At 64.5% G+C, this 53,932-nt stretch carries 59 protein-coding genes and 1 riboswitch (1 of these 60 running past the window's edge); of the genes, 41 read left to right on the top strand and 18 right to left on the bottom strand.

The window, feature by feature from the left end; translation table 11 throughout:
• The first annotated feature begins 93 nt into the window (after positions 1-93).
• Positions 94-663 carry a hypothetical protein gene (locus tag CGS25_RS02150; protein WP_157933773.1) on the top strand — a complete coding sequence of 190 codons (570 nt, stop codon included), beginning with the start codon at positions 94-96 and terminating at the stop codon, positions 661-663.
• Between the two features lie 98 nt (positions 664-761).
• Positions 762-1,310: a YdeI/OmpD-associated family protein gene (locus tag CGS25_RS02155; RefSeq protein ID WP_101674429.1), complete on the top strand. Its 549-nt coding sequence runs from the start codon at positions 762-764 to the stop codon at positions 1,308-1,310.
• Positions 1,311-1,335: 25 nt separating this feature from the next.
• On the opposite strand, the gene CGS25_RS02160 is transcribed toward CGS25_RS02155, so the two are convergent.
• The gene (locus CGS25_RS02160) at positions 1,336-1,932 is read right to left on the bottom strand and encodes a TetR/AcrR family transcriptional regulator (RefSeq protein ID WP_101674430.1); all 597 of its coding nucleotides are present in this window, start codon (positions 1,930-1,932) and stop codon (positions 1,336-1,338) included.
• 151 nt (positions 1,933-2,083) lie between these two features.
• Between CGS25_RS02160 and CGS25_RS02165 the strand changes: the two genes are divergently transcribed.
• A complete protein-coding gene (locus tag CGS25_RS02165) occupies positions 2,084-2,662 on the top strand; it encodes an NnrU family protein (RefSeq protein ID WP_101674431.1) in 579 nt (192 codons plus the stop codon).
• Between the two features lie 32 nt (positions 2,663-2,694).
• On the opposite strand, the gene CGS25_RS02170 is transcribed toward CGS25_RS02165, so the two are convergent.
• A complete protein-coding gene (locus CGS25_RS02170; protein WP_101674432.1) occupies positions 2,695-3,165 on the bottom strand; it encodes an Rrf2 family transcriptional regulator in 471 nt (156 codons plus the stop codon).
• Between the two features lie 172 nt (positions 3,166-3,337).
• Here CGS25_RS02170 and CGS25_RS02175 point away from each other — a divergent pair, with 172 nt between their 5' ends.
• Positions 3,338-4,243, top strand: coding sequence for an NAD(P)/FAD-dependent oxidoreductase (locus CGS25_RS02175; RefSeq protein WP_089031385.1), 906 nt, complete (start codon positions 3,338-3,340; stop codon positions 4,241-4,243).
• A gap of 7 nt (positions 4,244-4,250) precedes the next feature.
• On the opposite strand, the gene CGS25_RS02180 is transcribed toward CGS25_RS02175, so the two are convergent.
• Entirely contained in the window at positions 4,251-4,436 is a 186-nt protein-coding gene (locus CGS25_RS02180; RefSeq protein ID WP_089031386.1) for an alpha/beta fold hydrolase, read from the bottom strand.
• Between the two features lie 268 nt (positions 4,437-4,704).
• Between CGS25_RS02180 and CGS25_RS02185 the strand changes: the two genes are divergently transcribed.
• Both CGS25_RS02185 and CGS25_RS02190 read left to right on the top strand, forming a co-directional pair.
• Complete coding sequence (locus tag CGS25_RS02185) at positions 4,705-4,953, top strand: nuclear transport factor 2 family protein (RefSeq protein WP_101674433.1); 249 nt, start codon at positions 4,705-4,707, stop codon at positions 4,951-4,953.
• A 15-nt stretch (positions 4,954-4,968) separates the two neighbouring features.
• Positions 4,969-5,682: a class I SAM-dependent methyltransferase gene (locus CGS25_RS02190; protein ID WP_089031388.1), complete on the top strand. Its 714-nt coding sequence runs from the start codon at positions 4,969-4,971 to the stop codon at positions 5,680-5,682.
• A 16-nt stretch (positions 5,683-5,698) separates the two neighbouring features.
• Here the strand turns inward: CGS25_RS02190 and CGS25_RS02195 are convergent, their stop codons facing one another.
• Positions 5,699-6,328: an NHL repeat-containing protein gene (locus tag CGS25_RS02195; RefSeq protein ID WP_101674523.1), complete on the bottom strand. Its 630-nt coding sequence runs from the start codon at positions 6,326-6,328 to the stop codon at positions 5,699-5,701.
• Between the two features lie 31 nt (positions 6,329-6,359).
• The gene (locus CGS25_RS02200) at positions 6,360-7,580 is read right to left on the bottom strand and encodes a helix-turn-helix domain-containing protein (RefSeq protein WP_101674434.1); all 1,221 of its coding nucleotides are present in this window, start codon (positions 7,578-7,580) and stop codon (positions 6,360-6,362) included.
• 111 nt (positions 7,581-7,691) lie between these two features.
• Here CGS25_RS02200 and CGS25_RS02205 point away from each other — a divergent pair, with 111 nt between their 5' ends.
• From CGS25_RS02205 to CGS25_RS02215, 3 genes are all read left to right on the top strand, one after another.
• Positions 7,692-8,585: a dihydrodipicolinate synthase family protein gene (locus CGS25_RS02205; protein WP_101674435.1), complete on the top strand. Its 894-nt coding sequence runs from the start codon at positions 7,692-7,694 to the stop codon at positions 8,583-8,585.
• A 381-nt stretch (positions 8,586-8,966) separates the two neighbouring features.
• Complete coding sequence (locus CGS25_RS02210) at positions 8,967-9,497, top strand: hypothetical protein (RefSeq protein ID WP_089031391.1); 531 nt, start codon at positions 8,967-8,969, stop codon at positions 9,495-9,497.
• A 62-nt stretch (positions 9,498-9,559) separates the two neighbouring features.
• Positions 9,560-9,910, top strand: a complete 351-nt coding sequence (locus CGS25_RS02215; RefSeq protein ID WP_089031392.1) for a VOC family protein — start codon at positions 9,560-9,562, stop codon at positions 9,908-9,910.
• 39 nt (positions 9,911-9,949) lie between these two features.
• Here CGS25_RS02215 and CGS25_RS02220 read toward each other — a convergent pair whose 3' ends face one another.
• The gene (locus CGS25_RS02220) at positions 9,950-11,032 is read right to left on the bottom strand and encodes an MBL fold metallo-hydrolase (protein ID WP_101674436.1); all 1,083 of its coding nucleotides are present in this window, start codon (positions 11,030-11,032) and stop codon (positions 9,950-9,952) included.
• A 105-nt stretch (positions 11,033-11,137) separates the two neighbouring features.
• Here CGS25_RS02220 and CGS25_RS02225 point away from each other — a divergent pair, with 105 nt between their 5' ends.
• Positions 11,138-11,755, top strand: coding sequence for a TetR/AcrR family transcriptional regulator (locus CGS25_RS02225; protein WP_101674437.1), 618 nt, complete (start codon positions 11,138-11,140; stop codon positions 11,753-11,755).
• 24 nt (positions 11,756-11,779) lie between these two features.
• On the opposite strand, the gene CGS25_RS02230 is transcribed toward CGS25_RS02225, so the two are convergent.
• On the bottom strand, positions 11,780-12,208 hold the full coding sequence (locus CGS25_RS02230) for a putative quinol monooxygenase (protein WP_198588668.1): 429 nt from the start codon (positions 12,206-12,208) through the stop codon (positions 11,780-11,782).
• A 129-nt stretch (positions 12,209-12,337) separates the two neighbouring features.
• Here CGS25_RS02230 and CGS25_RS02235 point away from each other — a divergent pair, with 129 nt between their 5' ends.
• Both CGS25_RS02235 and CGS25_RS02240 read left to right on the top strand, forming a co-directional pair.
• Positions 12,338-13,240 (top strand): AraC family transcriptional regulator, encoded by a 903-nt coding sequence (locus CGS25_RS02235; protein ID WP_101674438.1) that lies wholly within the window; start codon positions 12,338-12,340, stop codon positions 13,238-13,240.
• 47 nt (positions 13,241-13,287) lie between these two features.
• On the top strand, positions 13,288-13,515 hold the full coding sequence (locus tag CGS25_RS02240; RefSeq protein ID WP_089031396.1) for a DUF1413 domain-containing protein: 228 nt from the start codon (positions 13,288-13,290) through the stop codon (positions 13,513-13,515).
• Positions 13,516-13,575: 60 nt separating this feature from the next.
• Here the strand turns inward: CGS25_RS02240 and CGS25_RS02245 are convergent, their stop codons facing one another.
• A complete protein-coding gene (locus CGS25_RS02245; protein ID WP_101674439.1) occupies positions 13,576-14,616 on the bottom strand; it encodes an HlyD family secretion protein in 1,041 nt (346 codons plus the stop codon).
• 4 nt (positions 14,617-14,620) lie between these two features.
• Positions 14,621-16,147: an MFS transporter gene (locus CGS25_RS02250; RefSeq protein ID WP_101674440.1), complete on the bottom strand. Its 1,527-nt coding sequence runs from the start codon at positions 16,145-16,147 to the stop codon at positions 14,621-14,623.
• A gap of 217 nt (positions 16,148-16,364) precedes the next feature.
• Between CGS25_RS02250 and CGS25_RS02255 the strand changes: the two genes are divergently transcribed.
• The 4 genes from CGS25_RS02255 (at position 16,365) to CGS25_RS02270 (ending at position 19,440) form a co-directional block, all read left to right on the top strand.
• Positions 16,365-16,982, top strand: a complete 618-nt coding sequence (locus tag CGS25_RS02255) for a TetR/AcrR family transcriptional regulator (protein WP_101674441.1) — start codon at positions 16,365-16,367, stop codon at positions 16,980-16,982.
• A gap of 154 nt (positions 16,983-17,136) precedes the next feature.
• Positions 17,137-18,558: an amidase gene (locus tag CGS25_RS02260; RefSeq protein ID WP_101674442.1), complete on the top strand. Its 1,422-nt coding sequence runs from the start codon at positions 17,137-17,139 to the stop codon at positions 18,556-18,558.
• A 229-nt stretch (positions 18,559-18,787) separates the two neighbouring features.
• Positions 18,788-19,132, top strand: a complete 345-nt coding sequence (locus tag CGS25_RS02265; protein ID WP_089031401.1) for a type II toxin-antitoxin system RelE/ParE family toxin — start codon at positions 18,788-18,790, stop codon at positions 19,130-19,132.
• The gene (locus CGS25_RS02270; RefSeq protein ID WP_089031402.1) at positions 19,129-19,440 is read left to right on the top strand and encodes a helix-turn-helix domain-containing protein; all 312 of its coding nucleotides are present in this window, start codon (positions 19,129-19,131) and stop codon (positions 19,438-19,440) included. The genes CGS25_RS02265 and CGS25_RS02270 overlap by 4 nt, the downstream gene beginning before the upstream one ends.
• 97 nt (positions 19,441-19,537) lie before the next feature.
• Here the strand turns inward: CGS25_RS02270 and CGS25_RS02275 are convergent, their stop codons facing one another.
• Both CGS25_RS02275 and CGS25_RS02280 read right to left on the bottom strand, forming a co-directional pair.
• Positions 19,538-21,550: a carboxylesterase/lipase family protein gene (locus CGS25_RS02275; protein WP_101674443.1), complete on the bottom strand. Its 2,013-nt coding sequence runs from the start codon at positions 21,548-21,550 to the stop codon at positions 19,538-19,540.
• A 24-nt stretch (positions 21,551-21,574) separates the two neighbouring features.
• Complete coding sequence (locus CGS25_RS02280; RefSeq protein WP_101674444.1) at positions 21,575-23,581, bottom strand: carboxylesterase/lipase family protein; 2,007 nt, start codon at positions 23,579-23,581, stop codon at positions 21,575-21,577.
• Between the two features lie 71 nt (positions 23,582-23,652).
• On the opposite strand from CGS25_RS02280, the gene CGS25_RS02285 reads away from it, so the two are divergent.
• From CGS25_RS02285 to CGS25_RS02350, 14 genes are all read left to right on the top strand, one after another.
• Positions 23,653-24,549, top strand: coding sequence for a helix-turn-helix domain-containing protein (locus tag CGS25_RS02285; protein WP_157933774.1), 897 nt, complete (start codon positions 23,653-23,655; stop codon positions 24,547-24,549).
• Positions 24,550-24,617: 68 nt separating this feature from the next.
• Positions 24,618-25,649, top strand: a complete 1,032-nt coding sequence (locus tag CGS25_RS02290; protein ID WP_232802207.1) for a DUF72 domain-containing protein — start codon at positions 24,618-24,620, stop codon at positions 25,647-25,649.
• 144 nt (positions 25,650-25,793) lie between these two features.
• Positions 25,794-26,555 (top strand): subclass B1 metallo-beta-lactamase, encoded by a 762-nt coding sequence (gene bla, locus CGS25_RS02295; protein WP_101674446.1) that lies wholly within the window; start codon positions 25,794-25,796, stop codon positions 26,553-26,555.
• 22 nt (positions 26,556-26,577) lie between these two features.
• Positions 26,578-26,982, top strand: a complete 405-nt coding sequence (locus CGS25_RS02300) for a hypothetical protein (protein WP_101674447.1) — start codon at positions 26,578-26,580, stop codon at positions 26,980-26,982.
• A gap of 111 nt (positions 26,983-27,093) precedes the next feature.
• The gene (locus CGS25_RS02305; RefSeq protein ID WP_101674448.1) at positions 27,094-27,747 is read left to right on the top strand and encodes an alpha/beta hydrolase; all 654 of its coding nucleotides are present in this window, start codon (positions 27,094-27,096) and stop codon (positions 27,745-27,747) included.
• Between the two features lie 59 nt (positions 27,748-27,806).
• A complete protein-coding gene (locus CGS25_RS02310) occupies positions 27,807-28,166 on the top strand; it encodes a hypothetical protein (RefSeq protein ID WP_089031410.1) in 360 nt (119 codons plus the stop codon).
• A gap of 42 nt (positions 28,167-28,208) precedes the next feature.
• A complete protein-coding gene (locus tag CGS25_RS02315) occupies positions 28,209-28,520 on the top strand; it encodes a DUF2695 domain-containing protein (RefSeq protein ID WP_089031411.1) in 312 nt (103 codons plus the stop codon).
• A 56-nt stretch (positions 28,521-28,576) separates the two neighbouring features.
• Positions 28,577-29,395, top strand: a complete 819-nt coding sequence (locus tag CGS25_RS02320; RefSeq protein ID WP_101674449.1) for a nucleotidyltransferase domain-containing protein — start codon at positions 28,577-28,579, stop codon at positions 29,393-29,395.
• Positions 29,395-30,006 (top strand): immunity protein Imm33 domain-containing protein, encoded by a 612-nt coding sequence (locus CGS25_RS02325; RefSeq protein ID WP_198588669.1) that lies wholly within the window; start codon positions 29,395-29,397, stop codon positions 30,004-30,006. Before CGS25_RS02320 ends, CGS25_RS02325 begins: the two co-directional genes overlap by 1 nt.
• 183 nt (positions 30,007-30,189) lie before the next feature.
• Positions 30,190-31,497, top strand: coding sequence for an Nramp family divalent metal transporter (locus CGS25_RS02330; protein WP_101674451.1), 1,308 nt, complete (start codon positions 30,190-30,192; stop codon positions 31,495-31,497).
• A 162-nt stretch (positions 31,498-31,659) separates the two neighbouring features.
• Complete coding sequence (locus tag CGS25_RS02335) at positions 31,660-32,898, top strand: DUF1611 domain-containing protein (RefSeq protein WP_101674452.1); 1,239 nt, start codon at positions 31,660-31,662, stop codon at positions 32,896-32,898.
• A complete protein-coding gene (locus CGS25_RS02340; protein WP_101674453.1) occupies positions 32,895-34,004 on the top strand; it encodes an alanine/ornithine racemase family PLP-dependent enzyme in 1,110 nt (369 codons plus the stop codon). Before CGS25_RS02335 ends, CGS25_RS02340 begins: the two co-directional genes overlap by 4 nt.
• Before the next feature lie 180 nt (positions 34,005-34,184).
• Positions 34,185-35,369 (top strand): zinc-binding dehydrogenase, encoded by a 1,185-nt coding sequence (locus CGS25_RS02345; RefSeq protein ID WP_232802208.1) that lies wholly within the window; start codon positions 34,185-34,187, stop codon positions 35,367-35,369.
• Positions 35,366-36,406 carry a proline racemase family protein gene (locus CGS25_RS02350; protein ID WP_089031417.1) on the top strand — a complete coding sequence of 347 codons (1,041 nt, stop codon included), beginning with the start codon at positions 35,366-35,368 and terminating at the stop codon, positions 36,404-36,406. Before CGS25_RS02345 ends, CGS25_RS02350 begins: the two co-directional genes overlap by 4 nt.
• A 9-nt stretch (positions 36,407-36,415) precedes the next feature.
• On the opposite strand, the gene CGS25_RS02355 is transcribed toward CGS25_RS02350, so the two are convergent.
• Positions 36,416-37,744 (bottom strand): MFS transporter, encoded by a 1,329-nt coding sequence (locus CGS25_RS02355; protein WP_089031418.1) that lies wholly within the window; start codon positions 37,742-37,744, stop codon positions 36,416-36,418.
• Between the two features lie 229 nt (positions 37,745-37,973).
• Between CGS25_RS02355 and CGS25_RS02360 the strand changes: the two genes are divergently transcribed.
• Positions 37,974-38,600 carry a TetR/AcrR family transcriptional regulator gene (locus tag CGS25_RS02360; protein WP_101674454.1) on the top strand — a complete coding sequence of 209 codons (627 nt, stop codon included), beginning with the start codon at positions 37,974-37,976 and terminating at the stop codon, positions 38,598-38,600.
• A gap of 13 nt (positions 38,601-38,613) precedes the next feature.
• Here the strand turns inward: CGS25_RS02360 and CGS25_RS02365 are convergent, their stop codons facing one another.
• Entirely contained in the window at positions 38,614-39,465 is an 852-nt protein-coding gene (locus tag CGS25_RS02365; RefSeq protein WP_089031420.1) for a PA4780 family RIO1-like protein kinase, read from the bottom strand.
• 116 nt (positions 39,466-39,581) lie between these two features.
• Between CGS25_RS02365 and CGS25_RS02370 the strand changes: the two genes are divergently transcribed.
• From CGS25_RS02370 to CGS25_RS02380, 3 genes are all read left to right on the top strand, one after another.
• Positions 39,582-40,649 carry an NAD(P)H-dependent flavin oxidoreductase gene (locus tag CGS25_RS02370; RefSeq protein WP_101674455.1) on the top strand — a complete coding sequence of 356 codons (1,068 nt, stop codon included), beginning with the start codon at positions 39,582-39,584 and terminating at the stop codon, positions 40,647-40,649.
• Between the two features lie 124 nt (positions 40,650-40,773).
• Positions 40,774-42,144: a glycerophosphodiester phosphodiesterase family protein gene (locus CGS25_RS02375; protein WP_101674456.1), complete on the top strand. Its 1,371-nt coding sequence runs from the start codon at positions 40,774-40,776 to the stop codon at positions 42,142-42,144.
• A gap of 64 nt (positions 42,145-42,208) precedes the next feature.
• A riboswitch (FMN riboswitch) is annotated at positions 42,209-42,378 on the top strand.
• Between the two features lie 109 nt (positions 42,379-42,487).
• On the top strand, positions 42,488-42,985 hold the full coding sequence (locus CGS25_RS02380) for a 6,7-dimethyl-8-ribityllumazine synthase (RefSeq protein ID WP_101674457.1): 498 nt from the start codon (positions 42,488-42,490) through the stop codon (positions 42,983-42,985).
• 154 nt (positions 42,986-43,139) lie between these two features.
• Here CGS25_RS02380 and CGS25_RS02385 read toward each other — a convergent pair whose 3' ends face one another.
• The gene (locus CGS25_RS02385; RefSeq protein WP_101674458.1) at positions 43,140-44,780 is read right to left on the bottom strand and encodes a Na+/H+ antiporter; all 1,641 of its coding nucleotides are present in this window, start codon (positions 44,778-44,780) and stop codon (positions 43,140-43,142) included.
• Between the two features lie 182 nt (positions 44,781-44,962).
• Between CGS25_RS02385 and CGS25_RS02390 the strand changes: the two genes are divergently transcribed.
• Genes CGS25_RS02390 through CGS25_RS02400 form a run of 3 tightly spaced genes read left to right on the top strand, consistent with a single transcriptional unit; the run spans position 44,963 to position 46,861 of the window.
• The gene (locus tag CGS25_RS02390; RefSeq protein WP_101674459.1) at positions 44,963-45,625 is read left to right on the top strand and encodes a DUF2238 domain-containing protein; all 663 of its coding nucleotides are present in this window, start codon (positions 44,963-44,965) and stop codon (positions 45,623-45,625) included.
• A 2-nt stretch (positions 45,626-45,627) separates the two neighbouring features.
• The gene (locus tag CGS25_RS02395) at positions 45,628-46,125 is read left to right on the top strand and encodes a DUF6438 domain-containing protein (protein WP_157933775.1); all 498 of its coding nucleotides are present in this window, start codon (positions 45,628-45,630) and stop codon (positions 46,123-46,125) included.
• A 43-nt stretch (positions 46,126-46,168) separates the two neighbouring features.
• Positions 46,169-46,861 carry an SDR family oxidoreductase gene (locus CGS25_RS02400; protein ID WP_101674461.1) on the top strand — a complete coding sequence of 231 codons (693 nt, stop codon included), beginning with the start codon at positions 46,169-46,171 and terminating at the stop codon, positions 46,859-46,861.
• An 8-nt stretch (positions 46,862-46,869) separates the two neighbouring features.
• Here the strand turns inward: CGS25_RS02400 and CGS25_RS02405 are convergent, their stop codons facing one another.
• On the bottom strand, positions 46,870-48,438 hold the full coding sequence (locus tag CGS25_RS02405) for an MFS transporter (RefSeq protein ID WP_101674462.1): 1,569 nt from the start codon (positions 48,436-48,438) through the stop codon (positions 46,870-46,872).
• A 339-nt stretch (positions 48,439-48,777) separates the two neighbouring features.
• Positions 48,778-49,149 (bottom strand): DUF427 domain-containing protein, encoded by a 372-nt coding sequence (locus CGS25_RS02410; protein ID WP_101674463.1) that lies wholly within the window; start codon positions 49,147-49,149, stop codon positions 48,778-48,780.
• 109 nt (positions 49,150-49,258) lie between these two features.
• Here CGS25_RS02410 and CGS25_RS02415 point away from each other — a divergent pair, with 109 nt between their 5' ends.
• Both CGS25_RS02415 and CGS25_RS02420 read left to right on the top strand, forming a co-directional pair.
• Positions 49,259-50,107, top strand: a complete 849-nt coding sequence (locus tag CGS25_RS02415) for an AraC family transcriptional regulator (protein ID WP_232802209.1) — start codon at positions 49,259-49,261, stop codon at positions 50,105-50,107.
• A gap of 49 nt (positions 50,108-50,156) precedes the next feature.
• Complete coding sequence (locus CGS25_RS02420; RefSeq protein WP_089031429.1) at positions 50,157-50,744, top strand: LysE family translocator; 588 nt, start codon at positions 50,157-50,159, stop codon at positions 50,742-50,744.
• 7 nt (positions 50,745-50,751) lie between these two features.
• Here CGS25_RS02420 and CGS25_RS02425 read toward each other — a convergent pair whose 3' ends face one another.
• Together CGS25_RS02425 and CGS25_RS02430 are read right to left on the bottom strand one after the other, a co-directional pair.
• A complete protein-coding gene (locus tag CGS25_RS02425; RefSeq protein ID WP_101674464.1) occupies positions 50,752-51,459 on the bottom strand; it encodes an SDR family oxidoreductase in 708 nt (235 codons plus the stop codon).
• A gap of 81 nt (positions 51,460-51,540) precedes the next feature.
• A complete protein-coding gene (locus tag CGS25_RS02430; protein ID WP_101674465.1) occupies positions 51,541-52,119 on the bottom strand; it encodes a TetR/AcrR family transcriptional regulator in 579 nt (192 codons plus the stop codon).
• Between the two features lie 235 nt (positions 52,120-52,354).
• Here CGS25_RS02430 and CGS25_RS02435 point away from each other — a divergent pair, with 235 nt between their 5' ends.
• Both CGS25_RS02435 and CGS25_RS02440 read left to right on the top strand, forming a co-directional pair.
• The gene (locus CGS25_RS02435) at positions 52,355-53,281 is read left to right on the top strand and encodes an aldo/keto reductase (protein WP_101674466.1); all 927 of its coding nucleotides are present in this window, start codon (positions 52,355-52,357) and stop codon (positions 53,279-53,281) included.
• Positions 53,282-53,932, top strand: the start of a protein-coding gene (locus tag CGS25_RS02440) for an NTP/NDP exchange transporter (protein ID WP_198588670.1). 663 nt of this gene lie beyond the right edge of the window; only the first 651 of its 1,314 coding nucleotides appear in the window; it begins with the start codon at positions 53,282-53,284; the stop codon falls past the right edge of the window.

Here is a 53,932-nt window from a genome sequence, read left to right on the forward strand (position 1 = left end):
AGGCGCTTTCCGGAAAGGCGAACGCATCGGCGGCGATGCCGCGCCGCCCACGTTACCGTATCCTCGCACTTCGTCGTCGCGGGAGGAAACGGATTGAGTACAAGCTGCACCCACATCGTGCCGGTTCACACCGGCGATTACCCGGAAGACGAGGCCAAAGCGATGGAAGTTCTTGCCTGGTTTCAGGCGCGCGGCCTGGTGGAAACCGACCTGTCCGATTGCACCCTGGGTAAGCCCGGCTACCGGTTCACGCCGGAGATCGGACCCCTGTTTATCGAGGCGCCGGACCCGCGCAGCCAGGATCTGCTGACCCGCGGGCTGGAGCTGCACCACGGAGAACGGGTGGTTTTTCATCCCGCTGAAGGCGCGCAATTGAGCTTTATCTGCCCATCGTGCGGCCACGACCAGGGTTGGGATGCGCTAGAGTCCATCGGCGATTGGTACTCGCGCGTTGAGGACTGCCCGCGCTGCCCCGCCTGCGGCGCGCGCCATCATATCAATGAGTACGGTACCGATTGCGGCGGAACGGACACGCCCTGGGCGTTCAGCAATCTGGCCATCACCTTCTGGAACGACCAAGGCGGCGCCTTCCAGCCCGGGTTTCTGGAGGCCATGCGCGGGTTGTTCGGCACCGACATTCGCGTGGTGGAAGTGCACATCTGACTGCGCCGGGCAAGGCGCTTCGGCGGGCGTTGTTGACAGCGCGCGGTGCTTTGGCCAGCTTTGGATCAACCGTTAAACCTGACTGACGGCAGTGAAACATGGCCTCTGCGAAACAAGATCACTTCAGCGCGCGATTGCTTCGTCCTGAAAAGCCTGGCGATGGCGGGCTCTGGGCGTTTGTGGTTCTGCCCAAAGCGGTCAGCGCGGCACTGCCCAGGCGCGGGCGCACCTCCGTGGAAGGCACCCTCAATGGCACGGGCTTCCGGGCCCTGCTTGAGCCGGATGGCCAGAAGAGCCATTGGCTCAGAATCGACCCGGCACTGCTGGATGCCGCCAACGCCACCGTTGGCGACGTCGCCGAATTCGAGATCCGACCGCTGGCGCGGGAGCCGGAACCGGAGGTGCCCGCGGACCTGCGCGCGGCGTTGCAGGCGTCGCCACCGGCCCTGGCCACCTGGCAGGCCACCACCACCCTGGCTCGGGTGGACTGGATTCACTGGGTGGTCTCCGCCAAGCAAGCGAAGACCCGCGCCAAGCGCATCAGGGACGCCTGCGACAAGCTGGCCAGCGGCGAGAAGCGAGTGTGCTGTTTCGACCCGTCGGGGTTTTACAGCAAGGCACTCAGCGCACCCCGGGCGGCGGAATAAGACGAACCGCCGGCCCGGCGGCGCGTCAGCGTGGTTGACGGGCCGCTTCCCCGGCGATCAATCGTGCGAACAACACTGCCCGCTCCCGCCGCCGGCGTTTCGGTTCCAGGCTCGCTTCCAGGCACAAGGTGGCGTAGCCGTGCACCTGGCACCAGGCGGCCAGGCTCAGCGCGTCGACCCGTTCTTTTGCGGTGAGAGTGGCGACCACCTCCGCCAGAGCCTGGAAAGCGGCGTTGCCGGCGGCGCCCGCGTCCGGGTAGTGGGAGATATCCACCAGTTCCCGGGAAAACATCAAGCGAAACTGCGCCGGCGCGTTCTGGGCAAAGGCGATGTACGCTTCGCCCGCCGCGGCCAGGGCCATCTCGCCGGCATGCCTTGCCGCAGCCCGCCGCACCTTCTTTTCCAGCTTTTCAAAGCCGGCCCGGGCCAGCTCGGCGAGCAACGCCTGTTTGTCGGCGAAGTGGTTGTAGGCGGCCTGGCGCGACAGGCCGGCGTGTTCGGAAAGTTGCCGCAACGACAATCCGGCGGCGCCGGTGCTTTCCAGCAGAGCTTCGGCGGCGGCGACCAGCGCCTGGCGCGCGTTGCCGTGGCGATGGCCCGGGCGTCGGGTGGGCGCGGCCATGGTGATTCCTTGGTGGGTAAGGCAATATTGACACTGTCAATATTAGTGATCATATTGGTGGTGTCAATGTGACAACGTCAATATAACGCCAGGCCGAGGCTGTGCCGCCACCGTGAGCGGCGCGGCTGCGATCCAAGCGGGGAGATCGACCATGACGATTCTGATTTTCGGTTTGCTGATTTTTCTGGGTATTCATAGTGTGGGCCTGTTCGCCCCGACATGGCGGCAACGCCGCGTGGCCAGGCTTGGTGTGGGCGCCTGGAAGGGGCTGTTCAGCCTGATCGCCGTGGCCGGGTTCGTGCTGATCATCTGGGGATTCCAACGGGCGCGTCTTGATCCGGTGTTGCTGTACGCGTCGCCGGCCTGGCTGGGCCACCTCAATGCGCTGTTCACCTTGGTTGGCTTTATTCTGTTGGCCGCAGCCTATGTGCCCGGCAATCGCATCAAAGCAAAAATCGGCCACCCGATGGTTGCCGGGGTCAAGATCTGGGCGCTCGGCCATTTGCTGGCCATCGGCTTCCTGCGCGACGTGCTGCTGTTCGGTGCGTTCCTGGCATGGGCTATTGCCGCCTTCGCCATTCTGCGCCGCCGTGACCGCGCCAGCGGCGTAACGTATCCGCCGGGCACGCTGAAGGGCGATGTAATCACGCTGGTGGTCGGCGTAGTGGCGTGGGGTCTGTTCGCGTTCTGGCTGCACGGGCCGTTGATTGGCGTTCGGCCGTTCGGCTAACCGGCCTCGCGCTGACACCCTTCGCGGGCGCCTTACTTTGGGTCTTTGCCGCCGCAGTGGGCTTGGCCATCGGGCCGCTGTTCCGATAATCGGGCTTCAAAGTCCGCCGCCAAGTCCGCCACCGTGAGCGTTTGAAAGCGTGCGATCAGCAACGCTTCGGCTTCGTCCAGGGTTTCCGCCAGGCGCGCGTCCACGGCCTGTTCGACCAGGCACTCCGGGTGTTCGGCGTGCGGACCAATGCTGAACAACGGCGGTTTGCCGATGGCGTGATACACATCCAGCAGGGTGATGGCCTCCAGGCCGCAGGTCAGTTGCCAGCCGCCACCGTGGCCTTTCTCCGAGCGCACATAACCCTGATCCCGCAGCCCGGCCATCATCCGGCGCACCACCACCGCATTGGTACCGAGCATTTTCGAGAGGGTCTCCGAAGTGGCCCGTTCCACGTGCCGGTCCAGATGTATCAACACGTGGAGCATGCGGGAAAGGCGGCTGTCACGGGGCATGAAGTAGTCCTTGCGGGCAGAAAGGTGCTGGCGGAGAGAGTGGCTAATCTAGCAGCTTGCCGATTACGTAACAAATCAGGTTCCATGAGTTGACGGCGGTTGCCGTTACTCGTAACTTGTAATGATGCGTGAGTGCGAAACGCACATTGCGAGCGACGAGGCGAGGAGAGTCATGGTGTTCGATGTGATCATTGTCGGCGGCAGTTTCGCCGGGCAGGCGGCGGCGTTGCAGCTGGCCCGGGCGCGGCGGCGGGTGTTGCTGGTGGATGCGGAGCGTCCGCGCAACCGCTTTGCACGATCTTCCCACGGGTTTCTCGGTCAGGACGGCCAGCCGCCGGCGGCGATCATCGCCACCGCCGTTCGCCAGCTGGCGGCCTATCCGACAGTGACGCGCCTGGCCGGCGAAGCCGTGGCCGCGTTCGCGGACGAGCAGGGTTTCCGTGTCTCGTTTGCCGACGGCCGGCAAGAGAGTGGCCGCCGTTTGATTCTGGCCACCGGCGTGCGCGATAAGCTGCCCGAGTTGCCCGGCCTGGCGCCGCGCTGGGGCATCAGCGTTTTGCATTGCCCCTACTGCCATGGCTATGAGCTGGATCAGAGGCCGCTGGGCGTCCTGGCCAGCGGCGAATCGGCCATGCATCAAGCCCTGCTGGTGCCCGACTGGGGCCCCACCACGCTGTTCACCCAGGGCACTTTTACGCCCACGCCGGAACAGCGCGCGGCGTTGCAATCGCGGGACGTGGCGGTGGAGCACACGCCAGTGGTGGAATTGCTGGGCGCCGGGCCGGCGTTGGACGCGGTGCGTCTGAGCGATGGACGAAGCATTCCTATCAGCGGGTTGTTCCTGGCCCCGAGAACCGTTGCGGCCAGCGATCTGGCCGAACAACTGGGCTGTGCGTTCAAGGATGGCCCCACCGGGCCACTCATCGAGGTGGACGCCATGCAGGCCACCTCGGTGGCCGGCGTGTTCGCGGCGGGGGACGCGGCCAGCCCGATGGCCAATGCCAGCCTGGCAGCGGCGGCGGGGGTCATGGCGGCGGTGGGCAGCCACCGTTCGCTGATCCACGGCGATGATGGCTAACGGCGGGCTATCGCTTCAACGAGGCGCTCAGCAGTTGGAGCACCGCCGGTGGCGCGTGCTCCGGGGAGAAACGGCCGACGCCGGGCAACAGATTGAGCTCGGCGCCGGGGATGCGGGCGGCCAGATCGCGGGCGATCGCCACGTTGCAGTAAGGGCCGGCGTCGCCCCAGATAATCGCGGTGGGGCAGCGCACCCGGGTAAGTCCGCGTCCAGATCGGCGCGTGGGCGTACATCGTGGAGCAATGGCTCACCCTTGTCTTCCTGGTGATAACACAGACGCAAACCGTCGATTTCATGAACACGGCGTTTGAGCATGATGTCGGGCTCCAGACCCGCAGTCACCGAAGCATCCCGCTGCCACCGGGCAGCGGCAATTAACCGGCAGGTAAGCGCCCGGCGATTATCGATGGGCTAATTTGAAGACATTTCGGCAGCGATAAAGAACGATGACGGAGCGCCTGATGATAGAGAGCCCAATGATAGAGGGCGCGGCGATTGAGAACACAACGATGGCGGACGCGGCGGCTTTTGTGGCCCGGTTCGAGGCGTTTTGGGCGGCGCCCTCGGTGGAAAAAATGGCGACGATATTGACGTCGGATGTGATTCTGATTCAACCCCTGGCGCAGCCGATGCACGGCCTGGAATCCGCCTGTGCGGAGTTTCAGCGGCTGTTCCGGTGGTTGCCGGATTTGCGCGCCACGGTGGCATAAACAGGAGAACGGGCAATGAACAGCGACGAAATCAACGCGGTGTTCGATCAAATGGCAGCGGGCTACGACAAACAATGGGCAAGAACGGCGCCCATCACCAAGGCGCTGTATTTTCTGCTTGAGTCCGTGTTCGCCGGGTTGCCCGATGACGCCCGGATTCTGTGCGTGGGTGTGGGCACCGGCAATGAACTGATTCATCTGGCCAAACGATTTCCCGGCTGGCGCTTCACGGCGGTGGAGCCATCAAGCGCCATGCTCGCTGTGTGTCGCCGCCGATGCGAAGAGGCGGACATTGCCGATCGCTGCGATTTTCACCAGGGCTATCTTGATTCCCTGGCGGGTGAGACGCTGCACGACGGGGCCACCTGTTTCCTGGTGTCTCAATTTATTCTCGACAAAGACGACCGCTCGGCGTTGTTTCGCGGCATCGCCGCCCGGCTTAAGCCAGGCGGCGTGCTGGCCAGCGCCGACCTGTCGGCGCAACGGGATTCGCAACAAAACTACGAATCGCTGCTGCGTGTCTGGCAGCGGGTGACGGCACCGGCGCAAGCCGGCGAAGAAGGGCTGCAACGGATGAAGGCGGCCTACGCTAAAGACGTGGCGGTGCTGCCGGCCGCCGAGATTGTGGCGATCCTTCAGGCCGGCGGCTTTGAGGCACCGGTGCCGTTTTTTCAGGCCGGCCTGATTCGTGCCTGGTTTTCCAAGCGCGCTGCCGGCGACGCAACGTGAACGGGCAAAGGCAATGTTAACGCCGGGCCACGGCCCGTACTTTTCCGCTGGGGCCGCCGCCACAGTAAAAAACGCCGTTGCCATCGTTGGTAAGCCCGGATACGCCGGCGCCTTCCGGCATGCCGATGCTTTCCAGCACCTCCCCGGTGTCCGGGTCGATATGCCGTAAGTCGCTTGTTTCACCTTCCCAGGTGCCGTGCCAGAGTTGGTCGTTAAGCCAGGTGACGCCGGTGACGAAGCGGTCGGAGTGCAGAGTGCGCAAGATGGCGCCGGTGTCGGCATCGACCTGATGGATTTTTTTGTTGCGGTACTGGCCGATCCACAGTGAACCCTCCGCCCAGGCCATGCCGGAATCCTCGCCGTTGCCGGGAGCGGGGAGGGTGGCCAGTATCTCGCCGGTTTTTGGATCGATCTTCTGGATCTGCTTTTCCGCTATCTGATAGAGGTGGGTGCCATCGAAGGCGGTGCCGGCATCGGCGGCGACCTTCAGGGTGTGCGCGATCTCGCCATCGGCCAGGTCGAGTGCCTGGAGCGCGTCGCCGGTGGCGAGCCACAGGTGGCGGCCATCGTAGTCAACACCGTGGATGATGGGGGCGCCGTGAAAGGGGCCGTACTCCTGGATGATGTGGGCTTTGGTTTGTTTCATGGTGATCTCCTCCGTGTGGTTTGAGGCCATGCTAGCCACCCGGCAGCGGAGCAGTGAGTAACAAGGTTGTCGTGAATCCGATCATCGGCGGGGCCATCCAGCGGCGCGCGCGGCCCTGGCCCAGCATCTGCACCTTGCCGGTGTCCGCCAGGGCGTCCAGCGCCCGTTGCACGGTGCGCTGGCTGGTGCCCAGCGCCAGGGCCAGAGCCGAGCTGGACCAGGCCTGACCGTCGGAGAGGAAAGCAAGCACCGCCGCGTGCTTCTCTTCCACCGGTCGCGCCAGCACCGCCACGTTGCCGCAGGTCAGAGGTTCCAGAACAAAGCCGAGGCGGGTGGCATGAATACGCGCCAGTGGCTTGAGTGCTTTGCGCAGCCGGCCAATTTCCACTCGCAGGCGGGCGCGGTGAGATTCGTCCGCATGGCGGATGCGGAACGCCCGCTCAATCAAGGCGTGCCGGTGGGCGGCGCCGGGGAAGGCTTCGGCGAGCGCCTGTGCCAGGGCGAACAAAATCGGTCGTGTCGCCAGCTCTATGAGCGTGTCCGCCCGACGCACACGGTAACGGCAGGCATCCACCACCAGCGTCGGCGAGGCGAACAAGCGTTCCACTTCGTCGAGCCGCACAGGCCGTTCTTCATTTGCTGTGACCAGCCGCGCCGCCGGCGTGCGTAACGCCTCGGCTGCGTTGCCGACCTCATTGATCAGGGCTGCGATACCGGAATGGCGAGCGGCTTGCCTGGCCCGCGCCAGGGCGGCGCGGGCCGAGCGGGTGTCGAGCCGGCGCAACGCAATACCGGCGACGCCCAATTGATGGCTGGCTTGCAATGCGGACGGCAGAGCCTTGAAGTCCAGTGCCGCCAGTTTAAGTTCGGCGGCGTCGAGCTGGCCGATCAGCAGCAGACGATGGATCTCCAGATAGCGGGCGTGCGCGGCATTACGGGTGTCACCGTGACGTTCCAGCGTGTCACGGGCGGCCTCCAGTGCCTTGGGCGACCAATGCAGGTCGCGGGTGGCAAGAGCCACTTCGGCTTCGGCGGCGACACAGCGGGCGCGGGCCAGCGTCTCCCGGGGGCTGAACGCCCGCGCGGCCCGTTTCAGTAGCGTTTTTGCGTTAGCCAGATCACCGAGCTGCGCCATGGCGATGCCGCGCAGCGCCAGTGCCGGCGCATCCTCGCGCAGCGATAACTGATTCAGCGCGCGCAACGGATCACCGCCGTCGAGCGCCCGTGCCGCCGCTGTGATTAAAGAATCCATGGACATCCTGCCACGTCCGTTCCCCGATGCGGAGACGCCGCGACCCTGGTCACGGCGCTGATGCTCGGGTACAAGATACAAGACCGCCGCGATACAGAATACGGAGCTGCTATGTTTTCCGGTTTGAGTGCTTTCCCATTAACGCCCATGGATGAACAGACCATCGATGAAGTTGCTTTTGCCGGGCTGATCGACCGCCTGACGGCGGCAAAGGTGGATTCCATTGGCGTGCTGGGCTCTACCGGCAACTATGCCTATCTGTCAGTGCCGGAGCGCCAGCGTATCGCGCGGCTCGCCGTGGACCGTGCCGACGGCACGCCAGTGATGGTGGGCATTGGCGCCTTACGCACCCGAGATGTGCTGGCGTTGGCCGAGCAGGCGCAAGAGGTTGGGGCCAGCGCGGTATTATTGCCGCCTGTCTCCTACCAGAAGCTGTCGCCCGAAGAAGTGTTCGGCCTGTTCGAGACGATCACCGGAGCGCTGTCCGTGCCTTTGTGCGTGTACGACAACCCCGGGACGGCCCATTTCGAATTCAGCGATGAACTCCATGGTGATATCGCCCGTCTCCCCGGAGTAGCGTCCATTAAGATCCCCGGTGTGCCTGCGGATCCCCAAGCCGCCCGGGCCCGTGTGGCGAGCCTGCGGACGCGCCTCCCCGGGTCCGTGACGATCGGTGTCAGCGGCGATGCGTTCGCCGCCACCGGCCTTAATGCCGGGTGCGAGGTTTGGTATTCCGTGATGGGCGGCCTGTTTCCCACCACCGCATTGTCGATCACCCGCGCCGCTCAGGCCGGTGATGCCGACCAGGCACGGCGGCTGTCGGAGAAGCTGCAACCGATGTGGGACCTTTTTAGCCACCATGGTGGCAGCCTGCGCGTGGTCGCGGCGGCGGCGGAGTTGCGCGGTTTGGTCCGGCGCCCTTGTTTGCCGAAGCCGCTACGGGTGCTGGAAGGCGAAGGCCGGGAAAGGCTCGCCGCGCTTATCGACGAGTTGGAATTGGAATGATCCCAAGCTCCTTGGCGCGAAGGGCTGCGCGCGGCTGGAAGAAAGCGCTGTGCAGTGATGGCATTTTCAAGTGAAAGATAAGAGAGGCAAGAAATAGAGGCGCCCGGTGAAGGCGAAGCGCATCGGCCGACGCGGTAACGCCGGACCCGCACGAAGCCGCCCACTTTTATGGTGAGATGGCGGGTCGGAACTGCTGATTGGATCACGGCCATTGCTTGCGCGCCGCGCCTTGCTACTGCGTGCTGTCGCACTCGCAGAACCATCGGTGAGCCATCGTCGGCTGCATATTGCCTGCCGTTGAGCGAAAAGAACGTTGATTTTATCGCTCGCGCCCTCTACACCTGTAAAAGCGGGGCCTGGGGCTGGACACTGAGGGCGGCAATGATGAGTACCATTGAAAAGCGCGGCGATGGCACCAGGGTTTCGTGGTTTCAATTATACCTGCACGGTCTGGGCGTGTCGGTGCACGATAACGCTCAGGCGTTCGGTTTTTCGATACTGATCACGGTGACCTATGGCATTGTCTCGGGCGTGTCCGGCAAGCCGTCTTCCCTGGAACTGACCGGCTTTGCCCTGTCGGCGGTGGGCGCCCTGTCATTATTGAACGTATTGGTCGCCTTCTTGAAAAAAGACGAACCGGATGAGGTTGAGCGTTCGTACGTTTTGCTGGTGGCCACAGCCACGGATTTTCTCTCGGTCGGTGCCGGCCTTGGCGCCGCGTTCGCCACCGCCAACATTTCCCACGGTGCTTTTCACGGTGCTCTTCACAGTACTCTCCACGGCACTCTCCACGGCGCCTTCCACAACTGGTTGCCCTGGGTGCTGACGCCGTTTCTGGCCGGGCTTAGCTATGCTCTGGTGCAGGGCCTGCAGATCGCGGTGGCACGGCGTGGTGCCGATGTGCGGGGCTGAGCAGTGCCGGTCGAGTATCAGAGGGCACCAGATTTTCGCCCAATAAAACACGGAGAGTCGGCATGAACATCAAACGCATCATGGCCAACACGGCAACGCCGGACCCGCACCAGGCCGAACGCTTCTACGGCGACATTCTGGGCCTGGATACGCTGATGGACCACGGCTGGTTCCGCACCTATGGCAGTGATGAAAAAATGACGGTGCAGATCAGTTTCGGCAGCGAGGGGGGCTCCGGCACGGCGGTGCCGGATCTGTCCATTGAGGTGGACGACCTGGACGCGGCCCTGGCCCGTTTTCAGGCGGCGAAGGTGCCGATTGAGTACGGGCCGGTCAGCGAGCCCTGGGGTGTGCGGCGGTTCTATGTGCGCGATCCGTTCGGAAAACTGCTTAATATTCTGCAGCATCAGTGAGCAACCACCGATAGCCCGCCGATAATCGAGGCCGTTGGCTTAGCGCCTTGTTTCTTCCCGCCACCACGCGGTACCGGCGTGGGGGGCATTCAGGTCCACCCTCTCGCCCATCACCGGCGTGCTTAAGCTCACCCGCCGCTCGCTGGCCAGGGCGGTGATCCGTTCGAACGGCTGCTCCCAGGGGTGCATGGCGAGGTCGAAGGTGCCGTTGTGGATCGGCAGCAGCCAGCGCCCGCGCAGGTCCAGGTGGGCTTGCAGGGTTTGCTCGGGCTGCATGTGCACGAACGCCCAGCGTGGGTCGTAGGCGCCGGTCTCCATCAGGGTCAGGTCGAACGGGCCGTAGGCGTCCCCAATCGCTTTGAAACCGTCGAAGTAACCGCTGTCGCCGCTGAAGAACACGCGCAGGTCGCCGGCCTGAATCACCCAGGACGCCCACAGGCTGCGGTCACCGTCGGCCAGGCCACGACCGGAAAAGTGCTGCGCTGGGGTGGCGGTCAGGCGCAGGCCCTCGACTTCGGTGGACTGCCACCAGTCCAACTGCTCGACCTTGGCCGGGTCCACGCCCCATCTCACTAACTGGTCGCCGACGCCCAGCGGCGCGATAAAGCGGCGGGCTTTGTCCGCCAGGCGGCGGACCGCGTCCCGGTCCAGGTGGTCGTAGTGGTTGTGCGAGAGGATCACGCCGGCGATTGGCGGCAGGGCGTCCAGGTCAATGGGCGGCTTATGGAAACGCGCCGGGCCGGCCCATTGCACCGGCGAGGCGCGCTCGCTGAACACCGGGTCGGTGAGCCAGTAGCGGCCGTTCAGTTTGAGCAACACGGTGGAGTGACCAAGCCGGTAGAGGCTGCCGTTCGGGGCCGCTTCCAATTCAACGCGAGTCAGTGAGCGTACCGGAATAGGGCGATCTGGCACGGTCCCCGCCGGTTTCGCGAACAGGAAGGTCCGGGCCAGCTTCAACCCCTGCCACCAGCCCATTGCGGGGCGTGGCGCTGGATTATGAAAGCGGCCGTCATGATGCTGCGGTGATTGCGGATAGGTGGGCGGGGTGCCGCATCGGGTGTAGGCGGTATGAACGGTCACGGCGAGGGCTCCAAGCAGTAAAACGATGAGAAGGCGCTTCATGGCGACGTCCTGGACAATACACTACACAGTGTAGTTTTCACTTTTGAACAAGTAAACCACGCAGTGTAGAGTTGCCTCGCGCCTTCCACTGCCCAGGTCTCCGCCATGCCTCGTGCCCCGCAACGTCTCACCGACCGCAAACGCGAGGCAATCCTGCGCGCGGCGGTGGAGGAGTTCCGCGCGGCCGGCTATGAGGCCACCAGCATGGATCGCATCGCCGCCGCCGCCGCCGTGTCCAAGCGCACGGTCGGCAATCACTTTCCCAGTAAAGAGGCGTTGTTCGGCGAGATCCTCGAACAACTGTGGCGCAGCAGCGCGGCCAGCGTAGATCTGGCCTACCGGGCCGACCGGCCCCTGGAGGCGCAACTTCGGACTCTGCTTATGCAAAAACTGCTGCTGCTTGGCGACCCCAATTTTATCGATCTGGCCAGGGTGGCGCTGGCCGAGATCATCCACGCCCCGGCCCGCGCCCAGGCCATTGTTGGCCGCATGGACGAGAAGGAAAGCGGCGTGACCCGTTGGGTGCGCGCCGCCGTGGCGGACGGCAGCCTGGCCCAGGTGGACCCGGACTTCGCCGGCCATCAGTTGCAGGGGCTGGTGAAGAGCTTCGCGTTCTGGCCCCAGGTCACGCTGGGGCAGCCGCCGCTCACCGAGGCTGAGCGCGAGCGCGTGGTTGATTCGGCGGTGGCCCTGTTTCTGGGGTGCTACGCGCGCCGCGTGTGAGGGCCTGGTCGGCCCGATTGCCATTCAAGGCGTTCCTCCGGCGAACTGCTCCTTGCCCATTAATACGTCCAGGCGGTGTACATGGGCCGGGCACGCCAGGATTGCGTTCATTCGTTCCACGTCCCGAAAGATGTCACCGCCGCCACCCTCCACATGGGCCTGGCGCCCGGCCAGATTGGGAAACACCTCGAAGATACCGAACACGGTTTGCGAATAGCGCACTGCGTACCAGGGGCCGGTGGCCGGCTCGTCCCGCACGCAGCCGAGAATGTCCTCGAGCATGCGGATCACCGCGTGTTCCTGGCCCGGCAGGGCCTCGATGTGGATGTAGAAGGCTTTCTTGCCGTCTTCGCCGTGGTCGCCGGACACCTGCACGCCACGGTGCGGGCGGGTCGGCTCGGCGGGGCCAGATGGCGGGGCGGGGCCCGGAATGCGGGGAATGGTGTCGGTCATCGTTGATCTCCTTTGCAAAGAGACCACGATAGCCGGGCAGGCGGAGCGGGCGGTGCGTGAAGCTCGCCACTTTTTGCCTGATTGTCCGTATCTCTGTACCCGACCCCGGGTGTCGGATCACAATGGGGCATGTCCGATTCCTTGCGCCAGGCGGTTCACTGCTACACACAACGGCACGCCAACGCCAACGCCAGCGGCGTGGCCGGCACGCCGGTGTCCGGTCTGTTGCTGATTCGCGGCACCGCCCCCAGTGCGCTCGAGCATGCCATCGCCAACCCTCTGATCTGTCTGGTGCTGCAGGGGAGCAAACAGGTCAGCATCGGCAATCGCAATTTCACCTTCGTCGGCGGCGACTCGATGATCGTGACCGCCAATCAACCCACGGTCACCCGCATCAGCCAGGCCAGTGTCGCCGCCCCCTACCTGGCGCTCGCCCTGGATCTGGACCCGGCGGTGATCGCCGAGTTGGGGGTCGCCATCAACCTGGCCGAATCAGCGGCAGCGGAGGCCAGCGCCGATGTGGAGGCCGGGCTGCGTGACGCCATGCTCCGCTTGCTGCGGCTGCTGGAACGGCCCCGCTCGCTGGCGGTGCTGCAAAAACAACTGCTGCGCGAGATTCATTATTGGTTGTTGCTAGGAGAAAAGGGCGCGGCGATTCGTCATCTGGGCCTGCCAGACAGCCGGGTCCGGCGTGTGGCGCGGGCGGTGGCGCTGCTGCGCCGGGACTATGCCCGGCCGCTGACCATCGCTGAACTGGCGGCGGCCGCGGGCGTGAGCCGTTCCTCGTTTCACCAGCATTTTCGAGCGGTGACGTCGGTGTCGCCGCTGCAATTCCAGAAGCAATTGCGATTGATCGAAGCACGGCGGTTGATGCTCGTGGAAGGCAAGACCGCCAGCCGCGCGGCCTTCGACGTTGGCTACGTCAGCGTGCCCCAATTCACCCGCGAATACGCGCGCCTGTATGGCCAGCCCCCGGTGCGCGATCGCAAACTCAACGACCCGGGGCGGCCGGCCACGGAACCGGTGCGTTGAGCTCTTTGCTCCGGCCTCGGTTCGGCCAGACCTGGTAGGAGAGGTTTATGGACACTGCATTGCAGACCCGCCTGGAGGCGGCACTGAAAAAACGCGCGCCGGGTGCGTTCCATTTTTCCGAACTCTACGGCGAGGGCTGGCAACGGCTTTACATCGGCGACCGGGTCAAGCTGGGTAACGCGTTTCTGCGGCTGGTGCGGCAGGGGCGTTTCCCGGGCGTTGAGGACACCGGCACCAAAAAAGGCGGCGGGCGGCTGTACCGGAAGACCGGCTGAAGGCCGGGCCTCTGTTGATGGCGTGCTCCGATTGCCGTTCTCTGGTCAGCGCTAAAACCATCAGTCGGTGCGGGTGTCCACGTCCACCACCACCGACATTCCCACCTTAAGTCGCTGCAGGCCGGGCTGGTCCGGGTCCACCGCGATGCGCACCGGAAGACGCTGAACGATCTTGGTGAAGTTGCCGCTGGCGTTGTGCGGTGGAATCGGCGAGAAGCTCACCGAGCTGGCGGGGCCCAGGCTGGCTACCTTGCCGGAGAACGGGACGTCGGGGAGGGCATCCACGGTGAAGCGCACGGGTTGGCCCGCGCGCATGTGCGCGATCTGGGTCTCGCGGAAATGGGCGGTGATGTAGAGGTGCGCCAGCGGCACCAGCGTCAGCAGGGTTTCGCCGATGTTCACGTAGGCGCCGGGGCGCACCACTTTCTGTGCCACGGTGCCGCTCACCGGTGCGGCAATGCGCGTGTAGGACAGCGCCAGCTCGGCGGCGTCCAGCCTGGCCTGGGCGGTGTCGTGCGCGGCGCGGGCTTGTTCGATGTCCGCGCGCAGCACTTCCAGTTCCTGTTTGGCGGCCGCGTAGGCGGCCTGGTCGCCGGCTTGGCTGGCCCGTTTGGCGGCCAGTTCGGCGTGTGCGCGCTGCAGCGCCTGCACGGTGCCGGCGCCGCGTTGCGCCAAGTCCTGATAGCGGCTGCGTTCCTGCTCGGCCAGGGTAACGGCGGCCCGGTTCGCGCTCAGCCGGGCATGCGCCTGATCAATGGTGCTTTGCTGGCGCTGCAACCGTGCTTGCAGGCCGGTTACCTCGGCGGCGGCCTGGGCGAGCGCGGCACGCGCCTCGTCCACCTTGATGCTGGCATCGCGGTGGTCGATTTCCAGCAGCGGTTCGCCGGCGTGCACCGGTTGATTTTCCTTCACCAGAACGCGTTCCACGCGGCCGGCGATTTGCGGTGAGACGCGGGTCAGATCGGCCTGCACATAGGCGTCGTTGGTGTTCTGCCACGTGGCGCTACTCTCCGGGCGGTTGAGCGTATAAAAGCCGGCGCCGGCCAGAATCAGCAGCACCAGCACGGCAATGACACGAAAGGATCGGCGGGATAAAACCATGGCGTTATTCCGGTGAGCGGGTGGAAAGGGATGGTGGGCGCACGGCATTGAGGCAAAGCGCCAGGGGAATCAGCATCAGGGCGAGCATGCCGAGCACCCGGTAGGCATCGGCGGTGGCCAGGGTGGTGACCTCGCTGGCGACGGTGTCTGACAGGGCCAGCAACCGGCTGTCATTCAGCCCCAGGCTGGCAGCGGCGCTGGCCAGGCCGTCCAGCAGCATGTCGTTGTGAAAGCGGCCACGCACCAGCATCAACTGGGTCACCAGGGCGCTGCCCAGAGTGGTGCCAAAGGCGCGCAGCATATTGACCATGCCCGAGACGAACGGGCCTTCCACTGGTTGAACCACGCTGGTGGACAAAAACAGCAGCGACACCACCGCCATCGGCTGGCCGATCGCCTGCAGCACCTGCACCACAATAAACTGACGCCACATCCATTCACTGGTGATGCGCGCGCCGAGCCAGCAGGACAGCGCCAGAATCGCCAGCCCGGTGGCGAGCACCTTGCGCGCGTCCACCCAGGGGCGATACAGCAACAGCGCCACCAGTGAGCCCAGCACCAGTTGCGGAAGCCCAATGATCAGGCTGACAACGCCGGACTGCAGTGGCCGATAGCCCTGTACCTCGGCGAGAAAATGCAGCGGCAGCAGGGCGCCGGAAAGAAACAGAATCAGCAGCCCGACGAACAGGGTAAACCCCAGCCCCAGGTTGCGGCGCGCCAGCAGTTGCAGGCGGATAAACGGGCTCGGGTGGCGCCATTCGCTGATCAGCCCGGCGGCGCTGGCCATCAGTCCGCCGGCCAGGGTGAGACGAATCAGTGGCGATTCAAACCAATTCAATCGCACGCCCTGGCTGACGGCCACCGCCAGCAGAGCGAGACCGATCACCAGCAGCACATGGCCGGGCCAGTTGCCCTGGCCGAAGCGCTCGTGGCGAGGCGGGTCCCGGGGTAGCCCCCAGGCGCACAATGCCAGGCTGAGCACGCCGAGCGGCACCACCTGCCAGTAAATCCAGCGCCAGTCGAACAGGCGGTCGGTCCAGGCGCCGGCCAGCCACACCGCCAGGTTCGGCGCCATCGTGGCGGTCATCGCGTACAGAGCCAGCCCATGCAGGCGGATCCGCAACGGCAGAAAGCGCAACGCCGCCATCATCAGGGTGGGAATCAGGCCGCCTGCGACCACGCCCTGCAGGCTGCGCAACAGCAACATCATCGGCAACGATTGAGCCAACGGCAGCAGCAGTGCCAGCACGGTGGCGGCGGTGATCAACGCCAACTGGTAGCGGCGCAGCGATAGCGTCACGGCGAACCAGGCGGCGAACGGCTGCACCGCGATCTCGCCGACCAGATACACGGTATCCAGCCAGGAGGCCGGGTCGGCCCCGAACCCGTGGGCGCCACGAATGTCCACCAGCGCCAGGGCCGCCACCCGGCTGTTCAGACCGGCCATGATGGCGGCGATAAACACGCCGGTCAGCCCGCAGGCAAGCCGCGGGCCGAAAGCGGGCTGAGCCGGCGCGGTGGCGCTGGTCATGGTGGGCGGCTCCGATGTAGGGGGGAAAGAGTGGCAAGACAGGTAGGGCGCAAATCGAACTGTACCTATCGGTTCGATATGGTAATAAGACAGCCGGGTAGACGCAAGAGCGGCTTTTGGAGAGCGCAGATATAAAGGGTCGAAAGCAGGGAAATCGGGCAATGACGGTGGCCGAGACATCCGGTACACTTTTTTCTCCGTCATGCTGGAGACCGCCATGAGCCCCGCCGCGCCGACCAATCAAAAAGCCCACACTATTTTGCGGGCGGCGCGGGATGTGTTTCTGGAGCACGGCTTCAGTGCCGCCACCACCGATATGATTCAGCAGCAGGCGGGGGTCTCCAAATCCACGGTTTACGCCCATTTTCCCACCAAGGAAGCGTTGTTCACCGCCGTGGTGGAGGCGGAGTGCGAGTCGTTTCTGGAGGGCGTGCAAAGCATCCAGTTCCAACCCAAGGGGGTGGAGGCGCTCTTGCACACGCTGGCGTGCACCTATCTGGACATCGTGCTGTCGCCGGTGGCCTTGGCCCAGTACCGGGTGCTGGTCGGCGAGGCGCCGAAGTTTCCGGAGCTGGCCCACCGCTTTTACCAGGCCGGGCCGCGCGCGATGATCCGGCGTGCTTCTGAGTTAATGGCGAGCGCCGCCGATGCCGGTGAGCTGGATTTTGGCGGTTTATCGGCGGAAACGGCGGCCACCGCGTTCGCCAACCTGGTGCGATCAGAGCTGCAGCAGCACTATTTGTTGCATCCCGAGGCCCGCCCCAGCCGCGCCCAGGTGGAACAGTGGGCGGAGGTCTGTGTCACCCTCTTTCTGCGTGCTTTCGCGCCGCGCTGACGGCGCAAACACCGCCCGTGTCGCGCTGGCGACTGCCTGCGTTGTGTTCGCCGTGTGCTCATATTGGCCTAAGCCGGCCCTCCCGTTGGTGGGGAAAACGGGTACCTTCGTGCCAGTCTGAATAGCCTTTCGACCTTCGACGACGCGAGATCCGATGACCTCTCACCGACTGCACGCCTTTACCGATGACGCCTTGGGCAACGACGACGCCACCGCGCTGGCCGAACGGCTGCGCCGGGGGGAACTGAGCGCCGAACAAGCGACCCAGGCGGCGATAGCCCGTCTTGAGCGTGTCAATCCGGTGCTCGCCGGCTTGGCGCTGGACACCTTCAGGGACGCCCGGGCGCGCGCCAGAAACCAGGATTTCAAGGGCTTTTTTGCCGGCGTGCCGAGCCTGATCAAAGACAACATCGATCTGCGCGGCCTGCCCACCGGCCACGGCAGCCAGGCGGTGAACCCCGCCCCGGCGCGTAAAACCAGTGTGCTCGCGGAACAGTTTCTGGCCCAGGGCTTCAACATGTTGGGCAAGACCACGCTGCCCGCGTTCGGGTTTACCGCCAGCACCGAACGGCAGGGCGCGCCCGCCACCCGCAACCCCTGGCACACCGGCTATTCCGCCGGCGGTTCTTCCGGTGGCAGCGCGGCCCTGGTGGCCGCCGGCGCGGTGCCGATTGCCCACGGCAATGACGGCGGTGGCTCGATTCGGATTCCCGCCGCCTGTTGCGGGCTGGTGGGGCTGAAGAGCACGCGCGGGCGGCTGGTTACTCAGGAAGCGGCCAAAGCGTTGCCGATCAATATCATCTGCGATGGCGTGCTGACCCGCACGGTCAGAGACACCGCCCATTTTTTTACCGAAGCGGAAAAGTACTATCGCAACCGGAAACTGCCGCTCATCGGGCAAGTCGGTGGGCCAGGCCAGACGCGTCTTCGTATTGGTGTGATGCTGGATTCGATCACCGGCGATGCGACCTGCCCGCAAACCCGCGCGGCGGTCACCGAGACCGCCGAGTGGCTCAGTGACCTCGGGCACCATGTGGAGCCGGCGCGGATCGATCTGCCCCAGCGTCTCGCCGACGATTTTCTGCTCTACTGGGCGATGCTGGCGTTTCTGGTCAGCCGCTTTGGCAAGCGAGTGCTCAGCCCGGCCTTCGACGCGAGCCAGTTGGACCCGCTGACCCGGGGCCTGGCCATCTATTACAAACAACATTTTCTGCAAACTCCCGGCATGCTGTTTCAGTTGCGTCAAAGCCGGCAACGCTACGCGCGGGTGTTCGGTGACTACGATGTAATGTTGACGCCGGTGCTGGCGCACACCACGCCGGAGCTCGGGTATCTGGGCGCCGACCTGCCGTTTGAAACGCAACTGGAGAGGTTGCTGCGCTACACCACCTTTACACCCGCCAACAACGCCTCCGGCAGCCCGGCGATGTCGCTGCCACTGGGCCAGACCAGCGATGGTCTGCCCATCGGCGTGCAGATTGCCGGCCGCCACGGCGACGAGCGCACCTTGTTGGAACTGGCCTTCGAACTGGAAGCCGCCCGGCCGTTCCGGTGTCTGGCCGACCTCGCCTGCTGAAGGTGGGATGGGCGTTGTTCGCGATGCCATCCAGAGGGCGCAAGACAGTCGCTGAACCGCCAGATCCGTAAGCCTTTACTGACATTACACTGGGTCCGTTGCGCACAGGCATTCGAGTGTCTCGCCGACGGCGGTGCCGTGCTCGCCTGCGTACAGTGATTCCCAGGGTGCCCCCTTTCAGGGTGGGCTTTTCAGCGTGGGGTTTATTTGTACGCAGGTAACGTATATCATGCAGGCGATTTTCGTGGAACTGGCCTCCTTTCGCCGGTACCGGGCGGCGTATCTGGACGACGACACCTACTGGTTATTGCAGCAGATACTGATGCTGCACCCGGAGGCCGGGGCGCGTATTCCCGGCACCGGCGGGCTGCGCAAGGTGCGCTTCGTGGACGAGCGGCGCGGCAAGGGCAAGCGCGGTGGGCTGCGGGTGATTTATTACTGGTGGAGCGGTGGCCGGCAATTCTGGCTGTTTACGCTTTACGACAAGGACGAAGCCAGCGATCTGACCCTCGGTCAGCGCAAGACGTTGAAGACGCTATTGAAGGCTGAATTGAAGGCAAGGAGCGACACATGAAACGCGATCTGTTTGCCGAATTGAAAGAAGGCTTCGGGGAACTGCAAGCGCAGCGCGACGGCAAACTGACCTTGCGCGAGCAGGCCGTGCGGCTGGTCCCGGTGGAAGCCATCAACGCGGATGATCTGCTGGCGCTGCGCGAGCGGTTGAACCTGTCCCGTGCGGTGTTCGCCATGTACCTGCGCACCAACCCGCGCACCCTGGAAAATTGGGAACAGGGCCGCGCCCGGCCCAACGCCCAGGCGGCCACGCTGATCCGCCTGATCGAACGGTACCCGGATACGCTGGAGCGTCTCGCCGGGCTCTAGCCGCTGGCCAGCGCGTGCCTCCGGGCGCCGCGGCCGCGATGTGACACGGCCCCGGCGTTTTAACAAAAAAAGCGGTCTTGCCTGCGTGTTGATACTGTTATTGAGTCGCGGCTTGCAGGCCGGTTTGCACGGTGAGCTCAGTGTTCTGGCCAACCTCGACGAAGGTGTCGTTGGCCTCGGTATAGGCCGGCCAGTGCAAACTTGAAGGGCTGGGGTCGCCGGTTTTGGCGAAGTTGGTCCACATGGTCATCATCAGATCGCTCACCACCTTATCGTCCTGGCCATATTGCAGGGACGCATAGATGTCCGCCGCGTCGCCCTGGGTACCGGTCACACCGTTGCCGTTCAGGTCGTCAATCTGTGGGCGGCCGCCTTCCGGTGTGAGCACCAGACCCAGCAGATAGTTCTGGACCAGCCCGGCGGGATGGTCGAACAGATAGGGCAATTCGCAGCCGTGGCAACTTCTCAGACCCATGGCATCCCAGCCGGCGGGCACCCGGGTGAATTTATAAATGTATTGCTCCGATTGGTAGTCCGCCGAGCGTTGTTGCAGCCACACCGGTAACGCCGCGCGCAAGTGCGGGTAGTCGCCGGCGGTGACGCCCGCCATCAGCGGGACATCGCTGGGCATGCCCTGCAAGGCGTTCTGATAATAGGTGCTGGTCTGGTAGTAGTGGTCCACATTGGGCCGGTAGGTCTGGCGAGGGATGTCGTTGTCCTGATCCGCTTTGACGAAGGCGGTCCAGGGCAGTGCGCGCGCCTGATCCAGAGAATCCACGCCGGCCCGCTCGAACAGGGCCTCGCCGATCGCCTCGGACTCCGCCAGGGAATCGTTGCCGACGCTGTCCTCTTCCAGTTCCGCGAAACCACTCATGACAATGGCCTTGTGGAACAGGCCGGTGGCTTGCGGTGAATTCATCAGCGAATAGGTCTTGCCGCCGCCGCCGGATTGACCGAACAGCGTGACGTTGCCGGCATCGCCACCAAAGGCGGCGATGTTGTCGCGCACCCATTCCAGTGCCATCACCAGGTCCATCTGCCCATAATTGCCGGAGCCGTCATAGCCGCTTTCCGCGCTCAGCGCCGGGTGGGCGATGTAGCCGAAGGGCCCAAGGCGATGGTTGACGGTGACCAGCACCACGCCGTGTTCGGTAAGCCCTTGCGGGTTGTTGTACTGGTCCGAGTTCGCCGAAAGGATGGCGAACGCGCCGCCGTGGAACCACACCATGACCGGCAAATCGCGGGCATTCTTCGGAGCGGTCACGTTCAGGTACAGGGAGTCCTCGCTCATGCCGCCTTGATTAATACTTTCCAGTTGTGTGTCCTGAGCGGACTGGTCAGCCCAGGCGACCGCGTCGCGCACGCCACTCCAGGGCTCCGGTTTCACCGGCGGCCGCCAGCGCAATTCACCCAGGGGTGGCTTGGCGTAGGGAACACCAAGGAATTGCCAGGTATCGGCGGTGGCTTCGAAACCTCGCAGCTCGCCGGCGGTGGTGGTCACCACCACGCGCGCGGCGGTCGAGCGGCTGAAATGCGCCAGCGCGTCGTCGGCGTCGCGCACCTTACGGGCCCGCGGATCGGTGTCCGAGAACGCGCCCTGGTCGTCCAGTTCCGCGATCAGCCCTTGCACGCTGTCGCCGAAGGGGGCCGTGTCCAGATTGAAATCGATGGCCGCCGCGTGCTCGGAAATGTACGAACGAATGGCGTCGGAGATTTGGATGCCATTGTTCAGATCGCCGTCCTGATCCAGCGTTTGTAGCAGAATCAGTTTGTTGCGCACCGCGGGTTCGTCCGCGCTGCTGGCTCCGGCGGTGATCGACAGCGGCGTAAGCTGTTCGGCGCCTTCGGCCTCGCCGAGCGCCAGTTCACCGATCGAGAACGTCAGCGTTTCTCCGGCCCGATACTGGAACCCGCCGGATGCGTCGGTGACGCCGCCCGTGGTGCGGGTGCCGGTGTAGTTCAGGCCCGCCACCGCGCTGTCCACGAAGGTGCCGCTGAGACTGGCGGGCGTGGAAGAGTCGCTGTCGCCACCGCAGCCGGCAAGCGCCAGCGCGGTGCCGGCGAAGGCGGCGAGGGCGAGACGCGGCTTGATGTATTGCTGTTCTTTCATGCTGCTTTCCTCAATTTTTTTCTGTTATTCGTCACTCAGAACAGCAGACAAACCGGCTTTCGCCTGGGCATCGCTGGCTATTTCCACATACTGTTCGCTGGCGGCATCGTAGAGCGGGTAATCGATCTCCCCGGCAATGCTCGGGTCGCCGGTCTTGGCGAAGTGGGTCCAGATGGTCATCATCCGATCCGTCACTTCTTCATCGGTGTCATCAAAGCCGGCGGAGGCGAAGATGTCGGCGCTGTCGCCTTGGGAACCGGTAATGCCGTTGCCATTCAGATCACCGATGACCAGTGATTCCCCGGTCGCCGGGTCGATCACCAGGCCCAGCAGATAATGGGTAATCACGCTTTCGGGCATATTGAACACGTAGGCCAGCTCGGCGGCGTGGTAGGCCTGCACGCCCAGGGCTTTCCAGCCGGCGGGCTGGTGAGTGAAGTAGGTAGCGTAGTGGTTGGCTGAACACAGCGGCGCCATCCAGGGAAACACCTCGATGGCGGTCCGGGTGGGGTCCGGGGTGTCGTTGGCGTTGACGCTGAACATGAAGGGCACGTCGTTCTGATTGCCGGATTCAAAAGCAACCCGTTCCGTATAGGGCAGGTAATGGTTGTCCACGTTGGTGTAGGGCACCAGCGTCGCCGCGGCGGCCACTACTTGCTGCCAGTCCCGTTCACGCATTTCCGCCAACGAACCGGCGCCAAGTCGGGTTTGCAATTCGCTGCCGATGGCTTCGGCGTCCGCCAGGCTGCGGGTATCCGGAATCAGCGTGCCGCTCTGGCTGATGGCGCGGTGGAACAGGCCCGCTGCCTGGGGGGACGCCATCAGAGACAGGACTTTCCGGCCGCCGCCAGACTCACCGAAAATGGTGACGTTTTCCGGGTCGCCGCCGAACGCTTCGATGTTCTCTTGCACCCATTCAAGCGCGGCGATCAAATCCATTTGCCCGTAGTTGCCGGAGCCGTTGTAGCCGCTTTCGGCGCTAAGCTGCGGATGGGCGATGTAACCGAACGGGCCCAGCCGGTGGTTCACCGAGACCTGCACCACGCCTTTGCTGGCCATCGCCTCGGGGTTATTGAACGGTTTGGTGTTGCTGGTCAGGGCGGTAAAGCCGCCGCCATGGAACCACACCATCACCGGCAGCTCTTTGGCCTCCTTGGGAGCGGTGACATTCAGATACAGCGAATCCTCGCTCATGCCGCCTTCGCCGAAGCGTTCCAAGGCGCTGTTCTGCGCCGCCTGATCGCTCCAGGCCACCGCCTCGCGCACCGTATTCCACGGTTCCATTGGCTGGGGCGGGCGCCATCTTAGTGCACCCAAGGGTGGTTTGGCGTAGGGAATGCCGAGGAATTGCCAGGTGTTGGGGTCGGCTTGAAAGCCGCGCAGTTGGCCATCGGCGGTGTTCACCACCCGGCGCGGGCTGCTGGCCCGGCCGAACTGCTCAATGGCGTCGCTGGCGCTGACGATGGATCGCGCTCTCGAATCGGTATCGGAGAACGCGCCGGCGCTCTCCAGACGGTCGATGACCGTTTGCAGCGCGGCATTAAAATCCGAGGTGGGTTGGTCGATCGCGAGAGCGGTGGCATTGGCGGAGACTTCGTTGCTTATTGCATCGGTAATTTGAATGCCGTCGTTGAGATCGCCGTCCGCGTCCAGGCTTTGCAACAGGATCAGGGTGTTGGTGAAGCGCTGGTCGTCCGCCGAGGCGGTGCCGCCACTAAGGTTGAGAGCGGTCACCGTGTCCGCGCCTTCGGCCTCGCCCAGCGCCAGATCGCCGAGGGAAAACGCGACGCGCTGGCCTTCCGCGTAGCTGAAACGGCCCTGCTCGTCGGTGATCCGAGGCGATGATTCTCCGGCGCGATACTGCACGCCGGAAACACTGAGACTGCCAAGAACGCCGCTGCGTTGTGCATCGGACGGATGGTCCGACGATGATGAGCCGCCACACCCGGACAACGCGGACAACGCCAGAGGCACACCCGCGACGAGCAGGGCGCAACGCCGCCAACCGTGTCGCAGTTCACTTTTTCTCATAGTAATTCTCCCGAACTATTTTTTATTCTGAGATGGTCTTTTTCAGAGTGTTATAAGGGAGGTGCGCTGTATTGAATGTTTTTGCCGCGCCACCGCAAAATCGTACAAGTGTGCCGCCACGCCTCGGCAGGAGATATCCCATGGCTTTAAAATACCGAGAACAACAAAGAGCGGGGTTTGGCTGTTTATCCCACGTCGCCAAAGACAACGTATACATCATCGGCTGTTCCGGCTTTGTGTATACCGCGCCCTCCATTGTCAGCCGGGACACCCGGCCGCCTTCGGCGGCGATCATTCTGGCGGCCGGGGAAGAACCTTTCACGCTGGTCGAAAAAGAACGGGAGCTGCGTGTCCACGCCGCCGTTATTCCGCCGTTCGTCGAGCGCAGCCTGTACGCCCGGGACGTGCCCCTGATTTGCTTCCATGTCACGCCCAGCTCGCCCCGATACGATGCGTTCAGGGGGCTGGCGCAGGGCCGTGTGTCACCGCTCGATCGCGCCTTGTTCAGCGAGCTCGACACGCCGTTGCAGCAGCTCTATCTGGGTCGCTTGCCGCCCGGTCAGGCTCCTGACGTTTATGATCAGGTGGTACGGATACCGTTCCAGCATCGGGTGTCACCTCCGGCGGACCCGAGAGTGGCGCGCATCCGTGAGCTTTTGGAAGCCGGCCCGAACCTGACGCTTACGCAATTGGCCAGAGAACTGGGCATGTCGTATTTCTGGGCGTCACGAATCATGACCGAGGTGTTCGGCATGTCGCTGCGCGACTACAAATCCTGGCGCAAGCTGCGGCGGGTCTTTCACCTTTTGCATTCCAATCGCAGCATTACCGAAATTGCGCACACGGCCGGTTTTACCGACTCCGCGCATTTGTCGCGCACCTACCAGCGCTGGTTTGGCCAGCCGCCGTCCTACAGCCGCAACCGCAACCATGTGCGCGTGCTTCGCTGCTGGCCCGAGGGCGGCTGAGCTTCGTTACCGTTTCAAACGCCGTGAACGCTTTGCATGCGGGCTCTGAACTTGAGAAAGTGGAGGCCATGGACGAGCCCCCAATGCAAGACAGCAGCCCCGAAACCGCCTCTCTCTTTTCCGACCCGGTCGAGCCCGGCTCGGAGGTTCGTGCGGCCCGGCCGGCGCCGACGCTGGCCGGCCTGGCGGCGGCCCTGCCCGAGCGATTGTGGTTGGGTACCTCGTCCTGGCATTACCCGGGCTGGGCCGGGCTGGTGTGGGACAAACTCTATTCCGAAGAGCAGCTTTCCCGGCGCGGGTTGGATGCCTACGCCCGGCATCCGCTGTTCCGGGCGGTGGGATTGGATCGCGGCTTTTATCGACCGCTCAGCGTGCAACAGTACGCCGAGTACGCGGCACAGGTGCCGCAGCATTTTCGTTTCGTGGTCAAAGCGCCGGCGCGGGTCACCGACGCCCAGGTGCGCGGTGCCGGCGGGCAGGGGCTGACGGTGAACCCGGACTTTCTCAATGCGGACATCGCGTGGCGGGATTTCGCCCAGCCGGCCAGCATCGGCCTGGCCAATAAACTGGGCGCTCTGGTGTTTCAGATCAGTCCGCTTCCCGGCCACTGGCTGGGCGAGACGGCGCGGCTCATCGAGCATTTGCACGCGCTGTTGCGCGGCATCGCCGACCGCACGACCGGTGCGGCGACGCTGGCGGTGGAGGTGCGCGATCCGCAATGGCTGACCCCGGCGTTCGTGGCGGCGTTGAAAGACACCGGCGCCACCTATTGCCTCGGGCTGCACGCCAAGATGCCGCCGATCAGTGAGCAACTGCCGGTGTTGCGCGCGCTTTGGCCGGGCCCGCTGGTGTGCCGCTGGAATCTCAACCTTAAACACGGCGCGTTTGGCTATGAACGGGCGCGGGACCAGTATTCGCCGTTCAATAGAATGGTCGACCCGGACCCGGACACCCGGGCCGGACTGGCCCGGGTGATCGCCGGCACGGTGGGCGCGGGGCAGCCCGCTTACGTGACCCTGAGCAACAAGGCGGAAGGCAGCTCGCCGTTGTCGGCGGTGGCACTCGCCGAAGCGGTCACCACTTTATTGCGCCAGCGATGACGCCCGCTCGATAGGAAGCGCCGCCGGCTGGCCTCGGCTTCCGTAAAGAGCCCGGTTTAATGATCCACTTCATAGTGCCGCGCCGATGTGGCGGGTAAGCTCAGTGGCTTGTTTTGTGTCTTCCCCATCGCGTGGATAAACCTGATGATTCGTAATCCGCTTGTGCCTTTTCTGCTGTTGCTTGGCCTCGTGTTCGCCGGTTGCCAGAGCCACCCTGCCGGCCATGCCCCGGCGGGCGATCCGGGCCTGCGGGTTGAACCGCTGGCGCCGGGGGTATGGATGCACACGTCCTACAACACCTTCGACGGCGTGCTGTATCCTTCCAATGGCCTGATTGTGCGCGAAGGCGACCATCTGGTGCTGTTGGATTCGGCCTGGGGCGCGCCCGCCACCGGGGAACTGCTGGCCTGGATCGATGAGCACATCGGTCTGCCCGTGCAGCGCGCGCTTTCCACCCATTTCCATGATGACCGCACCGGCGGCGCGGACGTGCTGAAGGCGGCGGGCGTGACCGTCTGGGCCCATCCGATGACCCGCCGGCTGAGTGCGCGGGAAGGCAATCCGGTACCGGAAAAGGCGCTGCCGGGCCTTGAGACCGTCGGCAGCGCGGTGGGCTGGGGCTCGCTGGAAATTCTCTACCCGGGCGGCGGCCATGCGCCAGACAATCTGATGGTGTGGCTGCCGGCACAGCGGATTCTCTATGGCGGCTGCGCGGTGCGTGAAATGACCACGGACAACCTGGGCAATACCGGCGACGCGGACCTGCAATCCTGGCCCCGTGCCATCGCCCTCGCGCAACAGCGCTACCCTGGCGTGGAACGGGTGATCCCCGGACACGGGGAGCCCGGTGGGCCCGAATTGTTAACCCATATGCATGAACTGTTCAAAGCGAACGGCGTGGAATAACCGCCGCTTTTCAGGAGAGGCAATGCTGACACCCCATTACGCCCAGGGGCGCGGGCAACCGCCGGTGTATCTGGCGGCGATCGAGCGTGCCGGGGACGACCGCGGCGCGCTGGTATTCGCCGTTGGCGAGGCCCGGGAGAGGGTGGCCTTCGGCAGCGATGCGGAACTGACCGGGCTGCTGCGCCAGGTGCTGGCGGCGCCGGTGGCCTTGTCGGCGGGCGGGCATGTGCCCGGCCCCGTCGATGAAGTGGCGATGCGCATCGACGCGGGCGAGCTGAGCGGCCCCTATGTGGAGATCGCCTGGTCCGCCCCGGGCCGCTGGATTCTGCGTCAACAAGTGAGCGGCGCCAGCCAGTGGCAGCAGAGCGCCGACCCGGCACAACTGGTGGCCCTGGATTTCCGGCCCGCGACGCTGAAGAGCCATTGACCAACGCCTGAGTGCCGGCGGCAACATGATCGCCAGCGGCCATGCGCCGGGCTCAGGGACACGCGCCCGTGTTAGCATGGGCGCTCCCCGAAGCCGGATTTTCTGCCCGCTATGCCCGCTGCCCACCGCGAAACTCTCGATCTGACCGGCCCTGCCGGAACCCTGAGCCTGACCCTGGATCACCCCGCCTCGACGCCCCGGGGCGTGGTGTTGGTGGGCCACCCGCAGCCAGTGCTTGGCGGCTCGCCGCGCCACCCGGTGCCGCACGCTCTGGCCCGGGCCCTGCGCGACGCCGGCTGGCTGGCGGTGCGGCCGGCGTTTCGTGGCGTGGACGGCTCGCAAGGCGAACACGACGAAGGCAACGGCGAAACCGAGGATGTGCTGGTGATGATTGAGGCGTTGCGTCAGACGCACCCCGATCTGCCGTTGGCGCTGGTGGGCTTTTCCTTTGGCGCCTATGTGTTCGCCCGCGCCGCCGCCCGGCTGCCGGCCGCCGGTCCGGCGCCCGCCCTGGTGCTGCTGGGCATGCCGGTGGGGCAGGTGCCGGACGGTCGTTTTTATCAACCGGTGGCGATCCCCGAGCAGGCGCTGCTGGTGCACGGCGAACACGACGAACGCGCGCCCCTGGCCGACCTGCTGGCGCACTTGCGCGAGGCCCGCCACCCGGTCACCGTGTTTCCGGGCACCGATCATTTCTTCAAGGGCTGCCTGGCTGCCGTGGCGGCCCGGGTGATCGCGCATTTGCACTCGGTCACGAACCGCTAAGTGGGTTCGGTGTGAACAGGCCCTAGCATGCGATCAGTCATGTCGGAAAAGGAGAACCGATGAGCGCTTTGTGGAGCCCGTGGTGCTGGTGGCGCGAGAGACAGCAACGCCGTGATCTGGCGCGTCGCCTGCGCGCCGCCCAAGAGGAGCAGGACGCCGGGTTGTTGCGCAACGGGCGGGTCGACGCCGAGCTGTTCGTGCAATTCAATGGTGCCTATGTGTACGGCAACGCCACGCCGATGAGCTGGCTGATCGGTCGGTTGCGTTGCTTGTATCAGCGCGTACGCAACGGTGGTGAGCTGGAACTGTACCGGCCGGATGATGAGCCGCTGCACTGCCGTGACGAAGCCACGTTAATGGCGTGGATCGAAGGCTATTTTCCCGAGATCACGGTGGCGCATCTCAATAGTTCGCCTTGATTCCGTGATGTTCGATCATCCTTGATGAATAAAGATTGATGCATGGACAAAGCCCGTAAAAAGTCACTCAAGCAGAAAGCGCGCAACCGGCAGCGCGCGGAACTGGAAGCGTCTTTGCCGTTGTCGGCGCAGACGCTGAAATCATTGTTCAGCGAGCTGGACGCCGACGGCGCCCCACCCTGTGACCACACTCTCACCCGTACCCGTGAATTTCTTCACCGCCACGGCCATGATGTCGCGGCCGTGGAGCCGTGGTTGAACCAGCACGGTGGTTTTTGCGACTGTGAAGTGCTGGCCAACGTCTACGACGAAGTGGGCGACCTGCTGGGCTGGCATCTGGATCGGGGAACCTGAGCGGTGGGCCATGGCCTGAGTGACCAGGAGTTCATCAACTGATGACGGAAACAGCAATGACCAGTGACCCAACCAGCAAGCGCATTGTTCAGCGTTTGCATGAAGTGGAACGAGAACACGGCGTGCGAGTGCTGTACGCAGTGGAGTCGGGCAGCCGTGCCTGGGGCTTTGCCTCGCCGGCCAGCGACTACGATGTACGCTTTATCTACAGCCACTCACGGGATTGGTACCTGAGCGTCGATGTGGAAGAACAGCGCGATGTGATTGAATACGAGCCCGCCGACGGTATTGACCTCAATGGTTGGGATCTGCGCAAGGCGCTGAAGCTGCTGGGGCACTCCAATCCGAGTGTGGTCGAATGGCTGCAATCGCCACGGGTTTACCTGGACAAGTGCCATTTCGGCGAACAGGCAAGAGCCCTGTGCGGCGAGGTTTACTCGGTGCAAAAAGGCATTCATCACTACTACAACATGGCGAAAAGCAATTACCAGGGGCATTTGAAGGCGCAGCTGGTACCGCTGAAAAAATATTTTCATGTGTTGCGTGCTCTGTTCGCGGTGCGCTGGTTACAGGCCCACGGTGAACCCGCGCCGGTCGAGTTCGAACGTCTGCGTGACCAGGTGCAAGATCAGACCGCGTTGAAACAGGCGATCGACAAACTGCTGGCCCGTCGCGGCAGTGGCCACGATAAAGAGTTCATGCCCGCTATTCCGGCGCTCAATGAGTTCATCGAGTCGGAGCTCTCCGCCCTGGCGGCGACGGCCGCCCCTTCGCCGGCCACCGATCCGGCGCAAGACGATCTGTCCGTGGTGAACAAGGTCTTTCGCCGTCTTCTGGAGAGCGAATCGTTGCCGACCCGGCCGGAGGGAGCGTGATGTCACCACGTTGGACCCTGGGCGATGCGCAAGCCCTGGCCACACAATATCCGTACACCTTTTACAAGCCTTCGCCGGTGGCGATCACCGCGCTCCGGCCAGGCAATCTTGCCAAGTTGATCTTCGAGTTCGAATCGGATGATCCCCAGGCGCCCGGTGCCGAACGCATGTGGGTGTTGATCACCGGAGTGAACGAACAGGGTTTCATCGGTACGCTTAACAATCAGCCACTTTATATCGACCATCTTCAGCCCCACGATCCGGTGTCGTTTCAGGCCCGCCATATCATGGGCGTGGACGTGCCGGACCCGGTGCCCGCCTTGCCCGATCGATACCTTGCGCGCTGTTTAGTGACCAACAAGGTGCTGCGCGAAGGCGAGCCGGTAGGCTACCTGTATCGCGAAGAGCCTGACCAGGACGACGACAGCGGCTGGAGTTTTCTGGCCGGCGATGAAACCGAGGACTACCTGGAAGACACCGCCAATGCCGCCTATGTGTCGCTGGGTGCGGTACTCACCGTGGACGACGGCTTTATCGATCTGCTCGACCGGGAGCCGGGATGTGCCTTTGTCAAAGACGAAAACGGGGGGTTCGTGGAAGTGGTGGACTAGGACCACCATCGGCCCGTCAGGCCCGCGATCCGGCCGAGTGCCGCTTCGCCATTGTGTGATGCCTATTGGTTGAACTCGACCCGGTGTCGCGTTAGAGCGGCGTGTCGTCTGTTAATGCCATGGACCGCGCCTGGCATGCTACGCTCCGCATGACCAGCCGTTTGCTCGCCAGGCCCATCGCCCATGTTTTCTTTACCCAGAACCGCCACCGCGCCGTTTTGTCCCTCGGAAGTGCAGGGCAGCATCCACATTGATGCCGGTGCGCCGTTCGCGGCGCGCTTAAAGCGCTTCGTCGGCCCAGGCTTGCTGGTGGCGATCGGTTACATGGACCCGGGCAATTGGGCTACGGACATCGAGGCCGGTGCCCATTTTGGTTACGCGCTGCTGTGGGTGGTGGCGGTGTCGAGCATCGCCGCCATGTTCCTGCAGTTGCTCACCGCCCGGCTCGGCCTGGTCACTGGCCAGGATCTGGCGCAGCTCAGTTACCAGCGCTACGGGCCGGTGGGGCGGGCGGTGCAGTGGTTCAGCGCGGAAGTGTCGATCATCGCCTGCGACGTGGCCGAGGTGCTGGGCTGCGCACTGGCGTTCAACCTGTTGCTGGGCGTGCCGCTGGTGTGGGGTATCCTGCTCACCGTGCTTGATACGCTTATTGTGCTGGGCCTGAAAGGCCGTGGTTTCCGGCAAATCGAGGCGATCGTGCTGGGCCTGATCGGCACCATCGTGTTCTGCTTCGTGGCTCAGCTGGCCATGGTGCCGCCGGATTGGGGACCGGTGCTGGCCGGTCTGGTGCCCGGTAACCCGGGCCACGACAGCCGCGACGCCATCGTGCTGGCGCTGGGCATCGTCGGTGCCACCATCATGCCGCACAACCTCTATCTGCATTCCTCCGTGGTGCAGACCCGTCGGGTAACGGGTGGCCGCGACACGGTCCGCGATACGCTGGCGATGGTGCGGGTGGACACCATCGGCTCATTGTTTCTCGCCATGTTGGTGAACGGCGCGATTCTGGTGCTGGCCGGCTCCGCGTTCCATGCCAGTGGCCTGACCGAGGTATCCAGCATCGACGACGCCTACCATCTGATTACGCCGATTGCCGGTGGGGCCGCCGCCGTGTTGTTCGGGGTCGCGTTGTTTGCCTCCGGGCAAAGCGCCACGCTCACGGGCACCATTGCCGGCCAGGTGATCATGGACGGCTTTCTCAAGCTGAAGATCCCCTGTTACCAGCGTCGCCTGATCACCCGCGGCCTGGCGCTGATTCCGGCGCTGGCCGGCGTGCTGATCCTGGGGGATGGCTCGGTGGGGACGCTACTGGTATGGAGCCAGGTGGTGCTGAGTGTGCAGTTGCCGTTCGCCATGTGGCCGCTGATCCGCTTCGCCAGCGAGCGTAGTGTCATGCAGAAGCACGTTTTGCCGGTGCCGATGCAGGCACTGGCTTGGGCGCTGTTCGCGCTGATCGGTGGTGCCAATTTGCTGCTGATCTTTGTTCTGTAAAGTCTCACCGGCTACCGTTTCCGCCCGGGCAAGCCGAATCCGTGCTATGCTGCCGTTCGATTCACCCCACCGCTTAGTGGGGACTTCTTGTTGTTCTCCGGTCGCGCCAGGCCGGCATAATCGCCATTGCCCCTCTAAGCCATGCGCCGCTTGAGGAGCATTATGACTACCGTTTCCACGCTTTCATTACGAGCCCGCCTTTATTCGGCGCAGGCACCTCCGAACACCACGCGCTCCGCTCCCGCTTTTGTCGCTTCCGCTCCACCTGACCCTCCGCTGCACACCGCCCACCTCCCCGCGCCCAGCGCCCGAAAACGCACCGCCACCGCGATTGTCTATTGCGAGGGGCAGTTCGGTGATATCGATGGCAAAACCGCCAACGGTCTGATTCGCCACTCGGAAAAATACGACGTCCTGTCGGTGATCGACAGCCGGCAGGCGGGTCTGGATACCGGCGTGGTGCTGGATGGCGTGCCCAATGGCATTCCCATTTACGCCGATCTCGCCATGGCGCTGAGCCAGGCCCCGGTGATGCCGGACTTTCTTATTTTCGGCATGGCGCCGGCCAGCGGCATGCTCTCCGATGATCAGCGAGCCGTGGTGCTGGCGGCCATGGGCGAGGGCATGAGCATCGTTAACGGGCTGCATGAATTCCTCAACGACGACGCCGAGTTCGCCACCGCCGCCATTGCTCACAACGTGGACATCGTTGATGTGCGCCGGCCCCGGCCCAAAAAGTATCTGCGCATGTTCAGTGGCCGCATTCACGAGGTGACCTGCCCGAGGATCGCGGTGCTGGGCACCGATTGCGCGATCGGTAAACGCACCACCGCCACGGTTCTGGCGGCGGCGCTGAACCGCATCGGGCTTAAGACGGTAATGGTGGGCACCGGTCAGACCGGGCTGAGTCAAGGCGCGCGTTACGGGGTGGCGCTGGATTCGGTGCCCTCTCAGTTTTGCGCCGGCGAGCTGGAAGCCACCATCGTTGACGCCTTCCATGCCGAGCAGCCGGACGTGATCATCATCGAGGGGCAGGGCGCGCTGAGCCACCCGGCGTTCTCCACCACCTCATTTATTCTGCGCGGCGCCTGCCCCCAGGCGGTGGTGCTGCAACACGCCCCGGCACGGAAGTTCCGTTGCGATTTCGAAGCCATGGCAATGCCTGACCCGGCCGACGAAATCAATTTGATCGAGACGTTTTCGGACACTCGGGTGATCGGCCTGACACTCAACCATGAGCACATGGACAACACCCAGGTGAGCGCCGCGATCACCGCTTTCGGCGAGCGTCTCGCCATTCCCGTCACCGATGCCCTGGCCCGGCCCGAGCAGGAGCTGGTGAAAATGGTGTTGGCCGCGTTTCCCGAACTTCAGGCCGGGCGGAAAGGGGGAGTGCAATGAGCGCGCCAAGGCTGGAAATCGACCTGGACAAGATCACCCATAACGCCCGTGTACTGGTGGAGGATCTCGGTGCCCGTGGCATCGTGGTGACCGGTGTCACCAAGGCCGCTCTGGGCGCGGTTGAAGTCGCCAAGGCAATGTTGCGCGCCGGCGTCAGCGGCCTGGGCGATTCGCGCATTGAAAACATCGAAGCGATGCGTCTGCAACGCATCAGCGCGCCGATCATGCTGATCCGCTCGCCGATGCTCAGCCAGGCCGAGCGGGTGGTGAAATGCGCGGACATCAGCTTCAACACTGAACTGGCGGTGGTACGCCGGCTGTCGTCGGCGGCGCAAAACGCTGAACGCACCCATGGCATCGTACTGATGGTCGAGCTGGGTGACTTGCGCGAAGGGATTTTGCCCGCTGATCTGATCAACGCCGCCCGAGAGGTGGTGCGCCTGCCGCATCTGGCTCTCACCGGGATCGGCGTCAATCTGGCCTGCCACAGTGGCGTGGCGCCGGATCAGCACAACATGATGGCGCTGTCGGCGCTCGCCGACGAAGTGGAGGCCGCTCTCGACGTCAAGCTGGAGCTGGTCTCCGGTGGCAACTCGGCGAACCTGAATTGGGCGCTGGGCAATGGCCGCGTCGGACGCATCAATCACCTGCGTCTCGGTGAAGCCATTCTTCTTGGCCGCGAGCCCTTGCACCGCGAACCCGTCGACGGCCTTCACACCGACGCCATTTCCCTGGTGGCGGAAGTGATTGAGTCCAAGACCAAGCCTTCGCTGCCGTGGGGCACCTTGGCGGAGACCGCCTTCGGCGGTGACGTCACCTCCACCGACACTGGCGCCATGGCGCGCGCGATCCTGGCGGTGGGTGAACAGGACATCGCTCCGGATGGATTGGAGCCGCCGGAAGGGCTGACCATTCTTGGCGCCAGCGGTGATCATCTGCTGATCGATTGCGGGCAGCGGCGTTTACAGGTGGGCGCGGAAGTGCGCTTCGCGGTGAACTACAGCGCTCTGGTACGCGCCATGACTTCACCGTTCGTGGAAAAAGCCATGGCGCGGGGAAGCGCCCTCCGGCGTGGCGCCGCCCGGGCGCACGCCGGCTCGGTCTGAGTCCGGTTGAAACGCGGTCGGGCCCGCTCGCCGGCCGGGGCCCTGGCGGCCCCCTTTAAATCCGGAATCGGGCCGTCATCTTTCGAATAGACGCTTTTTTTCCGGCGTTGAATTCGAACCGTGGGACCATGGCCTCGTCAGCACGTCGTCCAGAGGTTCCCCAACGCGAGGAGGCTTGCCATGGCAGCCGATATGCAGGCGAACTCGATCCCCGACACCATGTGCGCCATGTTGCTCACCGGCCACGGCGACGTGGACCAGTTGGTGTACCGGAATGATGTGCCGGTGCCTGAGCCCGGGCCCGGCGAGGTGCTGGTGCGGGTGACCGCCACTGCCAAGAACAACACCGACCGCAAGGCACGCGAGGGTTTGTATCCGACTAAGGATAATGTCGAGGTTACCTCGTTTCAGATTGGCGGCGAGGCGACCCTGACATTCCCACGCATCCAGGGCGCCGACATCGCCGGCCGGGTGGCGGCGGTGGGCGAAGGCGTCGATCCCGGACGCGTCGGTGAACGGGGCTTGCTGGACTTCAATCTCTATCCGGATCAACGCCGCGATTTGAACCTGACACCGGATTATTACGGCCACGGCGCCGATGGCGGTTTCGCGGAATACGTGGCGGTGCCGTCGGATCAGTTTTATCACGTCGACAACCCGGAGCTGGCGGACGCGGAGTTGGCGGCGATGGGCATGTGTTCCTACCAGACCGCGTTTCACATGCTCACCAGCGCTGAAGTCAAAGCCGGTGAAACCGTGCTGGTCAGCGGTGCCAGTGGCGGTGTGGGCACGGCGCTGATTCAGTTGTGCCGGATCATCGGGGCGATTCCCTACGCATTGAGTACGCCGGATAAAGCCACCGCGTTGCGGGAGCTGGGCGCGGAGGCGGTGTTGGACCGCTCGCAAATGGAGGGCTTCGCGGAGCGCGTCGCCGCGCTCACCAACGGCAAGCCGTTGGACGCGGTGATGGATCTGGTCGGTGGCGAAATGACGGACCGTTTTATCGACGCGATGACTTTTGAGATGAAGCGCCGAAGCGGTTACCCGAGACTGAGCATCGCCGGTGCCAGTGCCGGTAATCTCAGCGAAATACTGTGGACGCGCATTTATCTGTACCAAGTGCGCATTCATGGCGTTTCTCATGGCACCCGCGACGAGGCGGCTCAGTTGATCGAATGGATCCGCGCCGGCCGTCTTAAACCGGTACTGCACGGTGCCTTCAAGCTGTCGGAACTGCACCAGGCGGAGCGTTACTTCGTGAATCGCGGCGGCGGATTTCTCGGCAAAATCGTGATGGTTCCGGATCGGCAGTGGCAAACCCACGGTGCCCGTTTCGCCGTTGACGCCCGGGAGCAAACGCCATGAGTGAGACGCTGAAGATCAAGCTGATGGATACCCACGCCGGCGGCGATGTCAGCCGTATCGTGTTCGCGGGCATCGACCGGCTGCCCGGTGACACCGTGCGCCAACAAATGGAGTATCTGCGTGACGACGCGGACGGCTTACGGCGGCTGCTGTTGAATGAGCCGTATGGCATTCCGGAAATGTCCGTGGACCTGATCGTTCCCGCCTGCGACCCCGAGGCGGAAGTGGGGTACATCATCATGGAAGTGATGGGCTACCCGATTTACTCCGGCTCCAACACCCTGTGCACCGCCACCGCGGTGCTGGAAAGCGGCCTGGTGGAGAAACGGGAAGGGCTGCGGAGTTTTAAGATGGAGTCGCCGGCGGGGCTGGTGAACATTGAGGCCCGGGTGCGCGATGGCGTGGTGGAATCGGTCACCTGCGGTGGCCTGCCCAGTTACATCGACAGCTATCGTCACCGCATCCACGTGCCCAACCTCGGCGATGTGACCTACAGCGTGGCCTACAGCGGCGGCTTCTACGCACTGGTGGACGCGGCCGCGCTGGGCTTTGATCTGACTCTGGACGAAGAGCGCGATCTGGCCCGTTGCGCCGAGGCCATTGTCGCCGCCTTGCAGGCGGAGCGGGGCTTTTCCCACTACACCCTGGGCGATGTCGGGCCGTTGCCGTTCCTGCATTTCATGGGCCCGGTGGAACAGGTCAGCGATCACTTCTATCGGTCGCGCTCCGCCACCTATGTGCACCCCGGGGTGATCTGTCGCAGCACCACCGGCACAGGCACCTCGGCGCGGCTGGCGCTGATGCACCACGAAGGCATGATTTCACCCGGCGACCGCCTGGAAACCGTGTCTTTGCGCGGCTCCGGTTTTATCGGCGAGTTCATTGAGGTGAACAACGTGGACGGCCACCAGGTGGTGGACAACACCATTACCGGCAAAAGCTATGTGCTCGCCCACTCCGAAACGGTGGTCAACTGTGACGATCCGATGGTGGATTGCGCCGGGCTACACCACATTCTCACCGACAGCCATGAGTAACGCCGCCGGTTAGCCGTCGTGGCCGGCCATGCGGCGAGCGTATTCCGGCAGGGTCCCTGGTTTCGGAGGCCGCACGCCGATCAGGAACGCAATGCTGGCCACCACGTTGAGCGCCGCCATCAACATGAACGCATGGGCGTAACCGCTTTGCCCGGCGCCGGCCTGGATCAGAGAGCCGGAAACGGCCGGTGCGATCAGCCCGGCGGAGGTGGCCACCGCCAGCAGCACGCCGAGCATGGTGCCACGGTGCTCGGGCAGAATCATGTCGGAGACAATGGCGTTGCCGAGCGGATAGCCAGGGCTGCCCAGGGCGCTGGCGATGACCAGAAACACCACCGCCAGGCCGGTGCCCGGCACTGACACGAACAAGTACCAGCAGGTGGCCGAACACAGCCCCAGCAGGCCCATCATATAAACCCGCGATTTGCGACTGCTTTGTGTTTTTCGGAACAGTACGTCCGCCAGATAACAGAACAGCAAAGAGGCCAGGGCACCGGCCAGCCAGGGCAGAGCCTCGTAGGTTTGGGCTTGCGCGTGGGTCAGGTGGCGCACCTCTTCCAGGTACGGCGGCACCCACACAATCATCAGCGCCAGCCCCCAATAACTGGCGAACCCGGCCAAAGCGATCAGGATAAAATCCCGTGAAAAAATGGCGGGCATCAGATGACGCCAGGCAATGCTCTGTGTTGGCCGCTGTTCGGGGGTGCCCTCCGGCGAGGGCAGACCCAGGCTGGCCGGGCTCTCCTTGGAGAGTGCCGTCCAGGCCAGCACCCAGACAGTGCCGATAATACCGAGAAAGATGAACGCCGAGCGCCAGCCAAAATGATAGATGAAGTAGATCAGCACCGGTGCCGCCAGGGCCGGACCCAGGGCACCGCCAATCGTCACCAGGGAAAAGCCCAGGCCGCGCTGGGATTGGGGTAACCATTTCGCCACCGCGTGGATCGATAGATTGTAGGATGGCCCCTCGGCGGCGCCGAGCACCACCCGCGTGGCCACCAGCTGTGGCAGGCTGGCAATAAAGACGGTAACGAACTGGGTGGCGGCCCATACCGAGGCCATGCCAGCCAGCAGAGTCTTGGTGCGAAAGCGATCGGAAAGGCGGCCCACCACCAGACCGGAAATGGAGAAAAACCAGAAGAAAGCGCTTCCCACCAGGCCGAACTGCTCATGGTTGAGGCCCAGGTCTTTCATGATCGGTACCGCAGCAAAACCGATGATCGTCTTATCGGCGAAATTGATCACGCCGAGGAAGAACAAAAATGCGATCGCCGACCATTTGTAGAACGTCAGGCTTCTGCGTGCTGGCTGAATCGAATGCTCGCCTCGGAGTGCCATGGAATCTCCCGCCGATACAGAGGGCGCTTGGCGCCGCCTGGGGAAATATGTATTTGCACCTTTAGTGCAATATATAGGGCATGATTGTTGACCTGTCAATCATCGTCGCCAGTTCGCGGGCTGGACTTGTGATGCGCGGCTGCCTAGGCTGGTTGTCCTTGCCAATTTTTATGCTTAATAGTCCCCTTCCGGTGCGTGTGGTGATGCCGGTGCAAGAAGGTCGAAAGCGATGTCAAAGCCGGAAAAGAAGCCATCCCAGGGCGATGGCCGAGTGCTGAGAGCGGAACAAAATCGCCATAAAGTGGCGCAGGCGATGTTGGAATTATTGCGCGGCGGAGCGATTCAGCCGACCCGGGAGCAGGTCGCCAGGCAGGCTGCCTTGTCGTTGCGTACCGCTTACCATCATTTCGCCAATCTCGAAGCGCTCTATGAAGAAACATGCGAACTGCAATTTTCCACGATTCATGATCTGGTGATCTGGAGGCCCGCGCCGCAGGAACGGTTTCCGGCACGCTTGGTGGCGTTGATGGATGTCCGAGCGGAACTCTACGAACAGATTACGCCGGTACGTCGCAACGCCATGCTCTGGATTCACCGCTCGCCGGTGCTGGGCAAACGCATCGGGCAGTTGAATCAGGCATTGCGCAATCAGCTTGAGGCGGTGTTCGCGCCGCAGTGGGGAGATCTGGAAGGCATTGCCCACGAGCAAAGCCTGGATGCGGCGGAGGCAAGCGGCAGTTGGGAGGCCTGGGAATTCATGCGGGCCCGCAAGGGCTTTTCCCGAGAGCGGGCCTACCGAGCCATGTCGGCGGCCCTGGGCACCATCGCCCTCGGCGCGCTCCATTCTGAAAACTGAAAACTGAAAACTGTTACTCCTGCGAATCCCGCAGCCGTTCCAGCCGTTCCTGCTCCTCGTCGAACGCGGCTTTGATCTCCGCCAGCACATCCCCCACGTTGGCGGCGCGGGTGTCCTCTTCGACCTGGCCGGTCAGCGGGCTGTCCGGGTGCAAGTCGCCACTTTCGTAGAGCGCCCAGATCTCCCGGCCGTACTGGCTTTGCAACAGCTCCGGTGCGAACTGGCCGTAGTAGCGCCTCATGTTGTCCACATCGCGCAGGAAAAACGCCTCGGCCTGATTGTTGGCCGCCGCGTTCACCGCCTGAGGCAGGTCAATCACCACCGGGCCGTAATCGTCCACCAGTACGTTGAATTCAGAGAGGTCCCCGTGCACCAGGCCGGCGCACAGCATCAGCACCACGTAGTGCATCATCAGCGCATGATCCTCCAGGGCCTGCTCCTCGCTCATCACCACCTCGCTGAGGCGCGGCGCCACATCGCCGGCGTCGTCGGTGATCAGCTCCATCAGCAACACACCCTCAAGAAGATCGTAGGGCTTGGGCACGCGCACCCCGGCGGCGGACACCCGGCGCAGGGCATCCACTTCCGCGGTCTGCCAGATTTTCTCTTGCTGATCGCGGCCGAACTTGGAGCCTTTCTGCATCGCCCGGGTGCGCCGCCCGCTGCGCACCTTGCGGCCTTCCTGGTAATGCACGGCCTGTTTGAAGCCGCGTTTCGCGGCCTCCTTATAGACTTTCGCGCAGCGCACCGCCTCGCCGCAGCGCACCATATAGATGTCGGCTTCCTTGCCGCTCATAAGGCGGCCGATGACCTCGTCAATGAGACCATCCTCCACCAGCGGTTGTAAGCGTTTCGGGGTTTTCATGCCGCCCTTATACGCTATTTGCGCCGTCACCACATCCATGGCGCGGGGCGGGTTTATGCGTTGGGCGTTTAACGCTAGTCTGGCGGGCCCGGACCAAACCAGAGGTAGTGTGCTCCATGGCCGCATCCCTGACCTTCCTGCTAGGAATTCGTTATCCGATCATCCAGGCGCCGATGGTCGGCGTGTCCACGCCGGAGCTGGCGGCGGCGGTGTCCAATGCCGGCGGTCTCGGCTCGATCGGCATTGGCGCCTGCGACGTACCGGCTGCCCGCCGCATGATCGAGGAGACCCGGGCACTCACCGGACAGCCCTTCAATGTGAATCTGTTCTGCCACCGGCCGGCGGTGGCGGATGCGGCCCGGGAGGCGGCCTGGTTACAGCATCTGCGCCCGCTGTTCGAAGAGTTCGGTGCCACGCCGCCGGCCGCGTTGGCGGAAATTTACACCAGTTTCGTGGTCGACGAGGCGATGCTGGCCTTGCTGCTGGAGCTGCGCCCGGCGGTGGCCAGCTTCCACTTCGGGCTGCCGCCGACGCCCTGGATCGCGGCCCTGCGCGAAGCCGGGGTGGTGACCCTGGCCTGCGCCACCACGCCCGCCGAGGCGGCGCGCATCGAGGACGCCGGCGTTGACGCCATCGTCGCCCAGGGCGCCGAGGCCGGCGGCCATCGCGGGGTGTTCGAGCCCGAGCACGGCGACGCCTGCATCGGCACCCTGGCGCTGGTGCGGCTGATTGCCGGCGGCACCCGGCGGCCGGTGATCGCCGCCGGCGGCATCATGGACGGCGCCGGCATCGCCGCCGCGATGGCGTTGGGAGCGGCCGGCGCGCAGTTGGGCACGGCCTTTGTGTTGAGTCCGGAATCCGCCGCCAATCAAGCCTACCGGGACGCCCTGAGCGGCCCGCGCGCGCAGCACACCGCCATTACCTCGGCGATTTCCGGTCGCCCGGCGCGCGGCCTGATCAACCGTATGCACAGCGAAGTCGGCGTGCCTGGCGCGCCGCGGGCCCCGGATTACCCGATTGCCTACGACGCCGGCAAGGCGCTCAACGCCGCCGCCAGTGCCGCCGGCAGCGATCAGTTCGCGGCCCAGTGGGCCGGGCAGGGCGCAGCGCTGGCCCGGGCTCTGCCCGCCGCCGAATTGATCGACGTGCTGGTGCGCGAATGGCAGCAGGCCGGGGTTCCGTGACCGGCTTCACAAATGGCGAACCGCCGCCCGGTGGGTCGCATTTCTGACATACCAGACTGCCAGAGTCGGGCGTTCCAGGGCTTCGGCCCCAATACCAAAACACCTCTGGAACGGACCCTTCAAAATGCCTCTTTCCTTGTCCTTACGGCGCTGCCTGGCCGGCGCGTTGCTGATCTCCTGTGGCCAGACCCTGGCGGCGTCGGCGGAGCTGACCGCCCGTGCTTTTCGTTATCATGGCCCCGGTGCGCCGGTGTTGGTGGTGGCCCACCGCGCCGATTGGCGGGCGGCGCCGGAAAACTCCCTGGCCGCGATCCGCTCCGCCATCGATAAACGCATTCCCATGGTCGAGATTGATGTGCGCATGAGCGCCGATGGCGAGATGGTGCTGATGCACGACGGCTCGGTGGATCGCACCACCAATGGCCACGGGGCGGTGTCGGCGATGACCCTGGCGCAGATCAAGGCGCTGCGTCTGAAACAGGGCCTCGGCGGTGATCAGGCGCCATTGACCGACGAGACCGTGCCAACGCTGGCGGAGGTGATGGCCCTGAGCAAGGGCCGCATCATGCTGCAGATCGATAAAGCCTGGGCGCTTCGAGAGCCGATCTACCAACTGCTGACGGCGGCCAACATGGTCAACCAGGTGGTGTTCAAGAGCGACGCCGACCCGGCTCAGGCCCAGGCGTTCATGCGCCGCGACCCGCGCATTCTTTACATGCACATCGTCAACGATGACAACGCCGGGGATTTTTATGCCTTCGGCGATCCCATGCCACAGGCGTTCGAAATCAACTACGACCGCCTCACCGATGAGCAGATCCAGCCTGCCTACATCGATGATGTGCGACGCAATGCGCGCATTTTCGCCAATACCATGTGGGAAGGGTTGTCCGCGGGCTACACTGATGAAGCCTCGCTGCGCGACCCGGCATTGGGCTGGAAAACGGTGATCGAACGTCACCACGCCAGTGTGATTCAGACCGACAACCCGGTGGCGCTGATGGACTATCTCACACCGGCCTGGCCCCACCGCTGGCTCAATAACGCGGACGTGGTGATTCAGGCGGAGGATTACGTCACCGACGGCAAGGACGAGGGTTACCACGACCAGGACGACGAAAACCGTGGCGGCGACGTGTACCGCCCTTATGAGGGCGTTGATGTCTGCAACCAGGAAGGGGCCATCAATCTGTGCTGGATTCGGGCTGGCGAGTGGGCCGTCTACCGCTTCCAGGTGCCGCGCAGCGGCTATTATCACGTTGAGGCGCGGGTCTCATCGCCCTACAACCCCGCTGGCCGGTTCACCCTGGAATTCGATGACGACGGCGCTCCGCTGGACGTCGCGGTGGCGACCACCACGTCGCACGATGCCTTTGAGTCGCAGCCGGCGGGCGGCCGTTACTTCGGGCGCGGCGAGCACCAATTGCGCTTTCATGTGAGCGAGGGTGAGTACCAGAATTTCAACGTGGACTATTTCAAACTGACCCGACGCTAGCCCGGCCCACGCTTTCCTCCATCGCCGCTTGTGCGTACTATAGCGCCCGGCCGCTGAAGGCGGCCTCTGTTCTCAGGGCGGGGTGCAAGTCCCCACCGGCGGTGATGGCGCAAGCCTAAGCCCGCGAGCGCCCGATGCTTCCTTCCGGTTTCGCCGGGGGCGGGAAGGTCGGGGTCAGCAGATTCGGTGTGAATCCGAAGCCGACGGTAACAGTCCGGATGAAAGAGAACGGCGCCATGGAGGATTGTCAGTGGTGCGCGCCGGCGTGGGTCGGTGGGTCGCTGTGCTCTCTGGTTCCGCATGCCCTGATTCTGGTGTTAACCGATCTCCGTTGAGGACGACCATGAATCAGACCTTCCCGTTATCGCTTTCCGAATCCACCCGCGCCCAGCGCATCGCTTTTATTCAGGGCCATTGGCATGGCGACATCGTTGGCCGTGCCCGCGAGGCGTTTTTCGCCGAGCTGGCCGGGCAGGGCATCAGTGAGTATCAGGTGGACGTGTTTACCGTTTCCGGTGCCTACGAAATTCCCCTGCAGGCCCAGGTGCTGGCCGCGAGCGGCCGCTACGGCGCCATCGTGTGCGCGGGGCTGGTGGTGGACGGCGGGCTCTACCGCCATGAATTCGTCGCCCAGGCGGTGATCGAGGGCATGATGCGCGTGCAACTGGACAGCGGCGTGCCGGTGATCTCGGCGGTGCTGACGCCGCATCACTTCCATGAGCACGAAACCCACCAGGCGTTCTTCAGCGAGCACTTCGTGAGCAAGGGCCGGGAAGCCGCCCAGGCCTGCCTGCAAACCCTGGAGAACCACCACCGTTTGCGAACGTTGAGCGAGCGCTGAACAGCGCACCCCGGTGCCTCACCAGTGCTCCTGCTGCTCCTCGAAGGCCGCGCCGCCCACACGGTGCAGAAACCAGACACAAAAAGGCGAAGCCCCGCCAATCACTGAAAACTGAAAACTGAAAACTGAAAACTGAAAACCGGAAACCGGAAACCTACAACAACCGCGCTTCCTGCAGATCCACCCGACGAACCAGCTCCCGGGCCAGCTCGTCGGAGATGCGCCGCCGGCGCGCCAGCTTAAAGAACTCGTCGCGGGAGGCGGCCAGGGCGGCCAGCCGCATTTGCCGCTCGATGTGCCGCTGGCGCTGCACGCGTTCGGCGTCCACGTCCTGGGCGATGCCACCGGTGGCCAGTTGTTGCAGCCCTTCCATGACCCGGCCGGCGACGTCGGTATAAAGCTGTGGGTCGTCGTTGGGGTTCCGCCGAGTCAATTCATGCAGGCTGGCCTCCACCGCCTTCACCGCCGCCTGGCGGGCGGCTTCGTTGGCGAGATCTTCCTGACGGTGGTGTTCGGTTTCCGGTGGCAGCTCCAGGCCTTTGAGCATTCTTGGCAGCCCGACGCTGGCGGCGATCAGGGAAATGATGATCACCATGGCGGCCAGAAAAATGGCCAGGTCGCGCCCCGGCAGCGGGCTGCCGTCGTTGAGCACCAGCGGCAGGGTAAGCACGCCGGCCAGGGTGATGGCGCCGCGCACCCCGGCCAGGGAAATCGCGCCGATCATGCGCAGGCTGGTTTCCGGCACCGGCTCGCCGCGGCGTCGCGCCAGCCATTGGCTCACGCGCAGCGACAACCACACCCAGGTAAAGCGCAGCACCGCCAGGGCGACGTTGATTGCCAGGGCGTAGACCACCAGCCACCAGGGGTTGAGGTGGCCGGCCTCCTGGACCACGCGCACCGCGCCGTCGAGGATGTCCGGCAATTGTTCGCCGAGCAGTACGAAGATGATGCCGTTCAAGGTGAACTGCACGGTGTTCCACACCGCGCTGCGCTGCATGCGCGTGGAGGCCAGGGCGCGGCCGGAAAGCTCCGCGTAACTCATGGTGATGCCCGCCGCCACCGCCGCCAGAATGCCGGAGGCGCCGAGATGCTCGGCGAGCGCGTAGGCGCCAAAAGGGATCAGCAGGCTAAGCAGGATCTGCGAACCGGGTTCCTCGCCAAAGCGCTGGCTGAACAACCCCTTGGCGAAGGTGATCGACCAGGTCAGCCCGGCGCCCAGGGCAATGCCGCCCAGCGCCACCCACAGAAACGACAGCGTCGCCGAGGTCACCGAGAACACGCCGGTGACCGCCGCCGCCACCGCGAAACGGAACGCCACCAGACCGCTGGCGTCGTTGAGCAGGGATTCGCCCTCCAGGATGTGCATGATGCGTTTGGGCACCGGCACCCGTTGGGTAATCGCCGACACCGCCACCGGGTCGGTGGGCGAGACGATGGCGGCCAGGGCGAACGCCACCGGCAACGGCAGGGTCGGGATCATCCAGTGGATCATGAAACCCAGCCCCACCACCGTGACGATCACCAGGCCCAGAGCCAATTCCAGAATGGTGACGCGGTCGCGCAGCAGGCCCTCCTTGGGGATGCGCCAGCCATCCAGGAACAACAGCGGCGGCAAGAACAAGAAGAAGAAAAATTCCGGTTCCAGTTCCACGCCACGGTCGAACACCCCGGCGATCACCGCGCCCAGAGCGATCTGCACCAGCGGCAACGGTAATGGAACCGGCAGCGCCCGGCTGATCATGCCGCTGACCATTACCGCGATCAGCATTGCCAGTGAAACGGTTATCGCGTCCAATGCTTGGGCTCCTTGCTGGGCATGGAAAGGTGGCGATGACGGCGCCATTGCAACCGCCGATTCTACGGCGCCGGGAGCGTGCGACGGTAGGCATGGGCAAAAAAAGATCGGTCTCCGGAGGTCGGCGCGCACGCCGCGTGGGCATCGGTGAACGGCAAACGATGGGCGAGGGAAGCGTGCCGATGTGGAAAAAATATTATCTGGCGGGGCTGGGCCTGCTGTTACTGATCGAATTCGCGGTGCTGGCGATCCACCCCAGCGACCGGTCCGATTGGTTGCTGGAAAACACTTTGCTGGTTGTCTTCGTGATCGCGCTGGCGCTCTCGTATCGTCGCCTGCCGCTGTCGGCTTTGTCCTATACGCTGATCTTCGTGTTTCTGTTCCTGCATGAAATCGGCGCTCATTACACCTACGCCAAGGTGCCCTACGAAGCGTTTTTCCAGGATACCCTGGGGGTCAGCGTCAATGGCCTGATGGGCTGGCAGCGCAACCAGTTCGATCGGCTACTGCACTTTGGTTATGGTCTGCTGTTCGCCTGGCCGTTGCGAGAATCCCTGTGTCGCATGGCGGGCCTCTCCGGCGGCTGGGGGCACTTCTTCGCCCTGGCCCTGGTGATGGCCACCTCGATGCTGTACGAACTGATCGAGTGGCTGGCCGCCGAGATGTTCGGCGACGGTCTGGGCATGGCGTTTCTCGGAACCCAGGGTGACGTCTGGGACGCCCACAAAGACATGGCGCTGGCCACGGTCGGCGCGCTCATCGCGATTGCCCTGGCGTTGCTGCCCTTACTATGGCGGCGCGCGGCCCACCCGCCCACCGCACACTCATTACCTCAGGAGAAATGATCGTGATCGCTTTCCCGTCCAAACCCGTCCGGCTGATGCTGATCCTGCCGTTGCTGCTCAGCGCCTGCGCGATCTGGCCGGGCAATAAGGCCCCGGCCGAGCCCACGGCGATTCGCTACCAGGCCGGGGCCTGTTTTGGCACTTGCCCGCAGTTCGAGTACCGCATCGACGCCGACGGCAATGCCACCTTCAATGGCCAGCGCTTTACTAAGATCACCGGCGAACATCCGGCGCCCGGTGACCGGGCCACCTTTAAGCGCTTGCGCGGCCTCCTCGCTTCCGCCCGCCCGGCCGATGGCGACCGGGTGATCGGACCGAACGATTGCCAGCGTTTCGCCACCGACCACCCCGGCATTACGGTGGTCTGGGAAGAGCCCGCCGGCGAGCGCCGCCTGACCTACAACACCGGTTGCCATGACGCGCGCTATCAGGCGCTGCGTGACACCCTCGACGAGGCCCGCCAGGCCCTGCCGGTGGAAGCGTTGACCGGACGCCCCTGAGCGGCGCGTTTTTCCGCCGCTGCGAATCCAACAAGGAGCAGCGATGACAACCTTGAAACAGAAAACCGTGCTGGTGGTGGGTGGCGGCAGCGGCCTGGGCCTGGCGGTGGCGAGGCTGGCACGCGATCAGGGCGCCCGCGTGATCGTCGCCTCGCGGCGCGCCGCCGAGCGTCTGGACGCGGCGCCCGGCGGCGGTGATCTGCACGCCCTGGCCTTTGATATCGGCGCCGGGCAGAGCGCGGTGCAAGCGTTGTTGGACGCCGTCGGTGAGATCGACCACCTGGTGGTGGCGGTGCGCCCGGCGATCACCGCGGCGCCGCTCGCGCAGGTCGATGAGGCCGAAGCCCGGGGCGCCTTCGAGATCAAGTTCTGGGGCCAGTACCGTCTGGCCCGCGCGGCCAGCGAGCGCCTGCGCCAGGGCGGCAGCATCGTGCTCACCAGCGGCATCGCCGGCGAACGCATTTACCCGGGCATGTCCACCATGGCGCTGATCAACGGCGCCACCGAGACCCTGTGCCGGATGCTGGCGGTGGAGCTGGCGCCGCTGCGCGTGAACGCGGTGAGTCCCGGTTTCCTGGCGCCCAAGCCCGCCGAGATGGAGGCCGCCGCGCAACGTTTTCCGCTGCCCCGGCTGGGCGCCGTCGAAGACGTGGCCGAGGTCTATCTGCATCTGATGCGCAGCGGCTACGCCACCGGCACGGTGAGCGTGGTGGACGGCGGCGCGCGCCTGCTCTGAGCGCTAGTCTAGCCGCCGCCATCCTGACCATTGTTGCCGGTGACGGTGACGTGCTGGTCCGGGCGAACCGCCGGATCGCGCAGCAGCACGGCGGTGAGCAGCGCGGTCACCGCCACGATCACCGCGCCGATGGCGGCGTTGGTGTGCAGGGCCAGGGTGAACCCCTGGCGCGCGGCGGCCATCACCTGCTCACCTTGCGAGGCACTCAATTGCGCCAGCGCGCCGAGCGCCCCCCCGAGGGTGTCGCCGGCGGCCAGCAGGGCCGGCGCGGGCAGGTCCTTGGGCAGCGCCTGGAGCATATGGTGGCGATAGATCGCCGCGCCGATGCTGCCGATCACCGCGATGCCCAGGGCCATGCCCAATTCACTGGCGGTTTCCGAGGTGGCGGCGGCGGCGCCGGCTTTTTCCTGGGGCGCCGCGCTCACCACCAGATCGGTGCCCAGCGCCATCATCGGCATCACGCCCATGCCCATGACCGTCATGCCCACCACCAGCAGGGCCAGATCGCCGATGCCGTCCACCGCCATGATGGCGGCGAAACCGAACACGGCGAGCAGCAGGCCGCCACTGATCAGCACCGAGCGGCGCAGGCGCCGCGCCAGGGCGGGAATCAGCAACGAGGCCACGGTTTGCACCAGCGCCGGCGGCAGCATCGCCAGCCCGGCTTTCCAGGGTGACAGGCCCAGCACCCCTTGCAGATACTGGAAGATCATCAGCCAGGCGCCGGACAGGGCCAGGATGGTCAGCATCATGGCGCCCACCGAAGTGCTGAAGGCACGATTGGCGAACAGGCCCAGATCGAACATGGGATGCTCAAGGCGACGTTGCCGGCGCACGAACAGCGCGCCGGTGCCCAGGCCGAACAGCACCGACAACAGCGCCATGGCGTGGGGGCCGTTACGGGCGGTTTCCTTAAGGCCATAGATCACCGCCAGCACCATGACAATGGAAAGCAGGGCGCTGCTCAAATCGATGCCGCCGGCGGCGCTGTCGTCCCGCGATTCCGGCAACAGAAACGGCGCGCTGACCAGCAGCAGCACCATCACCGGCACGCCAATCAGAAACACCGACCCCCACCAGAAGAACTCCAGCAAGGCCCCGCCCACCATCGGGCCGAGGGCGCTGCCGACAATAAAACCGGTGATCCAGATGGTGATCGCTCGGGTGCGTTCATGGTCCACCTGGAACATGCTCCGCAGCAGCGACAGGGTTGAGGGCATCAGGGTGGCGCCGGCCACGCCGAGCAGGGCGCGGGCGGCGATCAACTGCGTGGCGCTGCTGGCGAAGGCGGCCAGCACCGAGGCGGCGGCAAAGGCGACCGCCCCGGCCAGCAGCAGTTTGCGGCGGCCGATACGATCACCCAGCGTGCCCATGGTGACCAGAAAGCCGGCGATCATGAAACCATAGATGTCCAGTATCCACAGCAGCTCGGAGCTGGTCGGTTTAAGGTCCGCGCTCAAATGCGGCGCCGCCAGATGCAGCACGGTCATGTCCAGCGCCAGCAACAAAGTGGGCAGCATCAGCACCGCCAGACCGAGCCATTCACGGCCGGTGGCGGGGCGGGCAGGGGCAGTCATGGTGTCTCCTGGTCCAATGCGGCCAAACGCCGCGTACAAAATCACTCAAACCCGATTCTTCGACAGGCGCTTCTGGTCGTTCCAGCCCGGCCGGCTTCGACACCGCCGGCGTGGTTGGCGTTCTCAGGTGGGCGTTTTTTTCAGGCTGATCATGGATAGAGGTCGCTGGCAGGGCGTGCTCTACAAAAAACCCACCCTCTACAACGCCGCTGCCACAAACGTCCCTGCCAATCCGGAACGCGCCCTTCTACAGCGCCGCTGTGGGAGCGATCCTTGATCGCGAACCGGCGCAGCCGGACGGCGTCGCAGTTACCGGCAGGCGTGTGTCCGGACCGTGGCTCACGGCTCGATACGAATCGATTCCACCCGCTCCGCATAAAACGCCAGATAATCGCGGATCGCCTCTACCCCGGGCAACGGTTGTTCGTAGGTCCACACCGCGTTGTTCGCCTCGCCCTCGGCGGTGGCGATGCTGTAGTAATTGGCGTCGCCTTTGAACGGGCAGTGGCTGGTGTGGGTGGTGCGGGTCAGCCGGCTCATGTCGACGTCGTCGCGGGGCAGATACTGCACCGGCGGCAGGTTGCCCTCGCGCAAGGTCAGCGCGCGCTGGGAGTCGGCAATCACCTGGCTGGCCACGGTGACGATAACGCGGCCCGGGGTGGGCGCCAGGGTGATGCGATGGGCCTCGGGCGTGGTCGGTGGCTGGGTCATGGTGGTTCTCTCTGCTCTCTGCATGCCTGCATGGCGGGCCGGGCCGCACAAAGCTTCCAGAACGACGCGGGCGATGGCGTTATGATAGGAGCCTGGCCGGCAGAATCCCATGGGTCCGATGATGAGCGCCAACAACTGGCTCCACCTGCGCAAAGACAACGACAGCGGCATCGAAACCATTCGCGCCCATTTCGAAGGCCACGCCTACGATCCGCACTGGCACGACAGCTATCTGGTCGGGCTCACCGAACAGGGCGTGCAGCGTTTTCACCGTGGCCGTATCCGTCATGACAGCACGCCGGGGCAGGTGATGCTGCTGGAACCCGGCGATATCCACGACGGCGATGCGCCGGCGCAGGGCGGCTTCACCTACCGGATGCTGTATCTCGACCCCCACTGGCTGGACCGTGAACTGCGCCAGGTGTTCGCCCACGTGCCCGAGCACTATCGAGTGGCGTTCGCCGCCACCGTGGCCAATGACGCGGGCCTGGCCGGCGCCATCGATCATGCCTTTGAAATGTTGCACACCGACGAGCTGCGCATCGTGCGCCAGAGCGCGCTGGATCAGTTGTTCGACCAGCTCACCCGGCACATCTACTGGCGCCAGCGCGAAGGCGCGGCCGATGCCATGCCGAAGGTGGCGCGATGGGCGCGGGAATACCTGCACGAGCACCTGGACCAGGACATCGGCATGGACGACCTGGCCCGCCTCGGCGGCACCGATCGCTTCCGGCTGACGCGCGCGTTCAAACACGCCTATGGATTGCCGCCGCACGCCTATCTGGTGCAGTTGCGGTTAACCCGGGCGCGCCGCCTGCTGGCGGCGGGAATGAGCCCGGCCCTGGTGGCCGCGTCACTGGGGTTCGCCGATCAGAGCCACCTGGGGCGCTGGTTCCGGCGCGCCTACGGGCTGACGCCGGCCCGCTACCGAAAACACAGCTCAAACCTTCCAGACTGACGCCGCCGAAACGCTCATCCTGATCCCTCTGACGATCAGGAGTGTGCCCGTGGACACCGTTTTACCCTTTGCCGTGTTCGCCTTTGTCGCGTCCATTACCCCCGGGCCCACCAACGTGCTGGTGCTGGCCAATGCGTCCCGGCACGGTCTGCGCGCCACCGTGCCGATGATGCTGGGGGCCTGCGCCGCCGCCGCCGGGGTGGTGCTGCTGGTGGGCAGCGGTTTCGCCGCGCCGCTGGCGGCCCATCCCTCCGTGCAAAGGGGCATTGGCCTGGTCGGCCTGGTCTGGCTCTCGGTGCTCGCCTGGCAATTGCTGCGCAGCGACCCCTCGCTGGACGCCGGGCACGACGGCGCCCGGCTGGGTTTCCTGGGAGCCGCCGGGCTGCAATTGGTGAACCCGAAAGTATGGATGATGGCGCTGGCGGTGATCGGCGTGTTCGCCAGCGGCGGCCAGGCGACGCGAGTGGCGGGCCTGTCGCTGCTGTTTTTCTTCATCGCGCTGCCCTGCATGGGCACCTGGGCCTGGTTCGGGCTGCGTGCCGCGCGTTGGATTCACTCGCCGCGCAAACTGCGCCGATTCAACCAGGCGATGGCGCTGCTGCTGCTGGTGTCCGCCTGGCTGACCGTGCTGGTGTGAGTGGCGGTCAGCCGGCCGGCGGGCGCAGGTAGACGCCCGGTTGTGCTGACAAGCTGTCTTTCACCTGGCGGGAAAGGGCGTCGGCGAGCACTTCATCCTCGCCGGCCTCCAGCGCCGCCAGAATCTGGGCCGCCACGTCCTCGGGGCGGGTTTTGGGCACATCAATGCCGTCGGTCATGTCGGTGTCCATATAGCCCACGTGCACGGCCACCACCTGGGTGTTCTGGCTTTCCAGCTCGCCGCGCAGGCCGTTGGTGAGCGCCCAGGCGGCCGCCTTGGACGCGCCATAGGTGGCCTGGCCCGGAACATTCAGCCAACTCAGTACCGACAGCACATTGACGATCGCGCCGCCGCCGCCCACCGCCAGGGCCGGCGCGAAGGCGCGACTGGTCGCCAGTGGCCCGAAAAAGTTGGTGTCCATTTCCTGGCGGGCGCGGTCTTCGGCCTGCTCGCCGAGAAACCCGCTGCCCAAGGCAATGCCCGCATTGTTCACCAACAGGGTGACGTCCGGGCATTGGCCGGCGGCGGCCCGCACGCTGGCCGCATCGGTCACGTCCAGTTGCACCGGGATCGCGCCGGGCAGATTGACGCTGGCCGGATCGCGGGCGGCGGCATAGACCTTGGCGGCACCGGCCTGCAGCAGAGCCTCGGCGATGGCCCGGCCAAGGCCACGATTGGCGCCGGTGACCAGCGCCACACAGTTTTCAATGTTCATGATCTGCTCCTGATTAATTTTAATATGACCGGTCGTCTTAAAGTTAGGCACAACAACACTCAAAGAGCCGAAGCGCCGCCCTCACACCAGAATTCGGGTTTCCATTATCCGCAGGAACGCGGTCAACGGTTTGTCACTGCGTTCCACCTTGGCGCGCATCAGAGCGCCCTGCCAGGCGTTGATCAGGAAGGCTGCGAGCTGCTCCGGGGGTTGATCGTCGCCAATCGTGCCGTCTTCTTGCGCTTCGGCGATGGTTTTGGCCAGGGCGCCGGTCCAGCTGTTCAGTGCCCCCGCCACTCGCTGGCGGATCAGATCACTCTGCACGGAAAGCTCGTTGCCAAAGTTGCCGAGCAGGCAGCCGCATTGAAAGTCGTCTTCACGGGTCAGGGCCAGCAGCGATTCAAAATAGGCCCGCAACCGCCGCAACGGCGCTTCGCCGGGGTCGCGCAGGGCAATCAGGCGCTCCCGGTTCTGGCGGCTGTACACCTGCACGATCTCCGCGCCGAGGGCCTCTTTGCTCTTGAAATGGTTATAGAACGAGCCTTTCGGCACCGCCGCGCTGTCGGTGATGTCCTGGATGCTGGTGGCATTAAAGCCCCGGTCGTGCAGGGTTCGCAGACCGGCGGCGAGCAGTTTGTGGCGTACATTGGGCTTGGGCATGGGTTTAATATGACCGGTCGTCTTAATTCTCGTCAAGGCTTTTGGAAGGCGGGGCACGATGACAGCGCCGATCTGTTCACGGAGATTTAATCGCTACTCTGGTTGTCTCGATACAGGCTGCCCGGCATAAGAGGGGCAGGGATACCGCCCACGCCGGGCGGTGATCGGTGGGCCGGGCCGACCGGGCCGACCGGGCCGGCGCGGGCAAGCGCGAGGCAAGCACAAGGAGAGAGCCATGTTTTCACGTCGCGGATTTCTAGGAACCTCATTATGGGCCGGAGCCGGGCTTGCGCTCGGTCCGATGGCGGCATCGGCGCGCGCGGCGGACGCCGCCACAGCCGCGCTGCGTACCCGCGAGGTGCCCGCCAGTGGCGAGGCGCTGCCGGTGATCGGTGCCGGCACCTCCGGCAGTTTCGAGACCCGCATCGGCTCCAGCGAGTATCAGCGCCTCAAGCAGGTGATGAAGATTTTCTTCGACGCCGGCGCCACGGTGTTTGACACCTCGCCCAACTACGGCGGCGCCGACGCCGTGCTGGGGGCGCTGCTGGAAGAGGGCGGCTGGCGTGAACGCTGCTTTCTGGCCACCAAGATCGCCGCCGACAGCCGCGCCGAGGGCGAAGCCCAATGGGCCCGCTCTTTGAAATCTCTGCGCACCGATCATGTCGAGCTGCTCCAGGTGCACAACCTGCGTGATTGGAAAACCCAGTTGCCACTGGCCCGCGAACTCAAGGAGCAGGGCAAGACCCGCTATGTGGGCGTCACCCATTACTTGCAAAGCGGGCTCGACGAAATGGCCGACATTCTGCGCAGCGAGCCGCTGGATTTTATTCAGATCAACTATTCGGTGAACGCCCCGGAAGCGGCGAAAACGGTGCTGCCGCTGGCCCGCGACAAAGGCGTGGCGGTGCTTATTAATCGCGCCTACGACGACGGCCGGCTGTTCCGGGCGGTGAAGGGCAAGCCACTGCCCGGCTGGGCCGGCGAGGCGGGCATTGGCTCCTGGGCGCAACTGTTTCTGAAGTTCGCTCTTAGCCATCCCGCCACCACGGCGGTGATTCCCGCCTCCAGCAAGCCCGAACATCAGATCGATAACCTCAAGGCCGGCCGGGGCCCGTTGCTCAGTGACGCTCAGCAACGGCAATTGGCGGGAATGGACTGGTAAGTGGCGCTCTCGCGCTCGGGCCGCGCGCTGGGCCTGCTGGCACGGCTGCTTAATCTGCACCAGGACGAAGCGCCGCCGGTGGCCGTCGGGCTGCTGATGTTTTTTCTGCTGTTCACTGGCTATTTCATGCTGCGCCCGGTGCGCGAGACGATGGGCGTGGCCGGTGGCGTTGATAACCTGCAGTGGCTGTTTACCGGCACTTTCGTGGCCACCCTGGCGGTGTTGCCGCTGTTCGGCTGGCTCGCCTCGCGGGTGGCGCGGAGGCGCATTCTGCCGGCGGCGTTCGGCTTTTTCGTGCTCAACCTGTTGCTGTTCGCGCTGATGTTCGCCGGCGACAACGCCAACCCCTGGCTGGCGCGCACGTTTTATATCTGGTTGTCGGTGTTCAATCTGCTGGCCATTTCCCTGGCCTGGAGCGTGCTGGCGGATCTGTTCAGCAGCGCCCAGGCCAAACGCCTGTTCGGGGTGATGGCCGGCGGTGCCAGCCTGGGCGGTTTGGCCGGCCCGGCGTTGGGCACTTTGCTGGTGGTGCCGGCCGGGCACGCCGGCCTGCTGTGCCTGGCGGCGCTGATGCTCGCCGGCAGCGCCTCCGCCGGATTGTGGTTGTACGCCTGGCGTGACCGCCACCCGCTGCCGGCCAGTGCCGCCCCG

Source organism: Alloalcanivorax mobilis, from assembly GCF_002864685.1.
Classification (GTDB): Bacteria; Pseudomonadota; Gammaproteobacteria; order Pseudomonadales; family Alcanivoracaceae; genus Alloalcanivorax; species Alloalcanivorax mobilis.

Excerpts from the sequence above, each read along its gene's own strand:
- CGS25_RS02435 (WP_101674466.1), top strand. The coding sequence starts at position 52,355 with ATGTTTTCACGTCGCGGATTTCTAGGAACCTCATTATGGGCCGGAGCC.
- CGS25_RS02330 (WP_101674451.1), top strand. The coding sequence starts at position 30,190 with ATGTTTTCTTTACCCAGAACCGCCACCGCGCCGTTTTGTCCCTCGGAA.
- CGS25_RS02335 (WP_101674452.1), top strand. The coding sequence starts at position 31,660 with ATGACTACCGTTTCCACGCTTTCATTACGAGCCCGCCTTTATTCGGCG.
- CGS25_RS02165 (WP_101674431.1), top strand. The coding sequence starts at position 2,084 with ATGACGATTCTGATTTTCGGTTTGCTGATTTTTCTGGGTATTCATAGT.
- CGS25_RS02370 (WP_101674455.1), top strand. The coding sequence starts at position 39,582 with ATGGCCGCATCCCTGACCTTCCTGCTAGGAATTCGTTATCCGATCATC.
- CGS25_RS02160 (WP_101674430.1), bottom strand. The coding sequence starts at position 1,932 with ATGGCCGCGCCCACCCGACGCCCGGGCCATCGCCACGGCAACGCGCGC.
- CGS25_RS02240 (WP_089031396.1), top strand. The coding sequence starts at position 13,288 with ATGGACACTGCATTGCAGACCCGCCTGGAGGCGGCACTGAAAAAACGC.
- bla (WP_101674446.1), top strand. The coding sequence starts at position 25,794 with ATGATTCGTAATCCGCTTGTGCCTTTTCTGCTGTTGCTTGGCCTCGTG.
- CGS25_RS02320 (WP_101674449.1), top strand. The coding sequence starts at position 28,577 with ATGACCAGTGACCCAACCAGCAAGCGCATTGTTCAGCGTTTGCATGAA.
- CGS25_RS02290 (WP_232802207.1), top strand. The coding sequence starts at position 24,618 with ATGGACGAGCCCCCAATGCAAGACAGCAGCCCCGAAACCGCCTCTCTC.
- CGS25_RS02415 (WP_232802209.1), top strand. The coding sequence starts at position 49,259 with ATGGGTCCGATGATGAGCGCCAACAACTGGCTCCACCTGCGCAAAGAC.
- CGS25_RS02190 (WP_089031388.1), top strand. The coding sequence starts at position 4,969 with ATGAACAGCGACGAAATCAACGCGGTGTTCGATCAAATGGCAGCGGGC.
- CGS25_RS02365 (WP_089031420.1), bottom strand. The coding sequence starts at position 39,465 with ATGAAAACCCCGAAACGCTTACAACCGCTGGTGGAGGATGGTCTCATT.
- CGS25_RS02185 (WP_101674433.1), top strand. The coding sequence starts at position 4,705 with ATGATAGAGAGCCCAATGATAGAGGGCGCGGCGATTGAGAACACAACG.
- CGS25_RS02400 (WP_101674461.1), top strand. The coding sequence starts at position 46,169 with ATGACAACCTTGAAACAGAAAACCGTGCTGGTGGTGGGTGGCGGCAGC.
- CGS25_RS02270 (WP_089031402.1), top strand. The coding sequence starts at position 19,129 with ATGAAACGCGATCTGTTTGCCGAATTGAAAGAAGGCTTCGGGGAACTG.
- CGS25_RS02390 (WP_101674459.1), top strand. The coding sequence starts at position 44,963 with ATGTGGAAAAAATATTATCTGGCGGGGCTGGGCCTGCTGTTACTGATC.
- CGS25_RS02225 (WP_101674437.1), top strand. The coding sequence starts at position 11,138 with ATGCCTCGTGCCCCGCAACGTCTCACCGACCGCAAACGCGAGGCAATC.
- CGS25_RS02405 (WP_101674462.1), bottom strand. The coding sequence starts at position 48,438 with ATGACTGCCCCTGCCCGCCCCGCCACCGGCCGTGAATGGCTCGGTCTG.
- CGS25_RS02170 (WP_101674432.1), bottom strand. The coding sequence starts at position 3,165 with ATGCCCCGTGACAGCCGCCTTTCCCGCATGCTCCACGTGTTGATACAT.
- CGS25_RS02250 (WP_101674440.1), bottom strand. The coding sequence starts at position 16,147 with ATGACCAGCGCCACCGCGCCGGCTCAGCCCGCTTTCGGCCCGCGGCTT.
- CGS25_RS02245 (WP_101674439.1), bottom strand. The coding sequence starts at position 14,616 with ATGGTTTTATCCCGCCGATCCTTTCGTGTCATTGCCGTGCTGGTGCTG.
- CGS25_RS02230 (WP_198588668.1), bottom strand. The coding sequence starts at position 12,208 with ATGACCGACACCATTCCCCGCATTCCGGGCCCCGCCCCGCCATCTGGC.
- CGS25_RS02200 (WP_101674434.1), bottom strand. The coding sequence starts at position 7,580 with ATGGATTCTTTAATCACAGCGGCGGCACGGGCGCTCGACGGCGGTGAT.
- CGS25_RS02195 (WP_101674523.1), bottom strand. The coding sequence starts at position 6,328 with ATGAAACAAACCAAAGCCCACATCATCCAGGAGTACGGCCCCTTTCAC.
- CGS25_RS02305 (WP_101674448.1), top strand. The coding sequence starts at position 27,094 with ATGCCCGCTGCCCACCGCGAAACTCTCGATCTGACCGGCCCTGCCGGA.
- CGS25_RS02355 (WP_089031418.1), bottom strand. The coding sequence starts at position 37,744 with ATGGCACTCCGAGGCGAGCATTCGATTCAGCCAGCACGCAGAAGCCTG.
- CGS25_RS02325 (WP_198588669.1), top strand. The coding sequence starts at position 29,395 with ATGTCACCACGTTGGACCCTGGGCGATGCGCAAGCCCTGGCCACACAA.
- CGS25_RS02205 (WP_101674435.1), top strand. The coding sequence starts at position 7,692 with ATGTTTTCCGGTTTGAGTGCTTTCCCATTAACGCCCATGGATGAACAG.
- CGS25_RS02280 (WP_101674444.1), bottom strand. The coding sequence starts at position 23,581 with ATGAGAAAAAGTGAACTGCGACACGGTTGGCGGCGTTGCGCCCTGCTC.
- CGS25_RS02350 (WP_089031417.1), top strand. The coding sequence starts at position 35,366 with ATGAGTGAGACGCTGAAGATCAAGCTGATGGATACCCACGCCGGCGGC.
- CGS25_RS02155 (WP_101674429.1), top strand. The coding sequence starts at position 762 with ATGGCCTCTGCGAAACAAGATCACTTCAGCGCGCGATTGCTTCGTCCT.
- CGS25_RS02215 (WP_089031392.1), top strand. The coding sequence starts at position 9,560 with ATGAACATCAAACGCATCATGGCCAACACGGCAACGCCGGACCCGCAC.
- CGS25_RS02410 (WP_101674463.1), bottom strand. The coding sequence starts at position 49,149 with ATGACCCAGCCACCGACCACGCCCGAGGCCCATCGCATCACCCTGGCG.
- CGS25_RS02235 (WP_101674438.1), top strand. The coding sequence starts at position 12,338 with ATGTCCGATTCCTTGCGCCAGGCGGTTCACTGCTACACACAACGGCAC.
- CGS25_RS02220 (WP_101674436.1), bottom strand. The coding sequence starts at position 11,032 with ATGAAGCGCCTTCTCATCGTTTTACTGCTTGGAGCCCTCGCCGTGACC.
- CGS25_RS02360 (WP_101674454.1), top strand. The coding sequence starts at position 37,974 with ATGTCAAAGCCGGAAAAGAAGCCATCCCAGGGCGATGGCCGAGTGCTG.
- CGS25_RS02255 (WP_101674441.1), top strand. The coding sequence starts at position 16,365 with ATGAGCCCCGCCGCGCCGACCAATCAAAAAGCCCACACTATTTTGCGG.
- CGS25_RS02210 (WP_089031391.1), top strand. The coding sequence starts at position 8,967 with ATGATGAGTACCATTGAAAAGCGCGGCGATGGCACCAGGGTTTCGTGG.
- CGS25_RS02340 (WP_101674453.1), top strand. The coding sequence starts at position 32,895 with ATGAGCGCGCCAAGGCTGGAAATCGACCTGGACAAGATCACCCATAAC.
- CGS25_RS02315 (WP_089031411.1), top strand. The coding sequence starts at position 28,209 with ATGGACAAAGCCCGTAAAAAGTCACTCAAGCAGAAAGCGCGCAACCGG.
- CGS25_RS02175 (WP_089031385.1), top strand. The coding sequence starts at position 3,338 with ATGGTGTTCGATGTGATCATTGTCGGCGGCAGTTTCGCCGGGCAGGCG.
- CGS25_RS02300 (WP_101674447.1), top strand. The coding sequence starts at position 26,578 with ATGCTGACACCCCATTACGCCCAGGGGCGCGGGCAACCGCCGGTGTAT.
- CGS25_RS02380 (WP_101674457.1), top strand. The coding sequence starts at position 42,488 with ATGAATCAGACCTTCCCGTTATCGCTTTCCGAATCCACCCGCGCCCAG.
- CGS25_RS02345 (WP_232802208.1), top strand. The coding sequence starts at position 34,185 with ATGGCAGCCGATATGCAGGCGAACTCGATCCCCGACACCATGTGCGCC.
- CGS25_RS02260 (WP_101674442.1), top strand. The coding sequence starts at position 17,137 with ATGACCTCTCACCGACTGCACGCCTTTACCGATGACGCCTTGGGCAAC.
- CGS25_RS02310 (WP_089031410.1), top strand. The coding sequence starts at position 27,807 with ATGAGCGCTTTGTGGAGCCCGTGGTGCTGGTGGCGCGAGAGACAGCAA.
- CGS25_RS02375 (WP_101674456.1), top strand. The coding sequence starts at position 40,774 with ATGCCTCTTTCCTTGTCCTTACGGCGCTGCCTGGCCGGCGCGTTGCTG.
- CGS25_RS02430 (WP_101674465.1), bottom strand. The coding sequence starts at position 52,119 with ATGCCCAAGCCCAATGTACGCCACAAACTGCTCGCCGCCGGTCTGCGA.
- CGS25_RS02425 (WP_101674464.1), bottom strand. The coding sequence starts at position 51,459 with ATGAACATTGAAAACTGTGTGGCGCTGGTCACCGGCGCCAATCGTGGC.
- CGS25_RS02265 (WP_089031401.1), top strand. The coding sequence starts at position 18,788 with ATGCAGGCGATTTTCGTGGAACTGGCCTCCTTTCGCCGGTACCGGGCG.
- CGS25_RS02275 (WP_101674443.1), bottom strand. The coding sequence starts at position 21,550 with ATGAAAGAACAGCAATACATCAAGCCGCGTCTCGCCCTCGCCGCCTTC.